This is a genomic window from Streptomyces sp. NPDC043853 (assembly GCF_056436025.1).
The window spans coordinates 913883-971553 of record NZ_JBWKDJ010000001.1; the positions used below are offsets into that span (position 1 = coordinate 913883).

The 57671-nt window shown below is 71.8% G+C and carries 48 protein-coding genes (2 of these 48 running past the window's edge); 26 read left to right on the forward strand and 22 right to left on the reverse strand.

Features of this window, described 5'->3' with window-relative positions; translation table 11 throughout:
• From AC067U_RS03855 to AC067U_RS03865, 3 genes are all read left to right on the forward strand, one after another.
• On the forward strand, positions 1 to 1167 hold the 3' portion of the coding sequence (locus tag AC067U_RS03855) for an alpha/beta fold hydrolase (protein ID WP_478827977.1). Its footprint begins 426 nt before the window's first position; only the last 1167 of its 1593 coding nucleotides appear in the window; its start codon lies beyond the left edge, outside the window; the stop codon is at positions 1165 to 1167.
• A 12-nt stretch (positions 1168 to 1179) separates the two neighbouring features.
• Complete coding sequence (locus AC067U_RS03860; protein WP_478827978.1) at positions 1180 to 2751, forward strand: alpha/beta fold hydrolase; 1572 nt, start codon at positions 1180 to 1182, stop codon at positions 2749 to 2751.
• A 166-nt stretch (positions 2752 to 2917) separates the two neighbouring features.
• Entirely contained in the window at positions 2918 to 3553 is a 636-nt protein-coding gene (locus AC067U_RS03865; protein ID WP_478827979.1) for an SMI1/KNR4 family protein, read from the forward strand.
• A gap of 76 nt (positions 3554 to 3629) precedes the next feature.
• On the opposite strand, the gene AC067U_RS03870 is transcribed toward AC067U_RS03865, so the two are convergent.
• Positions 3630 to 4367 (reverse strand): SDR family oxidoreductase, encoded by a 738-nt coding sequence (locus AC067U_RS03870; RefSeq protein ID WP_478827980.1) that lies wholly within the window; start codon positions 4365 to 4367, stop codon positions 3630 to 3632.
• Positions 4368 to 4462: 95 nt separating this feature from the next.
• Here AC067U_RS03870 and AC067U_RS03875 point away from each other — a divergent pair, with 95 nt between their 5' ends.
• Positions 4463 to 5335: a LysR family transcriptional regulator gene (locus AC067U_RS03875; RefSeq protein ID WP_478827981.1), complete on the forward strand. Its 873-nt coding sequence runs from the start codon at positions 4463 to 4465 to the stop codon at positions 5333 to 5335.
• Positions 5336 to 5428: 93 nt separating this feature from the next.
• Here AC067U_RS03875 and msrB read toward each other — a convergent pair whose 3' ends face one another.
• The 4 genes from msrB to AC067U_RS03895 form a co-directional block, all read right to left on the reverse strand.
• Positions 5429 to 5842 (reverse strand): peptide-methionine (R)-S-oxide reductase MsrB, encoded by a 414-nt coding sequence (gene msrB / locus AC067U_RS03880; RefSeq protein WP_478827982.1) that lies wholly within the window; start codon positions 5840 to 5842, stop codon positions 5429 to 5431.
• An 11-nt stretch (positions 5843 to 5853) separates the two neighbouring features.
• Positions 5854 to 7251 (reverse strand): UDP-N-acetylmuramate--L-alanine ligase, encoded by a 1398-nt coding sequence (gene murC / locus AC067U_RS03885; RefSeq protein WP_478827983.1) that lies wholly within the window; start codon positions 7249 to 7251, stop codon positions 5854 to 5856.
• A 206-nt stretch (positions 7252 to 7457) separates the two neighbouring features.
• Positions 7458 to 7925 carry an indole-3-glycerol phosphate synthase gene (locus AC067U_RS03890; protein ID WP_478827984.1) on the reverse strand — a complete coding sequence of 156 codons (468 nt, stop codon included), beginning with the start codon at positions 7923 to 7925 and terminating at the stop codon, positions 7458 to 7460.
• Positions 7926 to 8051: 126 nt separating this feature from the next.
• A complete protein-coding gene (locus tag AC067U_RS03895; RefSeq protein ID WP_478827985.1) occupies positions 8052 to 8834 on the reverse strand; it encodes a pyrimidine reductase family protein in 783 nt (260 codons plus the stop codon).
• 35 nt (positions 8835 to 8869) lie between these two features.
• Between AC067U_RS03895 and zapE the strand changes: the two genes are divergently transcribed.
• The 4 genes from zapE to AC067U_RS03915 all read left to right on the forward strand — a co-directional run bounded on the left by zapE (position 8870) and on the right by AC067U_RS03915 (position 13210).
• Positions 8870 to 9973 carry a cell division protein ZapE gene (gene zapE, locus AC067U_RS03900; RefSeq protein ID WP_478827986.1) on the forward strand — a complete coding sequence of 368 codons (1104 nt, stop codon included), beginning with the start codon at positions 8870 to 8872 and terminating at the stop codon, positions 9971 to 9973.
• 146 nt (positions 9974 to 10119) lie between these two features.
• Positions 10120 to 10545: an OsmC family protein gene (locus AC067U_RS03905; RefSeq protein ID WP_478827987.1), complete on the forward strand. Its 426-nt coding sequence runs from the start codon at positions 10120 to 10122 to the stop codon at positions 10543 to 10545.
• 147 nt (positions 10546 to 10692) lie between these two features.
• Positions 10693 to 12036, forward strand: a complete 1344-nt coding sequence (locus AC067U_RS03910) for an alkaline phosphatase PhoX (RefSeq protein ID WP_478827988.1) — start codon at positions 10693 to 10695, stop codon at positions 12034 to 12036.
• Positions 12037 to 12325: 289 nt separating this feature from the next.
• A complete protein-coding gene (locus AC067U_RS03915; RefSeq protein WP_478828282.1) occupies positions 12326 to 13210 on the forward strand; it encodes a polysaccharide deacetylase family protein in 885 nt (294 codons plus the stop codon).
• Between the two features lie 54 nt (positions 13211 to 13264).
• Here AC067U_RS03915 and AC067U_RS03920 read toward each other — a convergent pair whose 3' ends face one another.
• A complete protein-coding gene (locus tag AC067U_RS03920; RefSeq protein WP_478827989.1) occupies positions 13265 to 13939 on the reverse strand; it encodes an AIM24 family protein in 675 nt (224 codons plus the stop codon).
• Between the two features lie 268 nt (positions 13940 to 14207).
• On the opposite strand from AC067U_RS03920, the gene AC067U_RS03925 reads away from it, so the two are divergent.
• The 5 genes from AC067U_RS03925 (at position 14208) to AC067U_RS03945 (ending at position 20400) form a co-directional block, all read left to right on the forward strand.
• On the forward strand, positions 14208 to 14978 hold the full coding sequence (locus AC067U_RS03925; protein WP_478827990.1) for an aminoacyl-tRNA hydrolase: 771 nt from the start codon (positions 14208 to 14210) through the stop codon (positions 14976 to 14978).
• 375 nt (positions 14979 to 15353) lie between these two features.
• Positions 15354 to 16733 carry an MbnB/TglH/ChrH family RiPP precursor modification enzyme gene (locus AC067U_RS03930; RefSeq protein ID WP_478827991.1) on the forward strand — a complete coding sequence of 460 codons (1380 nt, stop codon included), beginning with the start codon at positions 15354 to 15356 and terminating at the stop codon, positions 16731 to 16733.
• Positions 16730 to 17710, forward strand: coding sequence for a TIGR04222 domain-containing membrane protein (locus AC067U_RS03935; RefSeq protein WP_478827992.1), 981 nt, complete (start codon positions 16730 to 16732; stop codon positions 17708 to 17710). Before AC067U_RS03930 ends, AC067U_RS03935 begins: the two co-directional genes overlap by 4 nt.
• Positions 17711 to 17795: 85 nt before the next feature.
• On the forward strand, positions 17796 to 18575 hold the full coding sequence (locus AC067U_RS03940) for a TIGR04222 domain-containing membrane protein (RefSeq protein ID WP_478827993.1): 780 nt from the start codon (positions 17796 to 17798) through the stop codon (positions 18573 to 18575).
• Between the two features lie 85 nt (positions 18576 to 18660).
• Positions 18661 to 20400: an alpha/beta hydrolase gene (locus AC067U_RS03945; protein ID WP_478827994.1), complete on the forward strand. Its 1740-nt coding sequence runs from the start codon at positions 18661 to 18663 to the stop codon at positions 20398 to 20400.
• Between the two features lie 112 nt (positions 20401 to 20512).
• Here AC067U_RS03945 and hemQ read toward each other — a convergent pair whose 3' ends face one another.
• Both hemQ and hemG read right to left on the reverse strand, forming a co-directional pair.
• A complete protein-coding gene (gene hemQ, locus AC067U_RS03950; protein ID WP_478827995.1) occupies positions 20513 to 21226 on the reverse strand; it encodes a hydrogen peroxide-dependent heme synthase in 714 nt (237 codons plus the stop codon).
• A gap of 4 nt (positions 21227 to 21230) precedes the next feature.
• Complete coding sequence (hemG, locus tag AC067U_RS03955; RefSeq protein ID WP_478827996.1) at positions 21231 to 22802, reverse strand: protoporphyrinogen oxidase; 1572 nt, start codon at positions 22800 to 22802, stop codon at positions 21231 to 21233.
• 170 nt (positions 22803 to 22972) lie between these two features.
• Here hemG and AC067U_RS03960 point away from each other — a divergent pair, with 170 nt between their 5' ends.
• The gene (locus tag AC067U_RS03960) at positions 22973 to 24151 is read left to right on the forward strand and encodes a DUF4349 domain-containing protein (RefSeq protein WP_478827997.1); all 1179 of its coding nucleotides are present in this window, start codon (positions 22973 to 22975) and stop codon (positions 24149 to 24151) included.
• A 73-nt stretch (positions 24152 to 24224) separates the two neighbouring features.
• On the forward strand, positions 24225 to 25607 hold the full coding sequence (locus AC067U_RS03965; protein ID WP_478827998.1) for an FAD-dependent oxidoreductase: 1383 nt from the start codon (positions 24225 to 24227) through the stop codon (positions 25605 to 25607).
• Between the two features lie 85 nt (positions 25608 to 25692).
• Here AC067U_RS03965 and hemE read toward each other — a convergent pair whose 3' ends face one another.
• Complete coding sequence (hemE, locus tag AC067U_RS03970) at positions 25693 to 26757, reverse strand: uroporphyrinogen decarboxylase (RefSeq protein WP_478827999.1); 1065 nt, start codon at positions 26755 to 26757, stop codon at positions 25693 to 25695.
• Between the two features lie 91 nt (positions 26758 to 26848).
• Here hemE and AC067U_RS03975 point away from each other — a divergent pair, with 91 nt between their 5' ends.
• From AC067U_RS03975 to AC067U_RS03985, 3 genes are all read left to right on the forward strand, one after another.
• On the forward strand, positions 26849 to 27499 hold the full coding sequence (locus AC067U_RS03975) for a DUF3000 domain-containing protein (protein WP_478828000.1): 651 nt from the start codon (positions 26849 to 26851) through the stop codon (positions 27497 to 27499).
• Positions 27500 to 28227: 728 nt separating this feature from the next.
• Positions 28228 to 28890 (forward strand): LuxR C-terminal-related transcriptional regulator, encoded by a 663-nt coding sequence (locus AC067U_RS03980; RefSeq protein WP_478828001.1) that lies wholly within the window; start codon positions 28228 to 28230, stop codon positions 28888 to 28890.
• Between the two features lie 138 nt (positions 28891 to 29028).
• A complete protein-coding gene (locus AC067U_RS03985; RefSeq protein ID WP_478828002.1) occupies positions 29029 to 30312 on the forward strand; it encodes an HRDC domain-containing protein in 1284 nt (427 codons plus the stop codon).
• A gap of 29 nt (positions 30313 to 30341) precedes the next feature.
• Here AC067U_RS03985 and AC067U_RS03990 read toward each other — a convergent pair whose 3' ends face one another.
• Positions 30342 to 31553 (reverse strand): alpha/beta fold hydrolase, encoded by a 1212-nt coding sequence (locus AC067U_RS03990; protein ID WP_478828003.1) that lies wholly within the window; start codon positions 31551 to 31553, stop codon positions 30342 to 30344.
• 326 nt (positions 31554 to 31879) lie between these two features.
• On the opposite strand from AC067U_RS03990, the gene AC067U_RS03995 reads away from it, so the two are divergent.
• Both AC067U_RS03995 and AC067U_RS04000 read left to right on the forward strand, forming a co-directional pair.
• Positions 31880 to 33106, forward strand: a complete 1227-nt coding sequence (locus AC067U_RS03995) for a thiolase family protein (protein ID WP_478828004.1) — start codon at positions 31880 to 31882, stop codon at positions 33104 to 33106.
• The gene (locus AC067U_RS04000) at positions 33103 to 35232 is read left to right on the forward strand and encodes a 3-hydroxyacyl-CoA dehydrogenase NAD-binding domain-containing protein (RefSeq protein ID WP_478828005.1); all 2130 of its coding nucleotides are present in this window, start codon (positions 33103 to 33105) and stop codon (positions 35230 to 35232) included. The genes AC067U_RS03995 and AC067U_RS04000 overlap by 4 nt, the downstream gene beginning before the upstream one ends.
• Positions 35233 to 35344: 112 nt before the next feature.
• On the opposite strand, the gene AC067U_RS04005 is transcribed toward AC067U_RS04000, so the two are convergent.
• Together AC067U_RS04005 and AC067U_RS04010 are read right to left on the reverse strand one after the other, a co-directional pair.
• A complete protein-coding gene (locus AC067U_RS04005) occupies positions 35345 to 37081 on the reverse strand; it encodes a polysialyltransferase family glycosyltransferase (protein ID WP_478828006.1) in 1737 nt (578 codons plus the stop codon).
• Entirely contained in the window at positions 37081 to 38055 is a 975-nt protein-coding gene (locus AC067U_RS04010) for a glycosyltransferase family 2 protein (RefSeq protein WP_478828283.1), read from the reverse strand. Before AC067U_RS04010 ends, AC067U_RS04005 begins: the two co-directional genes overlap by 1 nt.
• 376 nt (positions 38056 to 38431) lie before the next feature.
• On the opposite strand from AC067U_RS04010, the gene AC067U_RS04015 reads away from it, so the two are divergent.
• The 4 genes from AC067U_RS04015 to AC067U_RS04030 are packed head-to-tail and all read left to right on the forward strand — an operon-like array spanning position 38432 to position 43013.
• Entirely contained in the window at positions 38432 to 39706 is a 1275-nt protein-coding gene (locus tag AC067U_RS04015; protein ID WP_478828007.1) for a DUF6716 putative glycosyltransferase, read from the forward strand.
• A gap of 51 nt (positions 39707 to 39757) precedes the next feature.
• The gene (locus tag AC067U_RS04020) at positions 39758 to 40963 is read left to right on the forward strand and encodes a cytidylyltransferase domain-containing protein (protein ID WP_478828008.1); all 1206 of its coding nucleotides are present in this window, start codon (positions 39758 to 39760) and stop codon (positions 40961 to 40963) included.
• A 3-nt stretch (positions 40964 to 40966) separates the two neighbouring features.
• Complete coding sequence (locus AC067U_RS04025; protein ID WP_478828009.1) at positions 40967 to 41878, forward strand: N-acetylneuraminate synthase family protein; 912 nt, start codon at positions 40967 to 40969, stop codon at positions 41876 to 41878.
• Positions 41879 to 41888: 10 nt separating this feature from the next.
• Positions 41889 to 43013, forward strand: a complete 1125-nt coding sequence (locus tag AC067U_RS04030; RefSeq protein ID WP_478828010.1) for a hypothetical protein — start codon at positions 41889 to 41891, stop codon at positions 43011 to 43013.
• 127 nt (positions 43014 to 43140) lie between these two features.
• Here the strand turns inward: AC067U_RS04030 and AC067U_RS04035 are convergent, their stop codons facing one another.
• Positions 43141 to 44274: a PLL family lectin gene (locus tag AC067U_RS04035; protein WP_478828011.1), complete on the reverse strand. Its 1134-nt coding sequence runs from the start codon at positions 44272 to 44274 to the stop codon at positions 43141 to 43143.
• Between the two features lie 153 nt (positions 44275 to 44427).
• Here AC067U_RS04035 and AC067U_RS04040 point away from each other — a divergent pair, with 153 nt between their 5' ends.
• A complete protein-coding gene (locus AC067U_RS04040) occupies positions 44428 to 45531 on the forward strand; it encodes an LCP family protein (protein WP_478828012.1) in 1104 nt (367 codons plus the stop codon).
• Positions 45532 to 45661: 130 nt separating this feature from the next.
• Here the strand turns inward: AC067U_RS04040 and AC067U_RS04045 are convergent, their stop codons facing one another.
• The 6 genes from AC067U_RS04045 to AC067U_RS04070 form a co-directional block, all read right to left on the reverse strand.
• Entirely contained in the window at positions 45662 to 47176 is a 1515-nt protein-coding gene (locus tag AC067U_RS04045; RefSeq protein WP_478828013.1) for an amino acid permease, read from the reverse strand.
• 139 nt (positions 47177 to 47315) lie between these two features.
• On the reverse strand, positions 47316 to 49226 hold the full coding sequence (dxs, locus tag AC067U_RS04050; protein WP_478828014.1) for a 1-deoxy-D-xylulose-5-phosphate synthase: 1911 nt from the start codon (positions 49224 to 49226) through the stop codon (positions 47316 to 47318).
• Positions 49227 to 49443: 217 nt separating this feature from the next.
• Positions 49444 to 50679: a sugar ABC transporter permease gene (locus AC067U_RS04055; RefSeq protein WP_478828284.1), complete on the reverse strand. Its 1236-nt coding sequence runs from the start codon at positions 50677 to 50679 to the stop codon at positions 49444 to 49446.
• A gap of 59 nt (positions 50680 to 50738) precedes the next feature.
• On the reverse strand, positions 50739 to 51527 hold the full coding sequence (locus AC067U_RS04060) for an ATP-binding cassette domain-containing protein (protein ID WP_478828015.1): 789 nt from the start codon (positions 51525 to 51527) through the stop codon (positions 50739 to 50741).
• Between the two features lie 188 nt (positions 51528 to 51715).
• On the reverse strand, positions 51716 to 52831 hold the full coding sequence (locus tag AC067U_RS04065; protein WP_478828016.1) for a substrate-binding domain-containing protein: 1116 nt from the start codon (positions 52829 to 52831) through the stop codon (positions 51716 to 51718).
• A 118-nt stretch (positions 52832 to 52949) separates the two neighbouring features.
• On the reverse strand, positions 52950 to 54164 hold the full coding sequence (locus AC067U_RS04070) for an ROK family transcriptional regulator (RefSeq protein WP_478828285.1): 1215 nt from the start codon (positions 54162 to 54164) through the stop codon (positions 52950 to 52952).
• 316 nt (positions 54165 to 54480) lie between these two features.
• Between AC067U_RS04070 and AC067U_RS04075 the strand changes: the two genes are divergently transcribed.
• A complete protein-coding gene (locus AC067U_RS04075; protein ID WP_478828017.1) occupies positions 54481 to 55356 on the forward strand; it encodes a hypothetical protein in 876 nt (291 codons plus the stop codon).
• A 15-nt stretch (positions 55357 to 55371) separates the two neighbouring features.
• Here AC067U_RS04075 and AC067U_RS04080 read toward each other — a convergent pair whose 3' ends face one another.
• The 3 genes in view from AC067U_RS04080 to ngcE are tightly spaced (at most 37 nt apart) and all read right to left on the reverse strand, a layout consistent with a single transcriptional unit that may run on beyond the window.
• Entirely contained in the window at positions 55372 to 56295 is a 924-nt protein-coding gene (locus AC067U_RS04080; protein WP_478828018.1) for a carbohydrate ABC transporter permease, read from the reverse strand.
• A 37-nt stretch (positions 56296 to 56332) separates the two neighbouring features.
• On the reverse strand, positions 56333 to 57277 hold the full coding sequence (locus AC067U_RS04085; RefSeq protein ID WP_478828019.1) for a carbohydrate ABC transporter permease: 945 nt from the start codon (positions 57275 to 57277) through the stop codon (positions 56333 to 56335).
• A gap of 26 nt (positions 57278 to 57303) precedes the next feature.
• Positions 57304 to 57671 carry the 3' end of an N-acetylglucosamine/diacetylchitobiose ABC transporter substrate-binding protein gene (ngcE, locus tag AC067U_RS04090; protein ID WP_478828020.1) on the reverse strand. It continues 1057 nt past the right edge of the window, so only the last 368 of its 1425 coding nucleotides appear in the window; its start codon lies beyond the right edge, outside the window — the gene reads right to left on this strand; the stop codon is at positions 57304 to 57306.

Sequence of the window (57671 nt, forward strand, 5' to 3'; positions counted from 1 at the left end):
CGCGACCTGATCGTCATGGCGCAGCGCGGCAACCTCTACGACGAGCCCAACCTCGCCTGCCCCGAACTGGACCGCTTCTACGCCACGTCCGTGGGGCTCCCCTCCTACGCACCGGAGACCGAACGGCTCGTGCTCGACGCGGCGAAGCGGTGCCGGGACCGTCTGACGGCCGACGGGACCGACCTGAGCGCCTACAACAGCACCGAGAACGCCGCCGACTTCGCCGACCTGCGCACGGCACTGGGCATCAGGCAGTGGAACGTCTACGGCCACTCCTACGGCAGCAACCTGGCCCTGACCTACCTGCGCCTGCACCCGCAGGGGATCCGCGCGGTGGCGCTCGACTCGGTCGCCCCCGCACCGTTCGTCTCGCTGCCGTTCGGCTGGGAAAGCGCCCGGGAGGGGCTCGACCACCTCTACGAGGCCTGTGCGGCGGAACCCCCCTGCAAGAGCCGGTACCCGGACCTCGAGCGCACCCTGAACGAGCAGGTGCGCAAACTCGAGGCCCACCCCCTGACGCTCGACGTCCGGCCACCACAGGGCGGGGACCCGGTGAAGGTCGTCCTCGACGGCGGCGCTCTGATCAACCTGCTGGTCGCCAAGGCGATCCCGCTCAAAGACGTCCCGGCTGCGATCGACGAACTGGGACGCGGACGTCCGGAGCGCTTCGCCCGGGCCCACGCCGCCGGTTCGGTCCAGGTGACCGGCCAGACCGCCCACGGTTTGACGCAGTCGGTGGTGTGCGCCGAGTGGGTGCCCGACCACCCGCCGTCCGACGTGCTGGAGGCGGGCCGCACGGCGTTCCCCGGCTGGCCGGAACCGGTCCAGGCCCAGGCGCCCCAACTGGCCTTCGAGAACCGGGTGTGCCGCGTCTGGAACGTCCCCGACCGCACCGCCGCGCAGCGGGTGCCCACCGTCAGCTCAGTGCCCACGCTGTTCCTCAACGGGACGTTCGACATGAAGACGGGGGCGAGCTGGGCGCGGAAGACGGCCCGTACGCTGTCCCGTTCGACCACCGTGGCGGTCCCCGGCATCGGGCACTGGGTGGTACCACAGTCGCCCTGCGCCCAGAAGGTGCTGGCGTCCTTCCTCACCCGTCCGACCGCGCCCGACACCGGTTGCGTGGCGGGCCTGCGGTGGGAACCGTTCACGATCACCCCCAAGTGACCGGGAGGGCAGATGGCACGCCCACACGTACGGCGGTTGCGCGGGAGGTCGGCCGCGGCGGCGACCGGACTCCTCGTCACCGGCCTGCTCACCACACCCGCCCACGCCCAGGAGACGTCCCCGGGCGCCACCGGCACGGTCGCCCGCACCGTGGGCAACGCCCGCTACGTGCCGGGCCCCTGCCCGAGGACGGCGGAGCCGATCCCCGCGCTGAAAGGGGCCCGCTGCGGAACGCTCACCGTGCCCGAGAACCGCGCCGAGCCGAACGGCCGGAAGATCACTCTCGGTGTCGCGGTCGTCCCGGCGGCGTCCGCCGAGCCCGAGCCCGACCCGATCGTGTGGCTCGCCGGCGGCCCCGGCGACGACGCCGTCGGGGAGGCGAAGATGGCGGTCGACGGAGGCCTGAACCGGGACCGGGACGTCATCCTGATGTCCCAGCGGGGCACGTACTCGGCCGACCCGGCGCTGACCTGCCCCAACATCGACGAGTTCAACGCACGCGCGACCGGCCTCGTCTACGACGCGCCGTCCACCGAGCGCCTGCACGTCGAGGCGACGCGCGCCTGCCGCGAGAAACTGGCGGCGAGCGGGGCCGACCTGAGCGCCTACAACGACATCGAGAGCGCCGCCGATCTCGCGGACCTGCGCACCGCGCTGGGCCTCCAGGAGTGGAACGTGTTCGGCATCTCCTACGGCACCCAACTGGCGCTCGTCTACATGCGCCTGCACCCGGAGGGAATCCGCTCGGTCGGCATCGACGGCATCCTGCCGCCGTCCAAGGGAGGGTCGGCCGTGACCTGGTCCGCCGCCAAGCAGGGCTTCGACGGCGTGTTCAAGGCGTGCGCGGAACAGCCCGCCTGCAACCGCCGCTACCCGAACCTGTCCGCCACCTTCGAACGCCTCGTCCGCGACCTCGAGGCCAAGCCCGTCACCACCACCGTCACGCTCCCCGGCAGCCAGAAGAAGGTGAAGGTCGTCCTGGACGGCGGAGCCCTGGTGAACTGGATGACCGCCGCCACCCACGTGGCGCCCCAGGTACCCCGCGCCCTCGACGAACTGGCCCACGGCAAGCCCCAGCGGATCGCGGAGCAGTGGGCCGGGGGCAAGTACAGCCCCCAGGCCATCGGCCGGGTTTCCCACGCGATCGTCTACGGCGTCTTCTGCGGCGAATGGACGCCGTACGAGACCCAGGCCGAAGCCCTCAAGGGAGGCCAGGAAGCCTTCCCGTCCTTCCCCCGCTCGGTACAGGCCCAGGCTCCGCTGCTCACCTCCCTCCGCCCGGACTGCGAGGTCTGGAACATCCCCGCGGCGCCCCGCTCGATCAGGGACGTGACGAAGAGCGACATCCCCACCCTCGCCCTGTCGGGCAGCTTCGATGCCCAGACCGCAGCGGCCAACGGCCCGTACGTGGCCCGCACCCTGCCCCGGGCCACCGTGGTCACGGTCCCCTACGAACCCCACGTCGTGTTCGCGACGTCCAAGTGCGCCCAGGCGATCACCGGCTCGTTCTTCGCCTCACCCACGTCCCCGAACACCGACTGCCTCAAGGACCTCAAGCCCCCGAAGTTCGACATCGCACCCTGAGGCCTGCCGACCTTCCGACCTTCCGACCTTCCGACCTTCCGACCCGCCGATCTGTCGATCTGTCGATCTGTCGGCCTGCCGTCGGCGCCCCGGCTCCCCGGCTCCCCGGAGCGCTGTCAGTGCGCACGACTAACGTTGTCGACACTGACCTCAAGGGGGCTTCACCATGGGCATCCATCCTGACGTGGCCGTACTGCTCGACCTCGTGCCGGCGGACCTCTCGGGCGGCGAGAAGATCGACTGGATCGCCGCCGAAGCCGCGCTGGGCACCCAGCTGCCGAGCGACTACAAGGCTCTGCTGGACACGTACGGCGTGGGCGATATCGGAGATCTCGTCATCCTGCCCCCGCTGCCGAGTGATGTGCGCGGATGGGAAGGGTGTCACATCGGAGCCATGACCGACGGCCTGCGCGCGCTCTGGGAGGAGGACGCGGGCGTTCCGGACGTGGCGCTGGGTGCCGATGCCGTCCTGCCCTGGGGCTCCGGGATGAACGCCAACGAGATGGGTTGGCTGATGAACGATCGGGATCCGGACAACTGGCCCGTCATAGCCTGGCGTCGGCACCACGTGTGGGGCGAGTCGCCCTGGGCCCTGTTCGACTGCGGCATGGTCCAGTTCATCACCCGCATGATGCTGGGCCGGTTCGACGGCTGCCCGCTGGGCGACGAGTCGCTCTGGCAGCGGACGGACACGTTCGTCAGCTGGCGAGAACAACACCGTCGGCTCAGGGCGGGACTTGACCCGTCCACCGGCGAGCCCGATCCCTACGCCCACCTGTACCCGGGGGTATCGCCGAGGTGAGCCGGAAGGGGCGACACGTCATCGACTTCGACCTGGTCAAGTCCGTACCCAGTGGCCGGGCGTTGGCGCCCGCAGGTCACCAGGGGATGGCGCCGTCGTCTTCGAAGAATGAACCGGTCGGGCCGTCGTCGGGAAGCGTGGCGAGCCGGATCGCGATGGCTGCGCCCTGCTCGGGGGTGCGGGATCCGTGGAAGCCGGTGAAGTCGGTCGCGACCAGGCCCGGGCAGGCGGCGTTGATCAGGATGTTCGTACCGGCGAACTGCCGGGCGTACTGCACGGTGACGGCGTTGAGGAACGACTTCGACGGCGCGTAGGCCGCCATGACGGGGCCGATCTCGATGTTCGGGTCCGCCTGCCGGGTCAGGGAGGCGACGCCGCTGGAGATGTTGACGATGCGCGGCGACGTGGAGCGCCGTAGCAGCGGCAGCATCGCGTTGGTCACGCGGATGACGCCGAGGACGTTGGTCTCCACGACCGTGCGGACCACGTCGAGGTCGAGCGCGGTCGGGTCCTGCACCCACCCCGGGCCGGACTCTCCCGAGATCCCGGCGTTGTTGACCAGGACGTCCAGGCGCCCGGCCTGCCGTTCGATCAGTTCCGCGGCATCGGTGACACTGTGGTCGCTGGTCACCTCCAGCGGCACCCCGAACGCGTCCACCGCGGCGGCGCGCAGCTTCTCCACGGCGGTTTCGAGCCGGGCCTCGTCCCGGGCTCCCACGCCCACGCGGTATCCGAGGGCACCCAGACCGGTCGCGATCTCGTACCCGATTCCCTTGTTCGCGCCGGTCACCAGCGCAATCTTCGTTTCGCTCACGGCATTGATGCTCACTCACCCGACGGCGATGCGACCAACACCGATCAAGCATCCGGTGATACCCGTGGGGTATCACCGCGGAGTACGCTCCGGGCATGGACACCCTGCACACCCTGGAGACCCGCGAGCTGAGGTACTTCGTGGCCGTCGCCGAGGAACTGCACTTCGGCCGCGCCGCAGAGCGGCTCGGCATCGCCCAGCCACCGCTGTCCCGGGCGATCCAGCAGCTCGAACGGCGCCTCGGCGTCTCGCTGCTGGACCGCAGCCGCCGCGGCGTCTCGCTGACCGGCGCCGGAGAGGTCCTGCTGCACGAGGGTCGCGCCGCACTGCACGCGACCACCGCCGCCGCACGCCGCACCCGTCGCGCCGGTGGCGCCGATCATCCAGGTGGCGCCCGCGATCGCCTGGTGCTGGCGGTCAAGGCCGCGGCGTCCCAAGAACTGCTGCGGAAGCTTCTCGACGCCTACGCGGCCCAGCCCGACGCCGCCGAGATCGAAGTGCTGCCATGCGGTATCGGCGAACAGGAAACACTGCTGCGCGACGGCCGCGCCGACGTGGCACTCATGCAAACGCCGTTCAACTCCCTCGCCGGGTTCGACAGCGAGGAACTACTGACCGAGGGACGGATCGCCGTCCTGCCCGCCCGGCACCCTCTCGCCACGCACAAGACCTTGTCCCTGGCCGACGTCACCGACGTCCCTGATCTTCCGCTCGCCCGCTGGCCCCGCAACGGCGCCTACCCTCCCGGCCCCGGCCCCGAGATCCGCGACCAGACCCAACTGGCCCAGCTGATCGCCCTCGGACGCACCGCGGCCGTCTGCCCCGACTCCTCCCAGGCCTGGCTATGGGCCGAACACGCCGCCGTCCCCCTCACCGACGCACCCCCCGTCATCACCCACATAGCCTGGCCGCCACACAGCCGCTCCCGCGCCCTCGCCCAGCTGATCCGCACGGCCACCCAGCTGTGACCCCCGGGAGTGGACCTGCAAACCGCACCCGGTCCGCAGCCACCACGGCCCCGGACATCGGCGATGTCCGGGGCCCGGTCCCGCTCGGGGCGGTCAGCTCTGCTCGCCGTCCGGGGTCAGGCGGAGGGAGATGGAGTTGATGCAGTAGCGCTGGTCGGTGGGGGTGGAGTAGCCCTCGCCGTCGAAGACGTGGCCCAGGTGGGAGCCGCAGCGGGCGCAGCGGACCTCGGTGCGGACCATGCCGTGGGAGGTGTCGGCGAGCAGCTCGACGGCGTCGGAGTCCTTCGGGTCGTAGAAGGACGGCCAGCCGCAGTGGGAGTCGAACTTGGTCTCCGAGCGGAAGAGTTCGGCCCCGCAGGCGCGGCAGGCGTAGGTGCCGGTCGTCTTGGTGTCCGTGTACTCGCCGCGGAAGGCGGGCTCGGTCCCGGCCAGGCGGAGGACCTGGTACTCGGTCGGGGTGAGCTCGGCCTGCCACTGCTCGTCGGGCTTCTCGATCTCGTAGGACACGGCGCTCTCCCTCAGTCGGCCAGGCGGGCGAGGATCTCGGGGCCGAGATCGGTGACGTCGCCCGCACCCATGGTGAGAACAAGATCGCCGGGCTTGGCCATTCCCGCGAGCACGGCGGGCGCCGCGTTCTTGTCATGTTCGGCGGTGACGTCGGCGCCGGCTGCGCGGGCCGCCGCGATGATGATCTCGCTGGTGATCCCGGGGACCGGGTCCTCCCGGGCCGGGTAGATGTCCAGGACCACGGAGGCGTCGGCCAGGGCGAGGGCCTGGCCCATCTCCGTGCCCAGTTCCTGGGTCCGGGAGAAGAGGTGCGGCTGGAAGAGGACCAGGATGCGGGAGTCCCCGGCGGCGCCGCGGATCGCCTCCAGGTCGGCGGACATCTCGGTCGGGTGGTGCGCGTAGGAGTCGATCACCTGGACACCGCGGGCCTCGCCCTTGAGCTGGAGGCGGCGCTTGACGCCGGTGTACTTGCCGAGGGCGGCGGCCAGGTCCTCGGCCGGGACGCCGAGGGCCACACCGGCGGAGAGCGCGGCGACCGCGTTGAGGGCGTAGTGGCGGCCGGGGACGGACACCGTGAAGGTGATCTCGCGGCCGTCGAGGAGGACGGTGACCTCGCTGGTCAGACCGCGGGCGGTGATACCGGTGACGCGGACGTCGGCCGTGCCGGACTCACCGTAGGTGACCACCTTGAGGCCGGGCTGCGCGGCCCGGACGCGGCGGGTCAGCTCGACGGCGCCCTCCTGGTCGGCGGAGACGACCAGGGTGCCGTCGGCCGTGATACGGCCCGCGAAGGTGACGAAGGAGTCGAAGATCTCCTCCATCGACGCGTAGTTGGCGTGGTGGTCCAGCTCGGCGTTGAGGACGATCGCGACCCGCGGCGCGTACTTGTGGAAGCTGCGGTCGCTCTCGTCGGCCTCGGCGACGAAGATGTCGCCGGCGCCGTGGTGCGCGTTGGAGCCCGGGGCGTCCAGGTCGCCGCCGATGGCGTACGAGGGGTCCAGGCCGAGCGCGGAGAGGGACACCGCCAGCATGGAGGTGGTGGTGGTCTTGCCGTGCGTGCCGGCGACGGCGATCGGGCGGAGGCCGTCCATCAGCGAGGCCAGGGCGTCCGAACGGTGCACGACGGGCACTCCGAGCTCGGCGGCGCGGGCCAGCTCGGGGTTGTCGGCGCGGATGGCGCTGGAGACGACCACGCAGGTGGCGTCGTCGGCGAGGTGGCCGGCGGCGTGCCCGATGTGGACGGTGACGCCGTGGGCGCGCAGGGCGTCGGCGGTGGCGGAGTCCTTGGCGTCGCTTCCGGCGACCCGGGCGCCGCGCTGCGCGAGGATCTTCGCGATGCCGGACATCCCCGCCCCGCCGATACCGATGAAGTGGGGGCGGTCCATGGCGGTCGGCAGGCCGGGCGTCATACGAGGTGCTCCAGGTCGAGGTCGGGGCTCCGCACCCGGGGCCGGGTGCGAGGCCCAGCGTAGTTCCTCGGCGGTCGCCGAAGGACCCCGTGTCCGGCGCGCCGCCCCGTTCGTGGCACGCCTGTGACGTCCGCGCCCCGCCGAGGTGTGGGCGGCGCCCCGCAGGGCGGAACGCCTGCCCACACGGCGCCGGCGCGGGAGGCCCGCTACTCGTTGTGAGCGAACAGCTTCAGCACCGGCACCCCCACCTTGTGGCGGGCCCGGGACGCCCAGTCCCGGTGGAAGAACTCCTCCACGAAGTGGGGTGCGGTCAGCACGATGACCTCGTCGGCGCCCGACTCCTCGACCACCGCCTTCAGCACGTCCAGCGGATGGTCGTCGATCAGTCGCCCGACCGCCTGGCTGCCCCTCTTGCGGAGCTGCTCCAGGGAGTAGTCGAGGGCCTGCTGGGCCGGTCCCCGGGCGGCGGTGCCCTCCGGTTCGTCGCCCTCCCGGATGGCCTCGGGGAGCTCCCCCAGGGCCACGTCGTCGATGGCGCGCAGCAGCCGGTCCTGGTCCCCCCGGGGCTGCATGAGGACGAAGAAGGAGACCGGGTCGTCTCCGTGCAGGGTGGTGACGAAGTCCACGTCTACGGATGTCAGAGGCTTCTCGATCATCAATACGCTCGTGAACACGGACGCCCTCTCCTTCATGGGCCGTGGCGGCCCCTGCGGAAACCATCCTGCCCCGCTGTGGGACGGGGCTCGCGCTGGTAATAGTGCCCAGCGGGAGCAAAGCGGAACGACAAATTCCGCAACCTGTCAGATCCGACGGTAGCGGGTGTACAGGAACCCGGCCTCTTCCAGCAGCGATACCAGTTCCAGCCGCTCCGGCACGGCCACGCCGGGCCCGCCGGCGATCCGCTGGGCATCACCCGCGGTGAGCAGCGGCGACACGGTCAGGCACAGCTCGTCCAGCACCCCGGCCGCCACGAACTGCCCCAGCAGCCGCGGCCCGCCCTCGGTGAGCTGCCGCAGGAGTCCCCGCGCGGCCAGCTCCCGCACCACCCGGGCCGGGTCCACCCCGGCGCCGTCCCCGGCCACCACGACCTCGGCCCCCGCCTTCGTCGCCGCCGCAACCCGGTCGGCGGGCGCAGCGGCCCCGGTGAGCACCAGAGTGGGCACCAGCGGGGCGGTGAAGAGGGGCAGCGAGAAGTCCAGGTCCAGGGAGGCCGTGATCACCGCGATGGCGGGTGCGGGGCCCTGGCCGGCGGCCGCGCGGCGGGCCGCGAAGGCCTCCCTCGCGCGGGCCGGGCGGTACCCCTCCTGGCGAACCGTTTCAGCACCGACGACCACCACATCGGCCAGCGCCCGCAGGGTGCCGAAGATGCGCATGTCGGTCTCGCTGGAGATGGGCTGCGAGCGGCCGTCGTGCTGGGCCGCGCCGTCCAGGCTGCTGACCATGTTGCCGCGGAGCCAGTGCGGTGCCGTTCGGTCGTCACCGGTCAGCGGAGGGTACGCGTACGCCTCCGCGAGTTCGTCCAGCGACCACTCCCGGTCGGTCTCGGCCAGTGTCTGATCGGTCACAGGGAACAGGCGGCGCATGGGCTGCAGTCTGTCACGCCGTAGAGTGGAATGCTGTGTCAACCTCCCTCACCACGTCCGGCGGCGCTGCCGGACGGAGCCGCATAGCCGAGGCGGGCCCGCACTCCCTGTGCGCCCGCGAGCCCCGTGTTCCCGCCGAACGGCTCGTCGCCGAGATGGTGCCGCCGCCCCGCTTCGACGGGGTGCGCTTCGACACGTACATCCCGGACCCGAACCAGCCCAGCCAGTCGCAGGCCGTCACCACGCTGAGCGGCTTCGCCGCCGGGCTCGGCGGAGCGCACGCCTCCGGCGCCGGCAAGCGCCGCTGGTTCTCCCGGGCACCCAAGCCCCAGGCCGGCCCCCGCGGGGTCTACCTCGACGGCGGCTACGGCGTCGGCAAGACCCACCTGCTGGCCTCCCTCTGGCACGCCACCCCCGCCGAACCCTCCCTCAAGGCCTTCGGCACCTTCGTGGAGCTCACCAACCTGGTGGGCGCGCTCGGCTTCCAGCAGACCGTGCAGACCCTGAGCGGCCACCGGCTGCTGTGCATCGACGAGTTCGAACTCGACGACCCGGGCGACACGGTCCTGGTCTCCTCCCTGCTGGGCAAGCTGGTCGAGCAGGGCGTGGCGCTGGCCGCCACCTCCAACACGCTGCCCGGCAAGCTCGGCGAGGGCCGGTTCGCCGCGGTCGACTTCCTCCGCGAGATACAAGGGCTCTCCGCCCACTTCCACCCCCTCCGCATCGACGGGGAGGACTACCGCCACCGCGGTCTGCCCGAGGCCCCGGCCCCGTACTCCGACGAGCAGGTCACCAAGGCCGCGTACGCCACCCCGGACGCCGGCCTCGACGACTTCCCGCACCTGCTCGACCACCTCGCCCGTGTCCACCCCAGCCGCTACGGCGCGCTGACCGAGGGCATATCCGCGGTCTGCCTGACCGACGTCGGCCCGGTGCCCGACCAGTCGACCGCACTGCGCCTGGTGGTCCTCGCCGACCGTCTGTACGACCGCGAGATACCCGTCCTCGCCTCCGGGGTCCCCTTCGACCGGCTCTTCAGCGAAGAAATGCTGAACGGCGGCTATCGAAAGAAGTACTTCCGCGCCATCTCGCGGCTCACCGCGCTCGCCCGTGACGCGAAGAGGCTTGTGGAGCAGTAGGTTTGTGGGCGCCGGGCCACCGCTCGGCCGCGTGCCGTACGGGCCGCGCCCGCCGTGTGCGCGATCCGCACCCGTGCGGCGGACCCCGTACGTGCCGTGCGCCGCGCGCAGTCCGGCCGTATCCGCCTCTTGCGAAGGGATCCACGATGGCCACCACGCGTCACGCCCACACCGTCTGGGAGGGCAACCTGCTGGAGGGCAAGGGTGTCGTCACCCTCGACTCCTCGGGCATCGGCTCCTACGACGTCTCCTGGCCGGCGCGCGCCGAGGCGCCGAACGGGAAGACCAGCCCGGAGGAGCTGATCGCGGCCGCCCACTCCAGCTGCTTCTCGATGGCCCTGTCCCACGGGCTGGCCGGCAAGGGCACCCCGCCCACCCGGCTGGAGACCAAGGCCGACGTCACCTTCCAGCCCGGTGAGGGCATCACCGGCATCCACCTCACGGTGGAGGGCGAGGTGCCCGGCCTGGACAACGAAGCCTTCGTCGCCGCCGCCGAGGACGCCAAGAAGAACTGCCCGGTCAGCCAGGCCCTGACCGGCACGACGATCACGCTGAGCGCCAAGCTCGCCTGAGCGTCGGGCTCGCCCGAGCCCGGGCCACTGCGGACCGCAGCGGACCGCAGCGGACCGCAGCCGCGGACGCTCCGGCGCCTTCCCGGGCCGTCACCCGCCTGCGCGGCGGTACGGGTCCCCCGTGCCGCCGCGTGGTACGACAGGCCCATGTCAGCGACACGACGTCAGATCCTGGGCGGGGTGGTCTTCACCGGTGCGCTGGGCGCACTGTTCGGCGGGAACACCGCCGCCGCGCCCGCGCAGGAGGAGGCCGGGTACGGGCCGCTGCTGCCCGATCCGGACGGGCTGCTCGATCTGCCGGAGGGCTTCCGCTACCGGGTGCTGTCCCGGGCCGGCCACCCGATGGGCTCGGGTGAGGGGCCGGTTCCGGCCAACTGTGACGGCATGGGCGCCTTCGCCGCCGGCGCCGGGCGGATCCGGCTGGTGCGCAACCACGAGAACCGGGCGACCGCGGAACTGCGGGTACCGGCCGTGCCCGGCCTGACCTACGACCCGGGCGCGCGCGGCGGCTGCACGGTGCTCTCCCTGGACGAGCGGGGCGAGGTCGCCGGGGAACGGGTGGGCATCGCCGGCACCGCGGTCAACTGCGCGGGCGGCACCACCCCCTGGCACACCTGGCTGACCTGCGAGGAGACCGAGGACCGGGCCGGCAAGGACGGCTACGAGAAGGACCACGGCTTCGTCTTCGAGGTGGACCCGGCCGACCCGCACCGCACCGGCGCGGTGCCGCTGACCGCGCTGGGCCGGTTCGCGCACGAGGCGGTGGCGGTGGACCCGTACCGGGGCGTGGTCTACGAGACCGAGGACGCCTTCGTCCGCCCCTTCGGACTGTTCTACCGTTTCCTGCCCGACCTGCCGCTGGGCGGCCGGGGATCGCTGCGCGCCGGCGGCCGGCTGGAGGCCATGCGGGTGCCCGGGGTGCCGGACCTGTCGCTGGTGACCGAGCCGGGGGCCTCGTTCCCGGTGCGGTGGGTGCCGGTGCCCGACCCCTCGGCGAACGGGACCCCGATCCGGCTTCAGGACTTCGGCCCGGGCGGGATCACCCACGCGCAGAAGCTGGAGGGCTGCTACTGGGGCGGCACCGGGGTGTACTTCGTGTCCAGCTACGCACGCTCCCGCGAGGGGGCTGCGGGGAACCACTTCGGCCAGGTCTGGCACTACGACCCGCGGCACGCGCGGGTGCGGCTTGAGGTGCTGTTCGGCCCGACGACGGACGTGGCCCTGCCCGGGGACTCCCCCGACAACATCTGCCTGGCGCCCGGCGGCGGCCTGATGGTGTGCGAGGACGGCGGCGGGGCGCAGTACGTGTTCGGGGTGACGCGGCAGGGCGAGGTGTACCCGGTCGCGCGGAACGCGGACAACCTCGGGACGGCGGAGGCCCCGGAGTGGGGCGAGTTCGCCGGGGTGAGCTTCGCCCCGGACGGCCGGACGATGTTCGTCAACGCCTACACGCCGGGGACGACCTTCGCGGTGACCGGACCGTGGAGGTGACCGGTACCCCGATGGGCCCTGCGGTGGTCGCGGCCCGTGAGTGCGGTCCGCGTGCGGTACCGCGTCCGGGCGGCCGGTAAACCGCCGTTGGGGCATCCGGCGGACAGGGATGCGCAGTATCCGGTGGCCGGGGCCGGCTCAGGGAGCGCGACACCGATCCGCTTGGCACATAGTCATATAGTTTGCGTGCGTGACAGTTTCCGCACGTTCCGCACGTTCTGTACGTTGCGCAGGCTCCGGGCGCACCGGGCGCACCGGACGCTCCCTTCGTGGTGCGGCCGCCCTCGCGGTGCTCGGCGCCGTGCTCGCCGGCTGCTCGGGCGGCACCGACGGGTCGTCCTCTTCCGACATCCGGCGGGCGGCCGGCGATCGTACCGCGCCGTCGGCAGCGGCATCCGGCCCGAAGGCTCCGGCACCGGGATCCGCATCGGCATCGGCATCGGCCGCCCCCGGCCCGGGGCGGCCCAAGGCCGGGCCGCCGGTGCTGGCGCCCGGTCCGAACGGACTGACCCCCGTCTTCGAGCGGGCCCGGCAGCGGAGCGACAAGACCGTCGCGCTCACCTTCGACGCCGACATGACCGCCGACCAGGGGCCGCGCGCCGCCGACGGGGAACGCTTCGACAATCCCCAGCTGATCGACACCCTGCGCCGGCTCAAGGTCCCCTCGACCGTCTTCATGACGGGCCGGTGGGCCGAGGAGTACCCCGACCAGGCGAAGTCCATCGGAACCGACCCGATGTTCGAGATCGCCAACCACTCCTACAGCCACCACGCCTTCACCTCGCCCTGCTACGGGCTGCCGGCCCTCGACGCCGCCGCCGCCCGCGCGGACGTGGACCGGGCCTTCGAGGCGTTCCGCAAGGCCGGCGCGGTCAACACGGTGCCGTACTTCCGCTTCCCCGGCGGCTGCTACGACGACCGGGCGCTACGGGCCCTGTCCACCGCCAAGGTCACCGCGGTCCAGTGGGACGTGGTCAGCGGGGACGCCTTCGCCAAGGACCCGGTGGCGGTGGCCGAACAGGTGCTGGCCGGGGTGAAGCCCGGCTCGGTGGTGGTCATGCACTGCACCCGCAGCGCCGCCCCGGTCACCGAGGAGGCCATCTCGACCATCGTCCCGGAGCTGCGCAAGCGCGGCTACCGGTTCGTCAAGGTGTCCGAGCTGATCGGCACCTGAGGCAGCCGGGGCCGGGCGACCGCCCCGGCCCCGGCGCCCCGGCCCCGGTAGCCGTCAGCCGGAGGCCGGCGCCTCGATGAACTCGCTCGGGCGGACGATGACGAAGCCGTCGCCGCTCAGGCTCAGCTGTACGGCCTCGCCGGAGCCACCGCGGAGCATCGAGCCCACCGACTGGGAGCGGTGCAGCCCGGTCTCCAGGTGGGCGCTCCAGCCCACCACCGCGTCCGTGTCCACGTACACCGGGCTCTGCGCGGTGACCGGGATGACGATCGGGTGGCCGTCGCAGACCAGCGCGAGCTTGCCGTGGCCGGTGAAGACGCTGTTGAAGAGACCGCCGCCGGTCATGCCGGCGCCCTTCACGGTCTTGATCTCGTAGCCGAGGGTGGAGTCGAAGCACAGCACGTTGCGGCCGTTGACGGTGAAGGCGTCGCCCTGCTCCACGTCCACGATGAAGCAGTTGCCCGCCCGGTGCGCGAACCAGGCCTCGCCCTGGCCGCGCACCGACATCAGGGGCAGGCCCTCGCCGGTGACGGCCCGCTTGAGCATGCCGCCGATGCCCTGGCCCTTGCGCTCGAACTGCAGGTTGCCGCGGAACGCGACCATCGAGCCCTGGCGGGCCAGCATCTCGCCGTTGACGGCGTACTTGACGGACTTGGCGTTCTGGAGGGACATACCGGGGGCGGCGGACGGCTGGGCCAGGTGCTCGGAGGCAAACAGATCGCTCTTCATGCACCCGATCCTCGCGCTGTCCGGGAGCCCCCGGCATCATCCTGGAAGCCGCTCCGGATGCCCGGGGGTCATCCTGAAGTCGGACCGTTCCCGAAGACCGAGCGGGAGTGAGGGGTGCCCGGTGGGGCCCGGACGGTCCGATGCCCCCGCTCGTCGCTCCGGTGAGCGGGAGCGGTGCCCGCTCCGGTGAGCAGGAGCGGTGCCGTCCGTCGCCGGACCGGGTGCCGCGGCTCCAACGCCCCGGAGGGGTGCTGGCATGCTTGGGTCGATGAGCAGCCACCACACCGAAGACCGCCCCGCCGTCGGGGCGGACAGTCCGTTCCGGCAGGAGCGGATCGCCCGCGACGAGGCACCCCAGTTCGTCCTGCCCCTGGTGGTGCGCATCGAGAAGACCGGGCCGCCGGCCCGTACGGAAGCCCTGGAGACGGCGGCGCGGGCGGTGCTGGTGCTGCTGTCCGACGACCGCGCGCTCGGCGAGGGCGAATGGGCCGCCGCGGTACGCGACTGGCAGGACGCCCGGATCCGCAAGGTGGTGCGGCGGGCCCGCGGCGCGGAATGGCGCAAGGCGTCCGCGCTGCCCGGGATCACGGTGGAGGGAGCCGGCAGCTCGGCCACCGGCGCGGGCGCGGAGGTGCGGGTGTTCCCGCCGGTGCCGCTCGACGGCTGGCCCAAGGAGCTGGCCAAGCTCCAGGTGTCCGGCACGGACCTGGACGACCCGGAGCCGGCCGGCCCGGTCGAACCCGGGGTTCCGGTGCTCTGGCTCAACCCCGACGTCGCCATGTCGGCCGGCAAGGCCATGGCCCAGGCCGGGCACGCGGCGCAGCTGGCCTGGTGGGAGCTGACCGGCGCGGAACGGGCGGCCTGGCGGGATGCCGGTTTCGCCCTCGCCGTACGGACGGCGGCCGGGCCGGAGCAGTGGGTGGCGCTGGCGGCGAGCGGTCTGCCCGTCGTACGCGACGCGGGGTTCACGGAGATCGCCCCCGGCTCGGCGACGGTGATCGCCGACCATCCCGCCCTGCGGACACGACTGGGCGGCTAGGGTCTGTCCGGCGGATCAGGGTCGGAGTGGCCGCGGTGTCTGGTGCATGGGGTCTCCCCAGGCCCGCCAGGGCCGAGGGGACGCATCGCAAGGCGCCGGAGCGCCTCGATAGCGGAGCTATAGGAACGTTTCGGCAACGCGGCGAGGTGCCGCACCAGCCCTAAGGTCCCCACTCGGCCCATCCATCGTTGCGGCGGCGCGACGGCCGGCGGGCGTTTCGCCGGACACCGCCCGGACGGACAGCGGCACGCTCCGGGATCCCGGCCGGACACTCACGGAAGCTCAAATATTGCTCTGAACCCGAGCCTCCGGGATTGGCCGGGGCTCGCCGGGGCCATCACACCGGCAGGGAACGACTGAAGGGGGGCGAGGGGCATGAAGCCCATGGCACGCCTGGGGGTGGGCATCGGCTGGCGGCCGGAGATCGCGGACGCGGTGGAACGGCTGCCGGGCCTGGACTGGGTCGAGGTGGTGGCCGAGAACGTGTGTCCCGGACACCTGCCCGATTCGCTGGTGCGGCTGCGCGAGCGCGGGGTGACGGTGGTTCCGCACGGCGTTTCGCTGGGCATCGGCGGCGCGGAGCGCCCCGACCCGGACCGGCTCGCCGGCCTCGCCGAACGGGCGGTGGCGCTGGGCGCGCCGCTGGTGACCGAGCACATCGCCTTCGTACGGAGCTCCTCGCCCGCGCTGGAGGCCGGGCACCTGCTGCCGGTGCCGCGCACCCGGGACGCGCTGGACGTCCTGTGCGAGAACGTGCGGATCGCGCAGGACGCGCTGCCGGTGCCGCTGGCGCTGGAGAACATCGCCGCGCTGGTGAAGTGGCCCGGGGAGGAGCTGACCGAGGGCGCCTTCCTGGCGGAGCTGGTGGAGCGGACGGGCGTCCGGCTGCTGATCGACGTGGCGAACCTGCACACGAACCGGGTGAACCGCGGCGAGGACCCCCTCTCCGTGCTGGACGCGCTGCCGGCGGAGTCGCTGGCGTACGTGCACGTGGCCGGGGGCGTGGAACGGGACGGGGTCTGGCACGACACGCACGCGCACCCGGTCCCCCCGGAGATCCTCGGCGTGCTGGGGGCCCTGCGGGAGCGGATGGACCCGCCCGGGGTGCTGCTGGAGCGGGACGACGACTTCCCGCCGGAGGCGGAGCTGGCCGGCGAACTCACCGCGATCCGCGGGGCGCTGGCCGCCGCCGGAGACGCCTCGTCCGCGCCCGCGGGGATCCCGCCCCGCCCCGCCCCTTCCCGCGGTACCGATGTGCCGCCGCACCGCGAGGTCCCGGTCGCCGGAGCGGCCCGGCCGATACCCGGCGCCTCCGGCGCGGACGCGGCCCGGGGGCGGGTCGCGGTGGCACAAACCGCGTTGTTGTCGGCGCTCGTGGCGGGGACGCCGGTGCCGGAGGGGTTCGACCGGCAGCGGGTCGCGGTGCAGGCGCGGGCGCTGCTGGCCAAGCGGGCCTCGGTGGTGCGGAAGATCGCACCCGAGCTGGTCGGGATCCTCGGCGGCGGGGAGGCGTTCCGCACGGCCTACGTCGCGTACGCCCGGCAGCGGCCGCTCAGTGGCGGCTACCGCCGTGACGCCCTGGACTTCGCCGAGCACCTGCTCGTCCGCGGGCTGCCCGAGGACCCGGCCGCGCGCCGCCTGCTCACCCGGTGGTGGCAGGAGCGGACGGGCAGCCGCCCGCGCGGGCGGCTGGGCCAGTGGGCGCGCCGCTTCGGGTTCGGCGCGCCACGCGCACCACGGGGGGCCGTCGCGTGATCGTCGTCAGCCTCGCCATCTGGCTCGGCGTACTCGCCTCGACCGCCTGCACGGCGCTCGCCGTCCGGCGCGCCCGCGGCGCCGCCCCGTCCGCGCCGCCCGTCCTGGACTCCTCCGGCGCCGCGTTCCTCACCGGCGGCCCCCGCCGGGTGGTGGAGACGGCCCTGGTCTCGCTCTGCCACGACGGCCGGATGATGATCGGCGGCCCGGGCATCGTGCAGGTGCGCACCGGCGCCCACGGCAACGACCCGGTCGAGCGGGCCGTGCTGGAGGTGTTCGGCGGCGCGGCCGGCGGTGCCCTGGTCCCGCTGCGCATCGCCGTGCAGACCCATCCGGCGGTCCGGCAGACCGGCGAGGCGCTCGCCGCGCGCGGGCTGCTGGTCCCGCCGGGGGTGATGTCCCGTCCCGGCACGTGGGCGGCCGTGCAGGGCGTGGCCTGCCTCGTCTCGCTGCCGGTGATCGCCGTCCTGGCCGCCGTCGACACCGGCCCGGCCCTCGCCGCGCTGCCCGCGCCACTGCTCGGCATCGCTGCCGCGGTGGTGCTCGGCTTCGCCGCCGGACGGCGGACGACGGCGGCGGGCAGGGCCGCCCTGGAGGGCTTCCGCCGGGCTCACGGGGCCTCCGGCGACCCCCGGGTGCGGGTCGCGCTGTACGGCCCGGCCGGGGTGCCGGACCCGCTGCTGCGGCGGCAGCTGAACCTGCCCCTGGCAGCGGCCCCGGTACGCCACGGGCACGGGCGCGGGCACGGCAGCGGCTCCGCCGACAACGATGCCATGACCGCCTGGTGGTGCGCCGCGGGCTCGGACGGCGGCGCAGGAAGCGGGGACGGCGGTACGGGCTCCTGCGGCGGGTCGTCCGGCAGCTGCGGAGGCGGCACCGGCTTTGGCGGGAGCTCCAGTTGCGGCAGTGGTTCCAGCTGTTCTTCCGGGTCGAGTTGCGGCAGTTCGTCCAGTTCCAGCTGCGGCAGCAGTTCCTGACGGCGCATCACGGCCGCATCACAAGCTGTTCACACCTCAGCAGCAGCCCCTGACCAGGCAGTTCTCCGCCTTGTAGAAACCTCCCATGTTCTGGGTCCTGTTCCTGCTGGTGTCCTGGGCCGTGGTGCTCGTCGCGTGCACCCGCCTCGTCCGAGCAGCCACCGAAGCCGCCGAGCCGTCCGCCGGCCCGGTCACCGTCCACCACCACGAGGAGCTGACCCTCCACGAGACCGCGTACCTGGCCGGCGGCCCGGAACGGGTCGCCGAGCTGACGCTCGTCGCCATGGAGCGCGACCGCCGTCTGCTGCTCGCCCACACGGGCTGGGCGACGGTGGTCGACCCGGTCGGCCGGGACGCCCTGGAGCGGTCCGTACTCGCCGCGTTCGGCCCGGACGGCCAGTCCCCGGTCGTGGAGGTACGCGCGGCCGCGGCCGGGTCCGAGGCCGTCGGACGGATCGCCGAACGCCTCGGCGAGGCCGGGCTGGCGCTCCCCGAGGAGGTCCGCACCGGGGTCGGCGACGGCGTCCGGGCGGTTCGGGGCGCCACCCTGCTGGTGCTGGTGATGTGCGGGGCCGCCCTGTCCGCGCCCGGCGGCGGCACGTCCACCGGGCAGATCCTGTGCTGGTTCGCCCTGCCGCTCCTGCCGGCCCTCGCCTGTCTGGCCATGGCCGCGTTCGACGGCCGGCAGAACTCCGCCTGGGCCTCCCCCGCCGGGCAGCAGCTGCTCACCGGGCTCGACATGGAGGTCCTCGGCTATCTGACCGCCGTGGCCGTGCACGGGGTGTGCGCGGTCCCCGACCCCGGCCTGCGGGCCGCCCTGTCCTGCTACGACCGGGCGCTCATTCCGCGGCAACGGGGTCATTGACGGCGACACCCGCACGGTTGCCTTTACATCCCAGCCGCCCGGCCATGTGATCGGATCGTCCGATGACATGAAAGGGGCCGCCTCCATGCGGACTCCGCCCGCCCGTTACGGAGCCGCCGCGGCCGTGCTCTCGCTCGCCCTGTGCATCCCTGCCCCGGCCCGCGCCGCCGTCGCCACCCCGCACCCGGCCCGCACCGCCCGCACCGCCTCCGCCGCTCCCACCCCCTCCACCACCCCCGCCGCCCGTGCCGGACAGGACCCGGCCGCCGCGGCCGGCGCCGAGCTCGCCGCCCGCCGGGCGGCCGCCCGGCGGCTCGACTTCACCGCCTGCCCGACGGCCGAGCAGCTGCCCGCCGCCGTCCGCTGCGCCCGGCTCCGGGTGCCGCTCGACTACACCCGCCCGGACGGCCCGCAGATCTTCCTCACCGTCAGCAGGCTGCCGGCCACCGGCGCCGACCCCGACGCGAAGACGACCGACAGCGGCGACCCCGACGCGACGGCCGTCCCCCGCCAGGGCGCCCTCGTCTTCAACCCCGGCGGCCCCGGCGCCTCCGGCACGTTCTTCCCCGCGGTCGCCGGCCTCCCCGAGTGGCGGCGCGTCTCGGCCGCCTACGACCTCGTCGGCTACGCCCCGCGCGGCGTCGGGGGCTCCGCCCCGCTGTCCTGCCGCTCCCCCGCCGAACACGCGCGCGCCCCGCACCAGGTCCCGGCCGCGCCCTCGGCGGCGTACAAGCAGGAACGGATCGCACGGGCCCGGGCCTACGCACGGGGCTGCGCGGAACGGGCGGGGGCGGCCCTGGCGCACTACACCACCCTGAACAACGTCCGCGACCTGCACGTGCTGCGGGCAGCGCTGGGCGAACGGCGGCTGAACTTCCTCGGCGCCTCGTACGGCACCTACTTCGGCGCGGTGTACGCCACCCTCTACCCGGGCCACGTCCGCCGCCTGGTCTTCGACTCGGCGGTCAACCCCGACCCGCGGCGCGTCTGGTACCGGAACAACCTGGACCAGTCGGCGGCCTTCGAACGGCGCTGGTACGACTTCCGGGCCTGGGCCGCCAGGCACCACGCCACCTACGGGCTGGGCGCCACCCCGGCCGCGGTACGGGCCAGTTACGAGCGGGTGCGGGAGGCCGTGGCCCGCCGGCCGGCCGGCGGGCTGGTGGGCACCGGGGAACTGCAGGCCGCCTTCCTGAAGGCGGCGTACTACGACGAGGTGTGGCCGCAGCGGGCGGCCGCGCTGGCCGCCTTCCTGGCGGGCGACCCCGGGCCGCTGGCCGCGCTGGCCGCGCCCGACCCGGCCACGGCCGCGGCGGACGAGAACGCCACGGCGGTCTACACGGCCGTGCTCTGCAACGACGCTTCCTGGCCGGACGACTTCGGGGTCTGGGACCGCGACCACACGGAACTGGCGCGCCGGGCGCCCTTCGAGACCTGGCAGAACGCCTGGCTCAACCTGCCCTGCGCGTACTGGCCGGTGACGGACCGGCAGCGGCCGGTGGACGTGGGCGCGGACCCGGCCGGGCTGCCCCCGGTCCTGATCGTGGCCGCCGAGCGGGACGCGGCCACCCCCTACGAGGGGGCGCTGGAGCTGCAGCGGCGGCTGGGACCGTCCGCGGCGCTGGTCACGGAGGAGGGAGCCGGCGCCCACGGAGTGGCGGGCGGCCGCAACGCCTGTGTGGACCGGCATGTGGAGCGGTACCTGCTGACCGGTCGGACGGCCGGTCCGCGGACCGGCTGTGCGCCGCATCCGGAGCCCGCACCGGTGTCGCTGGACGGCCGGGCGGCCGCGACCAGGCGGTCGCTGCCGCCACCGGCGGTCTGAACTTCCGGGCGGGGGCTCCGGCTGCGTCGTTTCGGGGGCAGGGCGCCACCCGATCCACCGGAGCGGGCACGTGACGGCGCGCCCCTCCGGTCCTTCCCCCCGTGGGGAGGTATCAGGCGAGCCCGGCCACCAGGTCGGCGACGGACTTGCGGCGCCCGGTGAAGAAGGGGACCTCTTCACGGACGTGCATACGGGCCTCGGAGGCGCGCAGGTGACGCATCAGGTCGACGATGCGGTACAGCTCGTCGGCCTCGAAGGCGAGCAGCCACTCGTAGTCGCCCAGGGAGAAGGAGGCGACGGTGTTGGCGCGGACGTCGGGGTAGCCGCGGGCCATCTTGCCGTGGTCGGCGAGCATCCGGCGCCGGTCCTCGTCGGGCAGCAGGTACCAGTCGTACGAGCGCACGAACGGGTAGACGCTGACGTAGTCGCGGGCGACCTCGTCGGCCAGGAAGGCCGGAATGTGGGACTTGTTGAACTCGGCGGGGCGGTGCAGCGCCATGTTCGACCAGACCGGCTCCAGCGCGCGGCCGAGCTTGGTGCGGCGGAACAGGTTGTAGGCGGTCTGCAGCTCGTCCGAGGTCTCGGCGTGCCACCAGATCATGACGTCCGCGTCGGCGCGCAGGCCGGACACGTCGTAGGTACCGCGGACGGTGATGTCCTTCGCGGCGAGCTGGTCGAAGAGCTCCTGCACCTCGTCGGCGTAGCCGGCGCGGTCCTCCGGGAGCACGTCCTTCAGCTTGAAGACGGACCACAGGGTGTAGCGAATGACCTCGTTGAGGTCCTTGGCCTTCTTCCCCGCGTTGGGGATCTTCTCTGGTGCAGTCATGTGCCTATTGTCCCTGCCCGGATCGGTGCTCCGTGCCGGGGGTGCCCAGTCCGCCGGCGGCGGGCTCCGGCCCGCCGTCCGGGCCGTCGGCCGCGGGGTCCGTGACGGCGGCCAGGGCGGCGACCGCGGCCCGCGCGCTCGCGATGCAGGCGGGGATGCCGACGCCGTCGTAGAGGGCGCCGCAGACCGCGAGCCCGGGCACCGCGGCGACGGCGGCCCGGATCCGGGCGACCCGGTCCAGGTGGCCGACCGGGTACTGGGGCAGCCCGCCGTCCCAGCGGGTGACGGTGGCGGCCACCGGCCGGGCGGTCAGGCCGACGGCGTCGCCGAGGTCGGCGAGGGCGGCGTCGACGAGCTCGGGGTCCTCGCGGTCCAGGTCCTTCTCGTCGCCGTGGCGGCCCACCGAGGCGCGCAGCGGGAAGAGTTCGGGGTCGGCGGCGTTCCAGGCCCACTTGTTGCCGGAGAAGGTGGACGCCTTGACGGTACGGCCGTCCACGGGCGGCACCAGGAAGCCGCTGGACCCTCCTGCGGCGATGGGCGCGGGCAGCTCGGAGCGCCGCACGGCCAGGGTGACCAGGGCCATGGAGGCGTACTCGACCGTGTCGAGCTCGGCGGCGGCCGCGGGGGCGTGCGGGGCGAGCAGCCGGGCGGCCGGCCCGGCCGGGACCGCGAGGACCACGGCGTCGGCCTCGGTGCTCTGCCCGTCGGCGGTGGTGACCCGCCAGCCGTGCGGTGTCCGGGTCAGCGCGCGCACGGGGGTGGCGGTTTGGAGGCGGGCGCCGGCGGCCCGGCAGGCCTCGGCGACGGCGAGCGGGAGGCGGCCGATGCCGCCCTCGATGCCGGCGAAGACCGGGCCGGCCGCGGCAGCGCCGACGGCGTGGGTCCGCTCGGCGGCGGCCTGCTGGACGGCGCGGACGCTCTCGGTGAGGGAGCGGTCGGCGCGCAGCGCCTCGTAGAGGGCGGGGACGGCGGCGCGCATGGAGATCCGGTACGCGTCCCCGGCGTAGACGCCGCCGAGCAGCGGCTCGACCAGCCGGTCGACGACCTCGCGGCCGAGGCGGGCGGCGACGTACTCGCCGACGGCGACATCGGCGGGCGGTTGCCCGTCCGGGCCGGCCGTGACGTCCGGGCCGGTGCGCTCGGCCCGGGCGCGGGCCAGGCCCTCGGCGGAGAGCACGCCCGAGGCGGCGAGCGGGCCGAGGTCACCGGGGACGCCCATGAGGTGGCCGCCCGGCATCGGGCGGAGCACGCCTCGGGTCCACAGCCTGGCCGTGGCGGTGGCGGGCGGCTGCAGGGCGTCGCCGAGGCCGACGGCCCGGGCGAGGTCCAGGGCCTCGGGGCGGCGGGCGAGGAGCGACTCCGCACCGAGGTCGACGGGGGCTCCGGCGAGTTCGGCGGTGCGCAGTTTGCCGCCGAGGCGCGGGGAGGCCTCGAAGAGGGTCACCCGGGCACCGGCGGCGAGCAGCCGGTGGGCGGCGGCGAGGCCGGCGATCCCGCCGCCGACCACGACGACATGGGCGGGGGCCGCCGGGTGTTCCGTACGCGCCCGGTCCGTACGCGTGTCCGCTTCGTGCATGGACACATCGTCGCAGACCGATCAACGGGGGCGAGGGGAAGGGCGGCGCGGCGGCCGAGGCCGGACCGTGACCGGTTCGGAACCGGTCCGGGACCGGGGGGACGAAACCCGGCGGGGCCCCCGGCACGTCGAACCGGCGAGATTCCGTCCGAGCCCGGGGGGCAACCAGCATGTCAGCGACGATCCGTCCGTCCGACCCGTCCGGCCCGTCCGGCCCGTCCGGCAGAGTCCGTAGGCACCCCCACCGCTCCGCGGCGGCGCTGGTGGCCCTCACCGCCGTCGGAGCCCTGGCCCTCACCGGCTGCGGGGCCGAGGACAAGAGCGCGGACGCCAAGGCCGACCGGGGCTTCGCCGCGCCACAGGAGGCCGCCGCGGCTCCCGCGGCCGGGTCGGACGCGAAGGCGGGAAGCGGGGCCGCGGCACCGCAGAACGCCCCGGGCACCCCGGGCGCCCCGGGCAGCGCCGCGCAGGTGCGGCAACACATCATCCGCACCGCCGCACTGGGCATCGAGGCGAAGGACCCGCAGAAGACCCTCGCGGCGGCCCGATCCGCGGCGCAGGGCGCGGGCGGCTACGTCGGCAACGAGAGCACCCGGCGGTCCGGGGACGGGGACGGGGACCCGGAGCGGGAAGGGGACGGCGGTGGAACGATGACCTCGACGGTCACCCTGCGGGTGCCCGTGGACCGCTTCGACTCGGTCCTCGCCGCGCTGGAGGGCAGCGGGAAGCTGCTGCACCGCAGGGTGGAGGCGCAGGACGTGACCGAGCGGGTGGTCGACGTCGAGAGCCGGGTCAAATCCCAGCAGGCGAGCGTGGCCCGGGTGCGGGAGATGATGGAGAAGGCCACCGCGATCGGCGATCTCGTGACCCTGGAAGGCGAACTGAACAAGCGCCAGACCGAGTTGGAGGCGCTGCTCGCCCAGCAGAACTCGCTGAAGGACCAGACCTCGCTGGGCACCATCACGCTGGAGGTGACCGCGGCGGACGGCAAGGACGGCGGAGACGGCGAGGACGAGGACGGGCCGGCGTTCACGGACGCGCTCCGGGGCGGCTGGGAGGTCTTCCTCGCCGTGCTGAAGTGGATCACCCTCGCCGTGGGCGCCCTGCTGCCGTTCGCCCTGGCGGGCGGGGTGCTGCTGGCCCTCTGGCGGGTGTACCGCCGATTCCGCCCGGCGCGCCGGGCCGCGAAGCCCGCGTCCGCGCCAACCGCGCCGACCGCGCCGGCCTCCGCCCGGGGGCCCGTACCGCACCCGAGGCCGGCCGCGGAGGGGTCCCCCGCCGCGCCCGCCGCTCCAGCCGCCACCCAGCCCGCCACCCAGTCCGCCACTCCGCCCGCCGACACGGAATGACGTGATCCGAACGCCCTTTCCCGCATAGCGTGTTCCGCGAAGTCGAGGAGTCACGGCGGAGGGCGGTAGGGGCATGGCGGCGGAACGACTGGTCGTGGTCGGCGGGGACGCGGCGGGCATGTCCGCCGCGTCCCAGGCCCGCCGCCTCAAGGGCCCGGACGAGCTGGAGATCGTGGCCTTCGAGCGGTCCCGCTTCACCTCGTACTCCGCGTGCGGGATCCCGTACTGGATCGGCGGGCTGGTGGCCGACCGGGACGACCTGGTCGCCCGTACGCCCGAGGAGCACCGGGCCCGCGGGATCGACCTGCGGATGCGGACCGAGGTGCTGGAGCTGGACCTGGCGGGGCAGCGGGTGCGCGCCCGCGACCTCGACTCCGGCACCGAGTCCTGGACCGGCTGGGACCGGCTCGTCCTGGCCACCGGAGCCCGCCCGGTCCGGCCCCGGCTGCCCGGCATCGGCGCGGCGGGGGTGTACGGCGTCCAGACCCTGGAGGACGGGCAGCGGATCGTGGAGGCGCTGGAGCGGACTCCGGGCCGCCGGGCCGTGGTGGTGGGCGCCGGGTACATCGGGGTGGAGATGGCGGAGGCGCTGGTGAACCGGGACTACGAGGTCACCGTGCTGCACCGGGGCGAGCAGCCCATGTCCACGCTCGACCCGGACATGGGGGCCCTCGTGCACAAGGCGATGAACGGGATGGGAATCCGTACCGTCGCCGGGGCCGAGGCCAGCGGGATCCGGACGGACGCCGAGGGGCGGGCGACGGCGGTGGTCACCGCCGACGGCGACGCGTACGAGGCGGACGTGGTGGTCCTCGGCATCGGCGTGGAACCGCGCACCGGCCTGGCCAGGGAGGCGGGCCTGCCGCTCGGCGACTCCGGCGGCATCCTGACCGACCTGTCCATGCGGGTCCGCGGCCACCGGAACGTCTGGGCGGGCGGGGACTGCGTGGAGGTGCTGGACCTGGTGTCGGGCCGGACCCGGCACATCCCGCTGGGCACCCACGCCAACAAGCACGGCCAGGTGATCGGGTCCGGGGTGGGCGGCGGCTATGCGACCTTCCCGGGCGTGGTCGGTACGGCGGTCAGCAAGGTCTGCTCGCTGGAGATCGCCCGGACCGGGCTGCGCGAGAAGGACGCCGCGGAGGCCGGCCTCCGCTTCGTCACCGCCACCGTCCGCTCGACGAACACGGCCGGGTACTACCCGGGCGCGGAGGAGATGACGGTGAAGATGCTGGCGGAACGGCGCACCGGCCGCCTGCTGGGCACCCAGATCGTGGGCCGGACCGGCGCCGCCAAGCGCGTGGACATCGCGGCCGTGGCCCTGACCGCGGGCATGACGGTGGAGCAGGTCGTCTCGCTCGACCTGGGCTACGCCCCGCCCTTCTCCCCGGTCTGGGACCCGGTCCTGGTGGCCGCCCGCAAGGCGGTCGCCGCGGTGCGCGGGGCCGGGATGTGAAACGGTCCGCCGCGCGGGGCTTCCCCCGCGCGGCGGACATGAGGACGGTGCGGTCCGTACGGACCGTGCGGACCGCGGGCGGCGGTCAGCGGGCCGTCTGCGTGTGGACGTAGTCCACCAGGCGGGTGAGCGCCTCCGGGTCGGTGGTCGGCAGGACGCCGTGGCCCAGGTTGAACACGTGGCCTTCGAGGCCCGACGCCGCGGCCAGCACCTCGTCGGTCTTGGCCCGGAGCGCCTCGGGCGTGGAGAAGAGGACGGCCGGGTCCAGGTTGCCCTGGAGGGCCTTGCCGGGGCCGACCCGGCGCGCCGCCTCGTCCAGCGGGATCCGCCAGTCGACGCCGACCACGTCGGCGCCGGCCTCGCCCATCAGGCCGAGCAGCTCACCGGTGCCCACGCCGAAGTGGATGCGCGGGATGCCGTAGGAGGCGACCGAGTCGAAGACCTTCGTCGAGGCCGGCATCACCGAGCGGCGGTAGTCGGCCGGGGCCAGCGCGCCGACCCAGGAGTCGAAGAGCTGGACGGCGGAGACGCCGGCCTCGATCTGGACCTTGAGGAAGGCCGAGGTGATCTCCGCCAGCCGGTCCAGCAGGTCCGCCCACAGCTCCGGGTCGCCGTACATCAGCGCCTTGGTGTGCTCGTGGTTGCGCGACGGACCGCCCTCCACGAGGTAGCTCGCGAGGGTGAAGGGAGCGCCGGCGAAGCCGATCAACGGCGTGCTGCCGAGTTCACCCGTGAGCATGCCGATCGCCTCGGTGATGTACGGGACGTCGTCCGGGGTCAGGTCGCGCAGCTGTGCGAGGTCCTCCCGGCGACGGATCGGCTGGGCCACGACCGGGCCGATGCCCGGCTTGATGTCCAAGTCGATCCCGATCGCCTTCAGCGGCACCACGATGTCGCTGAAGAAGATCGCCGCGTCGACCTTGTGCCGCCGCACCGGCTGCAGGGTGATCTCGGTGACCAGGTCGGGCCGCATGCAGGACTCCAGCATCGCGGTCCCCTCGCGCACCTTCCGGTACTCGGGGAGGGAGCGCCCGGCCTGCCGCATGAACCACACCGGGGTGTGCGGTACCGGCTCACGCCGGCACGCCTTGAGGAAGGCGGAATCGTACGTCTGTCGCGGCTGGCCCGTGGGGCGGTCGTTGGCACTCACGACCCAAATCTTCGCACGTATGACGAACTGGCCCCTCCGGGTCGGGTGTCCCTGCGCTGAACGGGGCCTCGTTCCGCCTAGTCTTCCCCGCATGGCTGCGGCTCAGGGACGATTTTCAGATGGCGCTGACGGTATGGACAGCGCGAAGGAGACCTCCGTCCCACTCCCGTTCAGACGGGCGGTCGGCGGCTTGCAGAAGGCACGGCTGCGGCCGGGGATCGAGATCGAGGCGACCAGGCCGCCGCAGCGACTCGCCCCTTACGCGTACGCACTGGAGGCCGCGGTCGTCGAGGGGGAGGAGGACCTGGCCGACGGGCGGCTGATCCTGCTCCACGATCCGGCCGGGCACGAGGCCTGGCACGGCACGTTCCGGCTGGTCACGCTCGTACGGGCGGAACTGGAGCCGGAGATGGCGGCCGACCCGCTGCTCCCCGAGGTGTGCTGGTCCTGGCTGACCGGCGCGCTGGAGGCCCGCGGCCTGGGCTACGGGGAGGCGAGCGGCACGGTGACCATGGCGAGCTCGCACTCCTTCGGCGGGCTGTCCGCGAAGCGGCCGGCGACGCAGATCGAGATCCGGGCTTCGTGGACGCCGCGGGAGGGCGTGGGCGGGGTGCCGGACACGGCCTCGCACCTTTCGGCGTGGTGCGAGCTGCTGTGTCAGGTCGCCGGCCTGGAACCCCTTCCGCCGGCCGACCCCGGCGTGGTCTCCCTCCCCCAGCGCCGCGGCCCCCACCATCCGTAATCGCCGCCGCCGTACGAGCAGTCGCGGCGGAGCCCGCGCCACGCTGCCGCGTGGGGTGCCGACCGTGTGGGCGGGCGCGCCGACTCCCGCCGCGTGGGGGTGCCGGCCGTTGCCACGGCCGTGGGGGCAGGGCGGCCGGATTCCGCCGGCCGTGTGGGCAGGCGTGCCGCAGGGCGGCACGGGTGGGCACACGGCACCCCGGTCCCGCGAGGGCTCGCGCAGCCACCCCCGGCCCCGGTCCGGCAGCGGTCCGGACCCCGTCCGGGCGGAGCTGCGCTCCTGGCAGTGCCGGGCCCGGCTGCGGCGAAGACGGAACGCCTGCCCACACCTCAGCGGAGCTGCCCGCCCACACCTCGGCGGGGGCCGCCCCACCGGTGCGGGAGGGCGCAGCCCAGCGGAACGCCTGCCCACGCCTCGGCGGAGGCCGCTCACACCTCGGCGGAGGCGGGCGCGCATGCCCACGCGCCGGACGCCCTGCGGAACGCACGACCACGCCTCAGGACGACCGCTCGGGCCGGCGCGGAGCGGATCGCGGCACCGGCGGCATGGGTTCTGATCACCGCCTGATCGATCGCCCGTCCGAATTGCCCGAATTGTTACTCACCAAATCGTGATCATTTCCTAAAGCCGGCCGGGTGACGTGCCGAAGGAGTCAGTGACCATCCGCACGGAGCGCACCGGCTTCTTCCCCGAGCCGGCGCCGTCCCGCCACTCCCCCAGGAGGCCTGGTGTCCGTTCTTCTCGAGCAGCCCGCAAGCCTGGTCGCCTACCGCCCGAACAAGCCGACGGCCATGGTCGTCGTGGCCGACCCGCGCGTCCGTTCCACCGTGACCCGCCATCTGTGGGCCCTCGGAGTCCGTGACGTGATCGAGGCGTCGTCCATCGCGGAGGCCCGTCCCCGCATCGGCAGCCCGCGCGACATCTGCGTGGCCGACGTCCACCTGCCCGACGGTTCCGGTCTCACCCTGCTCTCCGAGACCCGCGCCGCGGGCTGGCCCAACGGCCTGGCCCTGTCCGCCGCCGATGACATCGGCGCGGTCCGCAACGCCCTCGCGGGCGGTGTGAAGGGCTACGTCGTGACCGGAACGCGGACCAACATCGGGCTCCCCACCCGGCCCGGTGCCGCGCCCATCGGTTCGGCCGCGGCCCGCATGCACCGCCGCCCCCCGGGTGCCCCGAGCCACCCGGGCGGCTACCGCGAGCTGTCCGGCCGCGAGGTCGAGGTCCTGCGCCTCGTCGCCGAGGGCCAGTCCAACAAGGCCATCGGCGTCTCGATGGGCCTGTCCGCCCTGACCGTCAAGTCCCACCTCGCCCGGATCGCCCGCAAGCTGGGCACCGGTGACCGCGCCGGCATGGTCGCGGTCGCCCTCCGGACCGGGATCATCCACTGAGCCCGACCCGCGGCCCCCGGATAGCCGCCCCCGGACGAACGCCCGGGGAACTCGGGGAAGCCGGTGTCCCTACGGCCCGCGCCCGTCGACGGAACGTTCCGGCGACGGGCGCGCCGCATACACGGATACCCTTGACCGGTGACCGACGCCCATGAGACCGCAGCAGACCTGCGCACCACCACCGGGGGCGGCCCCCCGGACGACGTCGTTGTTCCGTCCGATGGGCTGCCGATCCCGCTGCTCGAACCACGTGACGGGATTCCGCCGGTGGTCGCCGACGAGGAGGCCCTCGCCCGGGTGGTCGCGGCCTTCGCCGCCGGCACCGGGCCCGTGGCCGTGGACGCCGAGCGCGCCTCCGGATACCGGTACGGCCAGCGCGCCTACCTGGTCCAGCTCCGCCGTGAAGGGGCCGGCTCCGCGCTGATCGACCCCGTCGGCTGTCCGGACCTGTCCGCGCTCGGCGAGGCCCTGTCCGGCACCGAATGGATCCTGCACGCCGCCACCCAGGACCTGCCGTGCCTGCGCGAAATAGGCATGCGGCCGACCTCGCTGTTCGACACCGAACTGGCGGGCCGCCTGGCCGGCTTCCCCCGGGTGGGCCTGGGGGCGATGGTCGAGAGCGTGCTCGGCTACGCGCTGGAGAAGGGGCACTCGGCCGTCGACTGGTCGACCCGCCCGCTGCCCGAGCCGTGGCTGCGGTACGCCGCGCTGGACGTGGAGCTCCTGGTCGACCTGCGGGACGCGCTGGAGAAGGAGCTGGACCGGCAGGGCAAGCTGGAGTGGGCCCGGCAGGAGTTCGACGCGATCGCCTCGGCCCCGCCCGCCCCGCCCCGCAAGGACCCGTGGCGGCGTACGTCCGGCATGCACAAGGTACGGCGCCGCCGCCAGATGGCCGTCGTACGGGAGATGTGGGAGACCCGGGACCGGATCGCGCAGCGGCGTGACGTGTCCCCGGGCAAGGTGCTCGGCGACGCCGCGATCATCGAGGCGGCCCTGGCGGTCCCGGCGAACGCGCACGCGCTGTCCGCCCTGCCCGGCTACGGCCAGCGGATGAACCGGCGCGCGCTGGAGCAGTGGATGGCCGCGGTCGACCGGGCCCGGGCGCTGCCCGAGGCCGAGCTGCCGCAGCCGGGGGCGACCCCCTCGGGCCCGCCCCCGCCGCGCTCCTGGGCGGACAAGGACCCGGCCGCCGCGGCCCGCCTGTCGGCGGCCAGGACCGCGGTCTCGGCCCTGGCCGAGCAGCTGAACCTGCCCCAGGAGAACCTGATCGCCCCCGACACGGTCCGCCGGCTGTGCTGGGAGCCGCCGATGCAGGTCTCGGCCGGGACGGTGGCGCAGGCCCTGGCCGACCACGGCGCCCGGCCGTGGCAGGTCGAGCAGGTCACCGACGCGCTGGTGACCGCCCTCGCCGCCACGGCCTGAGTCCGCGGCTCACCCGTCCGACGGGGTCCTCAGTCCTCCAGCGAGGTGAGGACCCCGTCCTCGTCCCGGTAGTAGCTGCCGCGCTTTACGCCCTCGACCTTGCCGTCCTTGAGCCAGTGCTCGGACATGGTGTGGAGCGTCTTGTGCACGTGCTCCCAGGGCGCCTGGTGCCCTGCGGCAGCGATGCGGAACATGAGCTTGTCGGGACCGGGGACGCACTTGTAGAGCTCGGGCACCGAGAAGTACAGCAGGCCCAGGTCCGGCGAGGTGTTGACGACCGAGTCGTGCTCCCCGTAGACGATGCACACGGGCACCTCTTTGCCGAGCCTCCCGTGCAGCGGCACGGTGGTGCGGTTCCAGCCCCACCAGTACGAGTTCCGGATGCGGTTCAGCCCTTCCGGAGCGCCGTCCACCTTGGGGCCCCAGCCGGCACCGATCGGGTCGGCCTTCATGATCGCCTCCCATGCCACCTCGACCATGCCGTCTTCGCGCTGCTTCGGGGACTTGAGTTCCCTGGTCCACGCAGCGTCCAGCCCGGTCTTGGTGCCGACGCTCATCGGGAAGCCGAAGGACGCGGCGGGCTGGGACACGGGCAGGTCCACTGCCGGGTCGAAGTCGGTCCCCGGCTTGCTCTGCCTGCCGTTCGGCGGGAAGAGCGGCGCCATGAGGAAGAGGCTGGCCACCTTGGTGTGATTCTTGATCGCGTAGGGCCCGAGCAGCTGGGCGCCGGCGGAATATCCGATGAGGTCGACCTTCTGGACTCCGGTCTGCTGCTTGATGAACTCGACGATCGTGTCGACCTCGTCCAGGTCACTCTTGGTGTTGTTCAGCTGCGAGTGGTATTCCACCGGGCCCAGGTACGGCTCCGCGTTCGGGTAGGGGACGAGCAGGCCCCGCTGGGCCGGGGTGGGCTGGACGTTTCTGTGGTCGCCCATCTTCGGCCGCGTGGACAGGCCGGAGCCCTGGAGCTCCATGACGAAGACGTCGTAGCCGGCCTTGGCGAGCTGCTCGGCCCAGCTGTACTTCTTGTGCTGCAGGTCGAAGGCGGCCAGGCCCGCGACACTCCTGCCGTGCAGCATGAGGACGGGTCTGCGCGTGCCGCCGGCGGGCGTGTCCTTGCGCCGCCAGCGGACGAAGAGCTTGACCGGGTCCCCCGCGTTCGCCGGGATGGTCGATGTGTGATCCACGTAGTGATCGGTGGAGATGATCTGTGCCGCCTCCGTGAGGACCGTCGACGCCATCGGGCTCGCTCCGTTCGTTCGGTGATGCCCGGGCGGTCGCCGGGCGTGCCCAGGGTTCGCACGGACGCCCCGCCGACGCCATCGACGTGACCGTGGCGACCTGGCGGCCGACCCGATCGGGTAGCCGCGGCGCTCCGATCGGACGGGCGCGCGGAGGGGGCGCGCGGACGCCCGGGCGGCCGGCCCGGAGTGTGACCTTCGCCGCTTGGGGGGCGGGGGGTGTGCACATCAGTTACCCGCAAGTAGCATGGCGGGTGAGCAAGCGCTCAGGAGACTGAGGCGCTCGCCGCGCAGCAGTGCCATCCCGCACCTGGAGGAGAGCCAACGTGCCTCGTACCGTCAGGGACGTCGTCTTCGTCGACGGCGTCCGCACCCCGTTCGGCAAGGCGGGCCCGAAGGGCATCTACCACGAGACCCGCGCCGACGACCTCGTCGTGAAGGCGATCCGGGAGCTGCTGCGCCGCAACCCGGACCTCGACCCCAAGAAGATCGACGAGGTCGCGATCGCCGCCACCACGCAGATCGGTGACCAGGGTCTGACGCTGGGCCGCACGGCCGGCATCCTCGCGGGTCTGCCGCAGTCCGTTCCGGGCTACTCCATAGACCGCATGTGCGCCGGCGCCCTGACCGCCGTCACCGCGGTGGCCGGTTCCGTCGCCTTCGGCGCGTACGACGTCGCCGTCGCCGGCGGTGTCGAGCACATGGGCCGCCACCCGATGGGCGAGGGCGTGGACCCGAACCCGCGCTTCGTCTCCGAGAAGCTGGTCGACGAGTCCGCCCTGTTCATGGGCATGACCGCGGAGAACCTGCACGACCGCTACCCGACCATCACCAAGCAGCGCGCCGACGAGTACGCCGTGCGCTCGCAGGAGAAGGCCGCCAAGGCGTACGCGGACAACAAGATCCAGCCCGACCTGGTGCCGATCTCGGTCCGCCGCACCAACGCCGAGGCCGGCGAGACCGGCTGGGGCCTGGTCACCGCCGACGAGCCGATGCGTCCGGGCACCACCCTGGAGAACCTGACCGGTCTGAAGACGCCGTTCCGCGTCCACGGCCGCGTCACCGCCGGCAACGCCGCGGGCCTCAACGACGGTGCCACCGCCGCGCTGATCGCCTCCGAGGACTTCGCCCGCGAGAACGGCCTGCCGGTCAAGATGCGCCTGGTCTCGTACGCCTTCGCCGGCGTCGAGCCGGAGGTGATGGGCTACGGCCCGATCCCGGCCACCGAGAAGGCCCTCGCCCAGGCGGGTCTGTCCATCGAGGACATCGGCCTCTTCGAGATCAACGAGGCGTTCGCCGTCCAGGTCCTCGCGTTCCTGGAGCACTACGGCATCGCCGACGACGACGCCCGCGTCAACCAGTACGGCGGCGCCATCGCGTTCGGCCACCCGCTGGCCTCCTCCGGCGTCCGTCTGATGACCCAGCTGGCCCGCCAGTTCGAGGAGCAGCCGCACGTCCGCTACGGCCTGGTCACCATGTGCGTCGGCTTCGGCATGGGCGCCACGGTCATCTGGGAGAACCCGCACTTCGACACCGAGGGAGACTCCAAGTGAGCACCACCGCAGAGCTCCTGAAGGGCGCGGCCGAGCTGTTCCCGGACGAGGTCGTCACCAGCGCGCACGTCCGCCACCTCGACCTGCCGTTCGGCGCCGGGCGCTTCGCGCTCATCACGCTGGACAACGGCTTCGACCACACCAAGCCGACCACCTTCGGCCCGCAGTCCCTCGCCAACCTGAACGCGGCGATCGACCAGGTCGAGCAGGAGGCCATCGCCGGCTCCATCGTCGGCGTGGGCATCACCGGCAAGCCGTTCATCTTCGCGGTCGGCGCCGACCTCAAGGGCGTCGAGCTGCTGAAGAAGCACGACGAGGCCCTGGCCATCGGCAAGGGCGGCCACGACGTCTTCAAGCGGCTGTCCGCGCTGGGCGTCCCCACCTTCGCCTACTACAACGGCGCGGCGATGGGCGGCGGTGTCGAGGTCGGTCTGCACTGCACCTACCGCACCGTCTCCAAGGCCATTCCGGCCTTCTCGCTGCCCGAGGTCTTCCTCGGCCTGGTCCCCGGCTGGGGCGGCTGCGCCATCCTGCCGAACCTGATCGGCGCCGAGCGCGCGGTCTCTGTGATCATCGAGAACTCGCTGAACCAGAACCGCCAGCTGAAGGGCAAGCAGGTCTTCGAGCTCGGCATCGCCGACGCGATCTTCGAGGGCGCGGACTTCCTCGAGCAGTCCCTGCTGTGGACCGCTCGGGTCCTGACCGGCGAGACCGAGGTCGTCCGCGCGGAGATCGACCGCGGCGAGGCCTGGGACGCGGCCGTCGCCAAGGGCCGCTTCATCGCGGACTCCAAGGTGCACGGCGCCGCTCCGGCCGCCTACCGCGCGCTGGACATCATCGCCGCCGCCAAGGACGGGGACCTGCAGGCCGGTTTCGACGCCGAGGACGCGGCCCTGGCCGACCTCATCATGGGCGGCGAGCTGCGCTCGGGCATCTACGCCTTCAACCTGGTGCAGAAGCGCGGCAAGCGCCCGGCCGGCGCCCCGGACAAGTCCCTGGCCCGTCCGGTCACCAAGGTCGGCGTGGTCGGCGCGGGCCTGATGGCCTCTCAGCTGGCGCTGCTCTTCCTGCGCCGCCTGGAGGTGCCGGTGGTCCTCACCGACATCGACCAGGAGCGCGTGGACAAGGGCGTGGGCTACGTCCACGCCGAGATCCAGAAGCTGCTCGGCAAGGGCCGCATCAACCAGGACAAGGCCAACCGCCTGACCGCCCTGGTGACCGGTGTGCTCGACAAGGCCGAGGGCTTCGCGGACGCGGACTTCATCATCGAGGCCGTGTTCGAGGAGATGTCCGTCAAGCAGAAGGTGTTCGCCGAGGTCGAGGCGGTCGCCCCGGCGCACGCGATCCTCGCCACCAACACCTCCTCGCTGTCGGTGTCGGAGATGGCCTCCAAGCTCCAGCACCCCGAGCGCGTGGTCGGCTTCCACTTCTTCAACCCGGTCGCGATCCTCCCGCTGCTGGAGATCGTCCGCGGTGAGCAGACCGACGACGCCTCGCTGGCCACGGCCTTCGGTGTCGCCAAGAAGCTGAAGAAGACCGCGGTCCTCACCAAGGACGCCCCGGCGTTCGTCGTGAACCGCATCCTGACCCGCTTCATGGGCGAGATCCAGAACGTCATCGACGAGGGCACCCCGGTGGTCACCGCCGAGAAGGCGATCGAGCCGCTCGGCCTGCCGATGTCCCCGCTGGTGCTGCTGGAGCTGGTCGGCCCGGCCATCGGTCTGCACGTCTCCGAGACCCTGAACCGCGCCTTCCCGGAGCGCTTCACGGTCTCCCCCAACCTGAAGGCGGTCGTCGAGGCCGGCAAGCGCGGCTTCTACGTCTACGATTCCGGCAAGCCGGAGCTGGACCCCGAGGTCGCCGCCCTCCTGGTGCAGGGCGACAGCGTCCTGACGGAGGAGCAGGTCCGGGTCCGCGTCCTGGACGCCGTCGCGCAGGAGATCGGCCTGATGCTGGAGGAGGGTGTCGTGGCCGAGGCCCAGGACATCGACCTCTGCCTCATCACCGGTGCGGGCTGGCCCTTCCACCTGGGCGGCATCACCCCGTACCTGGACCGTGAGGGCGTCTCGGAGCGGGTGAACGGCAAGAAGTTCCTCGCCCCCGGCGTCGCGAGCGTCCCGGCGTAACGCGCCCCGCGCACACGGCGAAGCCCCCTTCCGCAGCAGGTGCGGAAGGGGGCTTCGTACGTGGTGGCCCGGCGGTGCGGGGGCTCGGCGGCGCGCGGCCCCGGCGCCCGGGTCAGCGGCGGAGGAACCGCTTGCCGCCCTTGACCAGCCGCTCGGCGGCCGGCGAGTTCGGGTTGATGCGCAGCGCCTCCTTGCCGGCCAGCTGCCGCAGATCGGCACCGCGCTTGCCCATGCGGGCGGCGGTCTCGCCGATGCGCAGCCAGGTCAGGGCGCGGTCGCTGCCCGTCGCCTGGCGGACGGCCTTGCGCAGGTACTCCTCGGCGAGGTCCTGCTCGTTGCTGCGGATGCGCAGCTGGGCCATGCCGATGAGGACGTCGAAGTGCTCGCGCTCGGCCAGCAGCTTGGTGCCGACCTCCAGCGCGCCCGCGTCGTCGCCGTCCTCCAGGAGGGAGCTGAACGCCTCCAGCGAGACCTCGTTGACCGGGACGTCGAACTGCATTCCCTGGGAGGGGACGGACCGCATCCGCCGGCCGGCCTTGGTCTTCTTCGTCGGCGGCCCGGGGAGCTCCAGCTTGTCCCGGGTCTTGTCGTTGAAGTGCATGCCGAGTTCGGGGCGGTCGTTCCAGACCGGTACGCAGGCGGCGATGTACTGCTCGGCGATCGGCCGGAGGAACGCGTACCGCTTGGGCTGCATGCAGAAGCCCACGGTGGAGACGTACGAGGAGAGCTCGCCCGTGACGTAGGCCGCGTCCCCGATGCGGTCCTGCATGGCCCCCGCCGGCGATTCGAGGTCGGGCAGCAGGGCGTGGGTGATGGTGACGGGGATGCGGTTGCTGTTCTCGTACGGCCGCATCCGGCGGATGACCTCGAGCGAGCCGATCTGGCCGACCCCGATCCCGAACAGCGACCGCGCGGTGAACAGGCCGGTCGAGAAACAGCCGATGACGAACCGCGGCTTCAGGTACTCGAAGATCGTCTCGGCGAGTACCGGGATGTCCAGCACCAGGAAGTCGACCCCGGCCTGGTGGGCGGCGAGGGCGAGGGTGTCGGCGAGGTTGGACGGAGCGCTCGGGTGCGGCTTGAAGATGACGGACCGGAAGCCCATGCCGACCGCGGCCTCGAACATGCGCAGGTGGAGCTGCTCCTCCTCTTCCTCGGTGAGGATGTTGAGGGCGGAGAGGTACTGGCCGAGGAGGACGGCGGTGTCCTGGCCGCGCTGCAGCATGTGCGGCGGGATGGCCGAGTCCAGCAGGGGGCGGCACTCCCGGGTGAGTTCCGACATCAGGCCGACGACGGCCCGGGTGTCCACCGGCTGCGAGGGGATGCGGTGCTCCGTCAGGAGCATGGGGACCAGGCGCGGGATGAGGTCCAGGTAGAGGACCCGGGAGATCCGCGCGTGGATGTCCCTGTGCAGGTCGTTGCGGGTGGGGCCGTAGGTCATCACGCCGTCGGCGTAGACGGTGATGACGGCGTCCGAGAAGATCTGGACCAGCGTCTGGGCCGGCTTGACCTGGATGGACTCCACGATGAGTTCGAGCGGTCCGGCCGGGATCCCGATCTTCTGGGCCATGATGGACCGCCAGAGGACCAGGTCCTCGCCCCGCGGCCCCCACATCGAGGGGTGGTACGGGGCGATGAGCTCGTTCCAGTACACGACCCGGCTGAACCGGGACACCACGGACCGGGCTCCCTGCATGTGGTGGAGCGGGGTGGAGACCTCCGGGATGTCCACGTTGTTGCAGACGAGCAGGATCCGCTCGCGCCCCGGCGGTCCGAACTGCCCGGCGTCGATGGCGGCGGCCACCGTCATCGCGCCGTAGAGGGTGGAAGCGGCGAAAATCTGGGTCATTACGCGGCCACACCCACAGCCGTCTCCATCAGGTTCCTCAGCATCTTCACGCGGCGGGCGTCCATTCCTGCGAGCGTCCCTTCGAGGATGTCCCGCGGGACCTCCATGAGGGCACGGGCGCTGCGCTCCATGAGCAGCGAGCGCGTGTAGTCGTCGTACGTGTCCGCCCGGTCCAGGTGGATGCAGGTCATCGCACAGAGGGTACGCATCGCCTTGAAGGCGAGTTCGTATCCGCGCGGATGGTTGGCTATCTCCTGGAACACCTTCTGATAGCAGACGATGAAATCGAGCTGGCGTTCGTCGGGAATCTTGGTGAGCGAACCGGCGACGTCACGCCGGTAGAAGATCCCGTGCAGATCGACCACACCGAAGGACCGGGCGCGAAGGTGAAGTCGCCACATCCAATGACGGTCCTCGGCGGTGCGCAGGGTCTCGTCGAAGAAGAGGCCGTCGAACGCCAACAGGCGCTCCCGGTCGTAGATTCCCGCCCACACCAGCGGATAGTCCACGATGGAAGAAGCGTCGACCGGCAGGATGTAGTCGGCGGGGTCGAGCTGCATCGCCCGCGGGGACACGGGGCACTTGGCTATCTCGCGCTTCCTGCCGAACACCTTGACGTGTCCGGTGCGCAGGAAGTCGACCCCCGACTGGCTCATCCAGCCGACGAGTTGGGCGAGATACCCGGGGCCGTACCAGTCGTCTCCGTCGAGGAAGGTGACGTAGCGTCCGCGCGCGACCGAAAGTCCCCTGTTCCGGGTGGCCGAGATACCCATGTTGTGGGGGTTCGGAACGAAGATCGCACCAGGAATGGACGGCGCCATCTGCTGAATGATTTCCCGGGTTCCATCCGTGGAGCAGTCGTCCACGATGATGAACTCGAAATCCTCTCTTGCATTCAGCGCCAGAGACTTAAGTGTCGTCCGACAGTAGTCGCGGACATTGCACATAGGAACAATCACCGACAACGTAACCATCAGTAACACTCACCTACTTCCATTCACAGACGCTACCCCCGTGCCATCGCGCGGTGCCGTCACGCCGCGCACACGTCAAGCCTACGTACACGTAAGCCCCCGAACATCATGACAGAACCGCCCGGAACCCCCCGCGAATGCCCGCGGTGTGACGTACAACTCCTCACCAAGATCCAAGCGATTCCGGGGCTGGTAAAGGCCTGGCAACGATGTAGAGTGATCGGACTGCGGGGCAATCCCGTCCAGACCACGACGCAGAAGGGCGTCAGCCGGGGGGCAGTCTGGGAGGCAGTTGGGGGCGGATCGACCGGTTTCGCACCACAATGCGCCATTCGAAGCCCTTCGTCCGCTTTTTCACAACGAGCCAGGAGTCCCAGTGCGCATCCACGTGCTCGCCGACTCCGACACTCGCTGGAAATGGGGAGCCGGCCTCGCCATCGGCATGGACCCGGGCGGCCAGGTGCACGCCCACATGCTCCGCGGGCGCTCCACGCCCACCGCGCGTCAGCTCGCCGAGGTGGGGATCACACCCGCCTCCATCTCCGAGTCCACCCTCCCCGAGTTCGCCGCGGACCCCGTCCTGGACGACGCGGACGTGATCATCCTCGGCACCGTGGGCGGAGCAACGCATGCCGCTTTGCATGCGCTTGCCTATCGTTTCCATGGACAGTGGCGCCGCCCCATTCTGATGACGGGGTATGTCGGCGTCGTCTACGAGAAGGTGACGGACGGACTCCTGCTGCGCGGCGGCGCCGATATCGTGCTCGCCAACAGCCCGTTCGACGGGCGCCGGTTCCGCGAGATCTACGAGCCCCTCGGAATTTCCGGTTCGACCGTCGTCGAGACGGCCCTGCCGTTCCTCGACCACCGGCCTTACGACATGAACCGGACCAACGCCCGGCACCCTTACACCATTTGCTTCGCGGTGCAGCCCTCGGTGCCCGGAGATCGAAAAGGCCGTACCTATATGCTGCGCCGCGCCATTGAACACGCGCGGCTGCGTCCGGGGCGCGACGTCCTCATCAAACTGCGCAGCAAGCCCGGTGAGGCGACCACCCACGTGGAAACGCACCATTACCAGGTGCTGGCCGAACAGATGGAAGAACCACTGCCGCCGAACCTGCATTTCGTCTACGGCAACATGTCGGACACGCTGGACCGCACCGACCTTCTGGTGACGGTGAGTTCGACGGCCGCCCTGGAATCGATGCACCGCGGAATGCCGACGGCCATCCTGAGTGATCTGGGCGTCCGCGAGATCCACGGGAACCATTACTTCGTCGGCTCCGGCTGCGTCACCGACTGGACCGCGATCGACGAGGGAGCGGCCCCGATGGCGCACGAATCCTGGACGCACGACCAGGGAATCCGGGCGCACGATCCGTTCGGTGCGATCCGGGCCCGCATCGCGCAGCTGAAGAGCGGGCCGCTGCCGCCCGTGACGCCGTACTACACGGCGGACAGCGCGCCGGACTACGTCGGTTCGCTGCTGAGCCGGCGCGGACTGAACCTCGACGGTTCCCCCGGACACCTGCCCGGCCCCCGTTCCAGCAGCGCGATGAAGCGCACCTCACGCCGGGTCATGAAGGGCGCCTACCAGTTCGGCGTCCAGCGGGTGGCCCCGAAGATCCAGCAGTGGGGCGGCGTGTAACCCTTGCCCGAGCCCCATCGCTCCGTCCTTCACCCTTCCTTGGAGAGCTTTGTGAACACGGCCGTCCGGCAGGCCTCGTCCGCCGTCACCGCTGTCATCCCCGCCCGCGGCGGGTCCAAGGGCATACCCGGCAAGAACGTGGCCCCCATCGGCGGTGTCCCGCTCATCACCCGCGCCGTACGCGCCTGCCTGGCCGCCGAGCACGTCACCCGCACGGTGGTGTCCACCGACGACCCGGCGATCGCCGCCGCGGCCCGCGCCGCCGGCGCCGAGGTCGTCGACCGCCCGGCCGAGCTCGCCGCCGACCAGTCCTCCAGTGAATCGGCCCTGCTGCACGCCCTGGACACCCTGGAGGAGCGCCACGGCGAGCCCGTCGAGGTCCTCGTCTTCGTCCAGTGCACCAGCCCGTTCATCACCACCGAGGAAGTGGACGAGACGGTCCTGGCCATCACCCGCGACGGCGCCGACTCCGCCTTCACCGCGGTCCCGTTCCACGGGTTCGTCTGGCGGACCTCGCCCGACGGCGCGCCCGCCGGGCACAGTGCCGACGGCGTCAACCACGACAAGGCCTTCCGCCAGCGCCGCCAGGACCGGCATCCCGAGTACCTGGAGACCGGCACCGTGTACGCGATGCGCGTAGACGGCTTCCGCGAGCACGGCCACCGCTTCTTCGGCCGCACCCAGCTCGTCCCCACCGCCCCCGAGCGGGCCATCGAGCTGGACGAGCCCGGCGACCTGGACCGCGCCCGCGCGCTGGCCCCGCTGCTGGACGCCACGGACCTGCCCGGCCGCACCGAAGTCGACGCCGTGGTACTGGACTTCGACGGCACCCAGACCGACGACCGCGTCTGGATCGACGAGACCGGCCGCGAGATGGTCGCCGCGCACCGCGGCGACGGCATGGGCATCGCCCGGCTCCGCAAGGCCGGCATCCCCGTCTTCATCCTGTCCAGCGAGCGGAACCCGGTCGTCGCCGCCCGGGCGCGCAAGCTCGGCGTCGAGGTCGTCCACGGAGTGGAGACCAAGGACGTCGAACTCGCCAAGTGGTACGGCGATGCCGGGATCGACCCCCAGCGCATCGTCTACGTCGGCAACGACGTCAACGACCTCCCCTGCTTCGAGCTCGTCGGCTGGCCCGTCGCGGTGGGCGATGCCCACCGCGCGGTCCGGGAACGCGCTCGTTCTGTCACGTCTGCCCACGGAGGGCACGGCGCCGTGCGAGAAATCGCCGAATGGATCCTTGGAAAGGAACTCTGAACAGTGGTGCACAGCAACCGCATCCGCCAGGTCGGCAACAAGCAGGTGGGCCCGGGGCTGCCCACCTACGTGATCGGTGAGATCGGCATCAACCACAACGGCGACCTGGCCAACGCCATCGCCCTCATAGACGCGGCCGCCGAGGCGGGCTGCGACGCGGTCAAGTTCCAGAAGCGCACCCCGGAGATCTGCACCCCGCGCGACCAGTGGGACATCGAGCGCGACACCCCCTGGGGCCGCATGACCTACATCGACTACCGCCACCGCGTGGAGTTCGGCGAGGACGAGTACCGCGCCATCGACGAGCACTGCAAGAAGCGCGGCATCGACTGGTTCGCCTCCCCGTGGGACACCGAGGCCGTCACCTTCCTGGAGAAGTTCGACGTCCCCTGCCACAAGGTCGCCTCCGCGTCCCTGACCGACGACGAGCTGCTGATCGCCCTGCGCGCGACCAACAAGCCCGTCATCCTGTCCACCGGCATGTCCACCCCGGAGCAGATCCGCCACGCGGTCGAGGTCCTGGGCAGCGAGAACACCATCCTGCTGCACGCCACCTCCACCTACCCGGCGGTGACCGGCGAGCTGAACCTGCGCGTCATCCACGCCCTGGAGGCCGCGTACCCGAACGTGCCGATCGGCTACTCCGGCCACGAGATCGGCCTGCAGACCACCGTCGCCGCCGTCGCCATGGGCGCCTGCGTCGTCGAGCGTCACATCACCCTCGACCGCGCCATGTGGGGCTCCGACCAGGCCGCCTCCGTGGAGCCGGGCGGCCTGCAGCGCCTCGTCCGTGACATCCGTGTCATCGAGGAGGCCAAGGGTGACGGCATCAAGAAGGTCTACGAGTCCGAGCTCGGCCCGATGAAGAAGCTGCGCCGCGTGCAGGGCACCGTCGCCGCGGCCGCGGGGGAATGACGACCCGTCGATGACAGAGACCCTCGCCCTGGTGGAGAGCCCTGCTCAGCTGCTGAACGTTCTGGAGTGGGCACATGTCCACCCGGGCGAGGCGTCCTCTCTCAGCATCGCCATCCTGCAGCCGACGGACCGTCACTCGCGTGAACAGGTCCGCCGGCTGTGCAAGTTCGCCTCCCAGGCCAAGCTGGTCTGGCGGCGCTACGAGGTGCGGTCCGGCTCGGTGAGCCGGGCCCGCACCCTGCTGCGGCTGGGCCGGTCGGTGTCCAACGCCGGCCGGCTCGTCATCGGCGATCTGTTCTCCCGTACCGTGCAGGCGCTGCTGCCGTTCTCCAAGGCCCACGAGGTGGTCGTCGTCGACGACGGCACCGCCACCACCGAACTGGTCACCCTGCTGACGCAGGGCCGGCAGCTGAGCCGCTGGCACCAGGGCGACACCTCCAAGAAGGCCGACGGCAAGGGCAGTTCGGTCGGCCGCTGGCTGACCCGGGACACCCTGGAACGGTTCACGCTGTTCACCTGCATGCCGGTGGCCCCGCCGCCGGGCGCCGTGGTGGTGCCCAACGAGTACCGGTGGATCCGGGACACCTTCGGCCCGGTGCAGGTCCGCGGCGGCGCCGATCTGGCCGGCACCTCGCTGGTCGAGACCGGCATCATCGACCAGGAGCACTACCTGGAGGCGATCACCTGGATCGCCCGGTCCCGCGGCGCCTGGCGCTACCTCGCGCACCGCCGCGAAAGCCCGGAGAAACTCCGGGAGATCGCCGACGCGACCGGCATGGAGATCGTCCACCCCGAGCTGCCCATGGAGGTCATGGCCCGGGTGGAGCCCATCGGGCACACCGTGCTCACCTTCGCCTCCACCATCGCGTACACGCTCCCCCTCGTGCTGCTGGGCTCTCCGGTCCGGGTGGAGCTCTGCGAGATCGACGACGACTGGATCACCGAGGGGACGGCGTCCCGTTCGGTGGAGTTCCTGCGGAACATCTCCTCGCTGGCGGTGGCCCGGCACGGCCTGGCGAAGGTCCCGCCGCAGTCACGCGGCCTGCGCCCTCCGCTGCCGCACACACGCCCGCGGCAGGGCCTGCCCGGGATTCCCGGCCAGCACAGCCCGTACGGCTCCCACGAGCCCTACTGAGCCGCCGCGGACCGGCAGGGGGCGATTCCTCCCGCATCCCCGGCCCGTCCCGCCCGGCAGGGCCGTCCAGGACGGTTCAGGGCATGGTCCAGCTCCGGGTTCAGGTCCGTGCAGGGCGGGCAGGAGCTCAGAACCGCATCCAACGGCCCAGGGACAGGCCCATGTTGTCCTTCTGGCGGGTCACCAGCAGCTCTCCGGCGGTGCTGATGGCCGCGATGACGATCCGGCCGTGGGCGTCGACGGTGAGGCCCGGAGTGCCCACCGAGGGCTCGCCGGTCTCGGTCCACCACAGGCCGGCCGCCTCGTTCTCGGTCGGGTACGCGGCCAGCGCGGTCCGGCCGTTGACGCCGCGGTAGGCGAGGATCGTGCAGTCGTAGCCGTCGACGAAGGCCCGGGTGCCGGCGACCGCGCCCTGCGCGGGCCCGCCGCCGAGCCCCATGACGCCGACGCCGGCGCGGTAGGCGCAGACGCCGTTGCCGCCGGTCAGGTGCCAGTACCAGGTGACCCGGTCCTCGGCCGTCTCGACCGCGGAGGCGGAGCCCGGCTCGGCCAGGAAGGGCAGGTCCTCGGCTTTGGCCGCCGGGCCGTTGCCCGGCTCGGACTGGGCCCACAGGCTCACCCGCTTTTCCGCGGGGGCGAGCAGCTGGACCCGGCCGCCGAAGGTCGCGAACGCGGTGGAGCCGTCAAGGGTGCCGCTTCCCTTGATGTCGGCCCATTTGGTCCACTTGCCCTTCTTGTCCTGGTGGCGGGAGTGGACGCCCTTGCCGAAGTTCCGCACGAACACGTGGAGTCCGCCGTGGGCGTCGACGGCCGCGGTCGGGGCTCCCGCGGTGCGGGCCATGTCCTCGTTCTGGTAGAGGCTGCCCAGCGAGGCCCAGGGGCCCAGCGGACGGCCCGTCTGGTACTGCACGGCGTGGACGAAGGTGATCCGCTCCAGGCCGTTCACCACCTCCCGGCGCCGGCCTATGAAGTGGACGTAGCCGTCCTGGCCTTGGGCCAGGCACAGGTGGGTGAGGTCGGCCACCGGGAAGAACTCGGGGCCGGTCCACTCGGGACCGCCGGGGGTGTGCTCGGTCCAGCGCAGCATCCCGCCGTGGGTGACCGCGTACGCACTCAGCCGGCCGTCCTTGCCGGTCACGACCCAGGATCCGCCGACCGGGCCCAGGGCCGCAGGACCGTGGTCGTAGGCGTCGTACGCCTCGTCCGGTGCGGAAGCGCGGGTCGACTGCTTGGAGGACCTGCGCGCGGATCGCGTAGCCATGAACCGAAAGCAGCCTTCCCGGAACCATCATTCGAACGAACTGAGCATACCCCGGCGCCCAACCCGCTCAAGAGTGCGCTTATGTTATAGGCCGCGTGACTTCTCTCATCAGTTCGGAAGTCTCATCAGTGCGGAAGGGCCGGTCCCACGGGAATGACTGCTGACACTCAAGACAGGACGACGACTCCGCCGCCGGGCGGCCGCGCCGCCCGGCGCCGGAGTGCCCCCCGCACACGGACCCGGGGGCAGAAGATCCGCCGGGCCCTGCTGTGGACCCTGGCCGTCGTGCTGGTCGCCCTCGGCGGCGGCGGATGGTGGATGTACAGCCACCTCAACGGCAACATCGAGAGCGTCGACCTCGACAAGGCGATCGGCGACAACCGCCCGCAGAAGGTGGTGGAGGGCGCGCAGAACGTCCTCGTCATCGGCTCGGACTCGCGCGCCGGGGAGAACTCCGACCTCGACGGCGGCAGCACGGTGGCGGGCGCCCGCTCGGACACCACGCTGCTCATCCACATACCCGCGGGCCGGTCCAAGGCCACCGCGGTGAGCATCCCCCGCGACACCCTGATCACCCGGCCCGACTGCAAGACCGAGGACGGGAAGACCATTCCCGGTCAGAAGCGCGCGATGATCAACGGTGTCCTGGGCGTCGGCGGCCCGGCCTGTGTCGTCAAGACCGTCGAGCAACTGTCCGGAGTCCGGGTGGACCACTTCGTGCAGGTCGACTTCGCGGGGTTCAAGGGGCTCGTGGACGCCCTCGGCGGGGTCACCGTCAATCTCGACAAGCCCATCAACGGCTCCAAGGGCGGCATCAAGCTGGACGCGGGCGAGCACAAGCTCAACGGCACCGACTCGCTCAAGTTCGTCCGCACCCGCAAGGGTTACGCCGACGGCAGCGACCTCGGCCGCATCGGTCTGCAGCAGAAGTTCATGACCGCGATGCTCGCCGAGATCAAGAAGCAGGACGCCCTGGGCAACCCGGCCCGGCTCTACAAGCTGGCGGACGCCGGTACCAAGTCGCTGACCACCGACTCCGATCTGGCCTCGCTCACCAAGCTCTCCGACTTCGCCAAGAGCATGAAGGGCGTCGACCCGGAGACGATGGAGACCATCATGCTGCCGGTGGCCTACGACAAGATCGACCCGGCCCGTGTCGTCGCCTTCGAGCCGAACGCCACCCAGCTCTGGGAGGCCGTGCGCAACGACCAGGCCATCCCGGCGGCGGCGAAGAAGTCCCCCGCCAAGGCGGGCTGACGGCCCGACGGGCGAACGCGCCGGGCGGCCGGACCCTCGTGGGGTCCGGCCGCCCGGCGCTTTGCGTTGCGGGTCGGCACGTGCGGCGGACGCCGTCCGTTCGCCGTTCGTTCGCCGTTCGCGTTCGCCGTCAGCTCGGCGGCAGGCCCGCCTCGGTGCGCTCCAGCCCCTTGCCCAGCCGGCTGTGGCTGCGGCCGTACGCGAAGTAGACGACGAAGCCGACCGCCATCCAGATGGCGAACCGGAGCCAGGTGTCGGCCGGCAGGTTGAGCATCAGCCACAGGGACGCCAGCATCGACACGATCGGGAGCACCGGCACCCACGGGGTGCGGAAGGAGCGGTGCAGGTCGGGCCGGGTCTTGCGGAGGATGATCACGCCGAGGGCGACCACGACGAAGGCGAACAGGGTGCCGATGTTCACCAGTTCCGCCAGCTTCTCCAGGCTGGTGAAGCCGGCCAGGAAGGCGATGACCACGCCGAGCAGGATGGTCGCCCGGTAGGGGGTGCGGAACTTCGGGTGGGTGACGGAGAAGACGCGCGGCAGCAGGCCGTCACGGCTCATCGCGAAGAACACGCGGGTCTGGCCGAGCAGCAGGATCATCGAGACCGTGATCAGGCCCACGGCGGCGCCCAGGCTGATGGCACCGGCGAAGAACGGCTGGTTCACGGACTTGAAGGCCTCGGCGAGCGGGGCGGTGGGCGACATCTGCGTGTAGTGCTGCATGCCGGTGACCACCAGGGTCACGGCCACGTAGAGCACGGTGCAGATGAGCAGCGAGCCGAGGATGCCGCGCGGCATGTCCCGCTGCGGGTTCTTGGTCTCCTCGGCGGCCGTGGCCACGACGTCGAAGCCGATGAAGGCGAAGAACACGAGCGCCGCGGCGGTGAAGATGCCCATCACGCCGAAGTTGGTGGGCTCGTACCCGAACAGCAGCTGGACCAGCGGCGCGTGCCAGCCGCTGACGGATTCCTCCTGCGGCTGGGCGGGCGGGACGAACGGCGAGTAGTTGTCGGCCTTGATGAAGAACAGGCCGGCGACGATGACCAGCAGTACCACGGTGACCTTGATGGCGACCACGATCGCGGTGATCCGCGCCGAGAGCTTGGTGCCGACGACCAGGATCGCGGTCAGCGCCAGGACCAGCAGGAAGGCCAGCAGGTCGAAATCGCCGCCCGCGTCGGGTCCGGACAGGGCGGTCGGCAGGTCCCAGCCGAGGTTGGTGTGCATGAGGTGGCGTACGTACCCGGACCAGCCGACCGCCACCACCGCCGTGCCGAGGGCGAATTCCAGGACCAGGTCCCACCCGATGATCCAGGCGGGCAGCTCGCCGATCGAGGCGTAGCTGAAGGTGTACGCCGAACCGGCCACCGGCACGGTCGAGGCGAACTCGGCGTAGCACAGGGCCGCCAGGGCGCAGACGATGCCCGCGGTCACGAAGGACAGGGCGGTGGCGGGTCCGGCGTTGTTCCGGGCCGCGATGCCCGTCAGCACGAAGATGCCGGTGCCGATGATGACGCCGACACCGAAGACCGTGAGGTCCCAGGCGGAAAGGGATTTCCGCAACTGGTGTTCGGGCTCTTCCGTGTCACGGATGGACTGTTCCACCGATTTGGTACGGAAGGGACTGTTCAGATTCGTACTCACGCGCACACCTCCGAACGGGGCCCCCATGGAGTGGGGGGCACCCGGCACGCGAACGGGCCGGGCGAATCACCCATTCAAGGATGATCCTCCCGGCCCGGGGCCTGCAACAGGACGGCCCTTCCGGCCACCCGTACGGGTCCTAGTCCACGGTGGCGGCCGGCTCGCTCTCGTAGCGGCCGTCCAGCTTGGCCACCAGGCCCGTGACCTGCCGCGCGATGTCCGGGGCGGTCAGGCCGATCTCCGCCAGGATCTCGGCGCGGGAGGCGTGGTCGAGGAAGCGCGGCGGGATGCCGAAGTCGCGCAGCGGGACGTCTACGTCCGCGTCGCGCAGGGCCTGGGCGATCGCGGAGCCCACACCGCCGACGCGGCTGTTGTCCTCGACGGTGACGACGACCCGGTGCTGCTCGGCGAGCGGGGCCATGGCCTCGTCGACCGGCTTGACCCAGCGCGGGTCGACCACGGTGGTCGAGATGCCCTGCTTCTCCAGCAGGGAGGCGATCTCCAGGCACATCGGGGCCAGCGCGCCGACGGAGACCAGCAGGACGTCGGGCGCGTCCGTGCCGGGCTCGCGCAGCACGTCCATGCCGCCGATCCGGCCCACGGCGGGGACGGCGGGGCCGACCGCGCCCTTGGAGAACCGGACCACGGTGGGGGCGTCCTTGACCTCGACGGCCTCGCGCAGCTGGGCGCGGACCTGGTCGGCGTCGCGCGGCGCGGACAGCCGCAGACCGGGGACCACCTGCAGGATCGACATGTCCCACATGCCGTTGTGCGAGGCGCCGTCGGTGCCGGTGACGCCGGCCCGGTCCAGGACGAAGGTCACGCCGCACTTGTGCAGGGCCACGTCCATGAGGACCTGGTCGAAGGCGCGGTTGAGGAAGGTGGCGTAGACGGCGAAGACCGGGTGCACGCCACCGGTGGCGAGGCCGGCCGCGGAGACCGCGCCGTGCTGCTCGGCGATGCCGACGTCGTACACGCGCTCCGGGAAGGCCTTGGCGAACTTGTCCAGGCCGACCGGCTGGAGCATGGCGGCCGTGATCGCGACGACGTCCTCGCGCTCCTTGCCGAGCTTGACCATCTCCTCGCCGAAGACCGAGGTCCAGTCGGCGCCGGAGGAGGCGATCGGCAGGCCGGTGTCCGGGTGGATCTTGCCGACGGCGTGGAAGCGGTCCGCCTCGTCCTGGAGGGCGGGCTGGTAGCCGCGGCCCTTCTCGGTGAGGCAGTGGACGATGACCGGGCCGCCGAACCGCTTGGCGCGGGTGAGGGCGGACTCCAGGGCGGTGATGTCGTGGCCGTCGATGGGGCCGACGTACTTCAGGCCGAGGTCCTCGAACATGCCCTGGGGGGCGATGAAGTCCTTCAGGCCCTTCTTGGCGCCGTGCAGGGTCTCGTAGAGCGGCTTCCCGACGACCGGGGTGCGCTCCAGGAGGTCCTTGCCCCGGGCGAGGAAGCGCTCGTACCCGTCGGTGGTGCGCAGGGTGGCCAGGTGGTTGGCCAGGCCGCCGATGGTCGGGGCGTAGGAGCGCTCGTTGTCGTTGACGACGATGACCAGCGGGCGGTCCTTGGCGTCGGCGATGTTGTTGAGCGCCTCCCAGGCCATGCCGCCGGTGAGCGCGCCGTCACCGATCACGGCCGCGACGTGGTGGTCGGTGCGGCCGAGCACCTCGTTGGCCTTGGCGAGGCCGTCGGCCCAGCCCAGCACGGTGGAGGCGTGCGAGTTCTCGATGACGTCGTGCTCGGACTCGGCCTGCGAGGGGTAGCCGGAGAGGCCGCCCTTCATCTTCAGCTTGGAGAAGTCCTGCCGGCCGGTGAGCAGCTTGTGCACGTACGACTGGTGGCCCGTGTCCCAGAGGATCTTGTCCTTGGGGGACTCGAAGACCCGGTGCAGGGCGATCGTCAGTTCGACCACCCCGAGGTTGGGGCCCAGGTGCCCGCCGGTCTTGGAGACCGCGTCGACCAGGAACGACCTGATGTCCGCGGCCAGCTGGTCCAGCTGCTCCGGGTTGAGCCGGTCCAGATCGCGCGGTCCCGTGATGCGGGTCAGCAGCACCCGTGCCTCCTTGCAGTTGCTTGCTGGTCTGACGAGTCTAGTGAACCGGCCCGGGCCGTCCGGCATCGGGCGGCCCGGGGCGGGTCACAGCTTTGTCATACATGTGTGGACCTCCGCGGACTCACACACCCCGTACGGGTGGACGGTCGCACGGGTGTGCCCGGCGCCACCGTGTGGTGGCGCCGGGCACAGGACCGTACCGGGTGCGGGTGCGCCGCTAGGCGCGGCCCGCGGTCTTCTGCGTCTTGCGCGTGACCGAGTCGATGACCACGGTGGCCAGCAGGACCGCACCGGTGATCATGTACTGGATCGGGGTGGCGATGCCCTGCAGGGCGAGACCGTACTGGATCGCGGTGATGACCATGACGCCGAGCAGGGCGTTCCAGGTCCGGCCGCGGCCGCCGAAGAGGCTGGTGCCGCCGATCACGGCCGCCGCGATCACGTTCATCAGCAGGTCGCCGGCGCCGGCGCTCTGGTTCGCCGCAGCGATCTTGGAGGCCCAGAACAGGCCGCCGACCGCCGCGAAGAAGCCCGCGATGGAGAACACCGCGATGCGGATCCCGGCCACGCTGATGCCTGCCCGGCGGGAGGCCTCGACGCTGCCGCCGAGCGCGAACACCTTCCGGCCGAAGCCGGTGCGGCGCAGCAGGAAGTCGGTGCCGACCAGGACCACCAGGAACAGCAGCAGTGCCAGCGGCAGGCCCTTGTACTGGTTGAAGACGGCGGCGGCGCCGAAGGAGACCACCGCCAGCAGGCCGGTGCGCAGCAGGATCTCGGTCAGCGGCCGGTAGGGCACCTGGGCGGCGGCCCGGCGCTTGGCGTCCAGGAAGGAGCCCGCGAAGTACGCCGCCACGGCGACCGCGGCCAGCCCGTAGGCGGCGGCGACGTCGGAGAAGTAGTACGTGGTGAGCTGCCCGACCAGGCCCTCGGAGTCGAGGTTGATGGTGCCGTTGTCACCCAGCAGCTGGAGCATGAAACCGGACCAGAACAGCAGACCCGAAAGGGTGACGGCGAAGGCCGGTGCGCCGATCCTGGCGAAGAAGAAGCCGTGGATCGCGCCGATGGCCGCGCCGGAGGCGAGGGCCACGAGGACGGCGAGCCACTCGTTCATCCCGTGGGTGACGGAGAGGACGGCGACGATGGCGCCGGAGACTCCGCTGACCGAGCCGACGGACAGGTCGATCTCGCCGAGCAGCAGCACGAAGATGATGCCGACGGCCATCATGCCGGTGGCGACCATCGTGACCGCGATGTTGTTGATGTTCTCGGCGGAGAGGAAGTTCGCGTTCAGGCTCTGGAAGATGACGCAGATGACCGCCAGGCCGATGACCACCGGGAGGGAGCCCAGGTCGCCGCCCCGCATCTTGCGCTTGAACTCGTGGAGGTAGCCGGCCAGGCCCTCCTCGCGGACCAGCAGCCGGGGGTCGACGACGGGGACGGCCGCGACGGGGATCTCGTCCGCGACGGTCGCGGGGCCGGGGACCTCGGCGTCCGCGGGTGCATGTTCGGTGCTCACTTGCGAGCCTCCCCGGTGCGCGCCGCCCGGCGGGTCACGGCGTTGTCCGTGGCGCCCGTGATGGCGGAGATGATCTCTTCCTGCGAGGTGTCGGCGACCTTGAAGACGCCGTTGTTGCGGCCCAGCCGGAGGACCGCGACCCGGTCCGCGACGGCCTTGACGTCGGCCATGTTGTGGCTGATGAGGATGACCGCGTGGCCGCGCTCGCGCAGCCGCTCGACGAGGTCGAGGACCTGGGCGGTCTGCTCGACGCCGAGGGCGGCGGTGGGCTCGTCGAGGATGACGAGCTGGGGCTCGCCGAGCATGGAGCGGGCGATCGCCACCGTCTGGCGCTGGCCGCCGGAGAGCGAGGCGATCGGGATCCGCACGCTCGGGATCCGGATGGAGAGGGTGGTGAGCAGCTCGCGGGCGCGGCGCTCCATCTCCACCTCGTCCAGGACGCCGCGGCGCTTGAGCTCGCGGCCCAGGAAGAGGTTGCCGACGACATCGATGTTGTCGCAGAGGGCGAGGTCCTGGTAGACCGTCGCGATGCCCAGGTTCTGGGCGTCATGGGGCTTGCTGATCGACACCGGCTTGCCCTCCCATTCGATGACCCCGTCATCGATGGGGTGGACGCCGGCGATCGTCTTGACGAGCGTCGACTTTCCGGCGCCGTTGTCGCCGACCAGAGCGACGACCTCGCCGGAATGGATCTCGAGTTCTACGTCGGTGAGGGCCTGAACGGCACCGAATCGCTTCGAGACCCCGCGCAACGCCAGCACGGGCGCAGCGGACACGTGAATCATCTCCTTCGCCGCCTGACCGGCGGGGATGCCTTGCATTAACGATTCTGCACCGGCGCCCCGCGGATGGCGGGGGTATGAGGGGCGGGGCGCCGGCCAGAGGGGGCGGGCCCTCGTGGGGCCCGCGGCACGGTGGTGCGGTGACGTGCGGTGACGCGACCGGCCGCGACTGCTTCGCGGCCGCTGCGCGACTACTTGATGCCGGCGGACTCGCAGGCCGCGGCGTACTTGTCGGTGCAGATCTCGGCGACGGTGTAGACGCCGTCCTTGACCACGGTGTCCTTGATGTTGTCCTTGGTCAGCGAGACGACCGGGACGAGGACGGAGGGGACGCCCTTGGTGGTGGGGCTGTCGACCTTGGAGGAGGCGACGGAGTCGAGCTTCTCGCCCTTGGCGAGGGCCACGGCCATCTTCGCCGCGGCCTCGGCCTCCGGCGCGTACGGCTTGTAGACGCTCATGTACTGCTCGCCCGCGACGATCCGCTGCACGCCCGCGAGTTCGGCGTCCTGGCCGGTGACCGGGGGGAGCGGGGTGACGCCGGCCGCCTTGAGGGCGGTGATGATGCCGCCGGCCATGCCGTCGTTGGCCGAGTAGACGCCGACGATCTTGTCCTTGCCGAGCGCCGAAATGGCCGCCGCCATGTTGGTGTTGGCGTTCTCCGGCTTCCACTCGACGGTGTCGTACTCCTTGCCGACGTTCACCTTGCCGTCGAGCTCGGCGTGCGCGCCCTTCTTGAACAGGGCGGCGTTCGGGTCGGTGACGGAGCCGTTCATCATCACGATATCGCCGGCCTTGGCCTTGTCGCCCAGGGCCGTCAGCAGGGCCTTGCCCTGGACCTTGCCGACCTCTTCGTTATCGAAGGAGGTGTAGCCCTCGATCGGGCCCTCGGCGAGGCGGTCGTAGGCCACGACCGGGATCCCCGCGTCCTTGGCCTTCTTCACCGCGCCGGCGATGGCCTTGGAGTCCACCGCGTCCAGGATCAGCACGTCCACCTTGTTGGTGATCATGGTGTCGACCTGGGAGTTCTGCGTGGTCGCGGACTGCTTGGCGTTGGCGTAGACGACCTCGCCCTTGCCGCCGGTGAGCGCGGCGACCTGCTTCTCGATGAGCGGCTTGTCGAACTTCTCGTAGCGCGCGGTCTGGTTCTCGGGCAGGAGCAGACCGACCTTGATCGCGTCGCCGGCCGGGGCGGTGCCGGTGCCCGTGGACTTCTCGCCGGCTTCCTTCGCGCTGCCGCAGGCGGCGAGCGAGACGGCCATGGCGGTGGCGGCGACGGCAACAGCGGCTCTGCGCATCCGCGTGTTCATTTCCTGAAACCTCCCTGACGAGGCCGCAACGCCGCGGCCGAGGTGGACGTGAGTCAACCCCGGCCGCAACTTGTCGTCAAGGAGTGAATCCTTAACGAGATGACAACGGTGCCATCCGTTATCTAACTGAAGACATGACGGCGGGAGTCGCTCCCACCCCGCCCCTGCCCAGCAAAAGCGTCGAATCACCCATCTCGCTCAGTACGAGCGCCAGCGCGCCCAGCACCTCGGCACGGCCGCCCAGCGATCCGGTCAGCACCGACAACTGGCGGGCCGCGCTGGGGATCGCGTACCTCCCCACGGACTCACGTATGGGGGCCAGCACCAGTTCACCGGCGTCCGCCAGGGAGCCGCCGAGCACCACCCGGCTGGGGTTGAGCAGGTTGCACAGGCTGGCCACCCCGCTGCCCACGTGCCGGCCCACGTCCGTGATCACCCGGCGGCAGCCGGGATCGCCCTCCCGGGCCAGTTCCACCACGCGCTCCATGGTGAGTTCGGGCCCGTGGCTGCCCTGCAGCAGCGGCAGTACGTAGCGGGCGGCGGCGAAGGTCTCCAGGCAACCCCGGTTGCCGCAGCGGCAGACCGGCCCGGACTCGTCCAGGGTGATGTGCCCGATCTCCCCCGCGGTGCCGCCCGGACCCCGGTAGATCTGGCCGTTTATCACCAGCCCGGCGCCGACTCCGCTGGCCACCTTGATGTACGCCAGGTCCTTGACCCCCCGGCCGCTCCCCCACACCAGCTCGCCCAGCGCGCCCAGGTTCGCGTCGTTGTCGACGTACACCGGCACCCCGAGCCGCCGCGCGAGTTCGTCGCGCGGGTTGATCCCGGCCCAGCCCGGCAGGATCGCCGTGGAACCGAGGGTCCCGGACTCCACGTCGATCGGGCCGGGCACGCCCAGGCCCACGCCGATGACCTTCTCGCGGACCGTCCCCACGCTCTCGATCAGCCGCCCCACCAGGTGTTCCGCCCGGTCGAACCCGGCCGTCCAGGAGGCGTCCACGTCCAGCGGCTCGACCTCCTCGGCCAGCACCTGGTGGGCCAGGTTCCCGACCGCGACCCTCAGGTGCGTGTGCCCGAAGTCCACGCCGATCACGATCCCCGCGTCCCCGCTGAGCGAGACGCTGCGCGCGCGGCGGCCCCCCGCCGAGGTCGGCGTGACCTCCACGGTCCCGCCGTCCTTCAGCTCCCGGACGATGTTGGAGACCGTGGCCGCCGACAGTCCGGTGGTACGGGCGATCTCCGCCTGGGTCAGCGAACCGGCGAGCCGCACCGCCCGTACGACGCGTTCGAGATTCGCGCGGTGCAAGGACGACTGCGAACCCGGAGTCTCCACCACTGATCCACTCCTGCCATCTCTCCAACTTGTGAACCCCAAGTCGACCCCTGGGGCTTTCCGGACGTCAAGAGCCGCTGACGACCGGCCATGACCAAAAGTACGAGAGAAGCACGGTCCGACTTCACGCCGCGGTCACCGAAGCGATGGCCTTGTCAGTATTTCCCACTTTCCTCCCGCATGCCTCTGATGCGCCCGGGTACGCCATGCCAGACCACAAGCCAATTGAACGCGTTCAGTCCAGCTGGCAGCATGGGGACCGCGCCGCTGTCCGCCGGACGGCGGGTGCGTTTGCCATGCCCGAGGGGGGTTGTCCGTGGACGAGAAGCGTTCGTACGGCCGGGTACTGGTGGTCTCGGTGCTGGTGGGGTACCTGGAGGTCGCGCTCGCCCTGGTGGTGGTGCTCCTGTCCCTGTGGATGCGGTATCCGCCCGGCGTCGCCGCCGACTACGCCGCAGAAGGGGCGGTGGTGATCGCCCTCATCCCCCTCATCGGGGTGATCGCGTTCCTGCTGACGCTGTTCTTCGTCCTGCCGGCGGTCGCGCTGGCCGCGCTGTCGGCCCGCCGGATCGGCGGACCCGAGGCGTTGTGGGCACCGCTGATGGTGGCCGCCCTGCTGGGGCCGCCCGTCACGGCCTTCTGGACGTACAACGACGTGGCGACGCGGCCCATGCTGGTCTTCTGGGCGTGGGCCACGGCCTCGCTCTCGGCGGGCGCCCTGATCGCCCGTACCGGCCGGAGCGGACTCTTCCGGCGGGTGGCGCTGTGGGGTGCGGCGGTCGTGGCGGGGACCGGCGTCCTCGGCGCGGGCGGACTCGCCACCGGCCTGCTGCCCCCGTACGAGCCGCCGTCGATCACCGCGGCGGCCGTGCCCGGCGTCTGGGTCGACCACCGGGGCGGGACACTGACCTTCACGGGAGACGGTGGGGTCACGGCCTCGGACGTCGGCATGCACCGCCCCGACGACCACCCCAGCGGCCCGTCGCGGCGGTGCACGGGCACCGGCACCTGGTCGTACGCGCCCGGGCGGGACGCCGGGATCCACGAGGTCACCGTGCGCATCCCCGGGTGTTTCTGGCCGGCTCCGTGGCGCGTGGCCGGCACGGACCGGGTGCCCCGGCTCCACCAGGACGTCGGGGGCCCGGAGTCCGGGAAGAGTTACGACCTGCGGCGGGCCGTCAGCGCCTCCTGACGGCCCCGGAGTGCCCTACTTCAGCGTCGCCGAGGTCAGGCCGGACTGGATCTGCCGCTGGAAGGAGAGGTAGACCACCAGCATCGGGATCATCGCGATCGTCACGCCGGCGAACAGCACCGGCAGGTCGGTCGCGTATCCCTGCTGCTGCTGGAGCTGGATGAGGCCCTGGGTGAGCAGGTAGCGCTCGGGGTCCGATCCGGTCTGCGGCTGCATCAGCACGGTGGGCAGGATGTACTGGTTCCACTGCCCGAGGGTGTTGAAGATGCCGACGCTGATCAGGCCGGGCTTGGCCATCGGCAGCATCACCTGGAAGAAGATCCGGGTGTCCGAGGCCCCGTCGATCACCGCCGCCTCGTGCACCGCCGTGGGCAGGGTGCGGAAGAAGGAGTGCATGAAGAAGACGGTGAAGGGCAGCGAGTAGGCCACGTAGACCAGGATCAGGCCCTGGTAGGTGTTCAGCATGTCGAAGCGCTTGACCATGAAGAACAGCGGGACCAGCGCCAGGAACACCGGGAACATCGCCCCGCTGACGAAGAAGTAGTACAGGAACCGGTTCCCCGGGAAGGGGTAGCGGGCCAGTACGTACGCCGCCATCGAGCCGAGCAGCATGGTCAGCGGGACGGAGAACGCCATCACGATCAGGGTGTTGGCGAAGTAGTCCCCGATGCCCTTGTCCCAGGCGCGTCCGAAGGCGTCGAGGTTCCAGTTCGAGGGCCAGGCGAGGGCGGACCCGCCGATCTGCGCGTCGGTCTTGAAGGACCCGAGCGCCAGCCAGACCAGCGGCAGCACGATCAGGACCGCCCAGACGGCGAGGAATCCGTGCGAGAAGACGTTGAGGACCGCGCCCTCCGAGCCTCGCCGCCGCTCCCCCGGACCGGTGGAGCCGCCGGAGCGCTCGGCGGCCGCCTCGCCCGGGGCCTTGATCACTGTGGTCATGGTGTCTCCCGCTCCCGTTCCCGGTTGGTTCCGGGCTCTAGAACTCGATGCGCTCGCGGCGGGTCGCGCGCAGCGTGATGATCGAAAGGATCATGGTCAGGAGGAGCATGACCACGCCCATGGCGCAGGCGTAGCCGCTCTTGCCGAAGTACAGGAAGTTGCGCATCAGCACGGTCGCCATGACCTCGCTGTGGTGGTCGGGGCCGCCGCCGTACGGACCGGAGGTCATCGTCGAGACGAGGACGAACATGTCCATGGCTGCGATGCCGAGGTAGACGGCGGAGGTCTGGACGGAGTCCCACAGCAGGGGCAGGGTCACCTTGAAGAAGGTCTGCCCGCGGCCGGCGCCGTCGAGCAGCGCGGCCTCGTAGACGTCCCTGGGGATGGACTGCATGGCGGCGGAGAAGAGGACGAGGTAGAAGCCGACCCCGTGCCAGATGACCACCAGGAGCAGGCACCAGAGGACGAGATCGGGTTCGTTGAGCCATTCGACGGGGTGCTGGGCGTCCACCAGGCCGGCGCGGACCAGGACGCCGTTGAGCAGGCCGCCCTGGTCGCTGCGGTACACGGCGCCGAACAGTACGGCGAGGATGGCGAGGGACAGGACCTGCGGGAAGAAGTAGACGATCTTGTAGAAGGCCGATCCCCGGACGCCCTGGACCCCGCCGGCGCCGCCCCGGCCGCCCGCGTTCACCATGAAGGCGAAGAACAGGGCGATCAGGATGGTGACCACCGGGACGAACACCAGGAGCAGCAGGTTGTTCCAGAGGGCGCCGCGGAAGACCTCGTCCTTCATCAGCGCGGAGTAGTTGTCCAGTCCGACGAAGTCGAACACGGGCGACTGCCCCGACCAGTTGGTGAAGGAATACCCGAACGTCTGCACGTACGGCCAGATGACGAAGGTCAGGTACAGCGCGAGCGGGGCGAAGAGGAAGCCGGCGATGAATCCGGCCCGCCCCCTGCTCTGGGCTACGTGGCTCATGGTGTCCGTCCCTGGAGTGGCCGGGGTCAGCTGCGGCGGTTGTTCTTCGCGTTCGGGTCCTGGGCCGCCTTGTTCACCGCGGCCTGGCACCGCTTGATCCATTCCTTCGGCTGGATGCGCTTGGCCATCAGCTCATTGGACGCGTCCTGGATCGCCGTGTCCATTTCGCTGTACCACTCGGTGTACAGGTAGTTGAAGGTGCCCTCGCCGGCCGCCTTCAGGCCCTCCACCGCCGACTGGGTGCCGGGCCGCAGCTTGACGGCCGGGTCCACGCCGTCCTTGACCACGGTGAGCGAGTTCGCCTGCTGGGCGAACAGGGTCGACCATTCGCGTGACAGCATCGAACGGATGAACTCCAGGCCGCCGGGCCTGTTGGCGGCCTTCTCCGGGACGA

Coding starts and splice junctions, on each gene's coding strand:
- AC067U_RS03860 (WP_478827978.1), top strand. CDS start 1,180: ATGGCACGCCCACACGTACGGCGGTTGCGCGGGAGGTCGGCCGCGGCG.
- AC067U_RS03865 (WP_478827979.1), top strand. CDS start 2,918: ATGGGCATCCATCCTGACGTGGCCGTACTGCTCGACCTCGTGCCGGCG.
- AC067U_RS03875 (WP_478827981.1), top strand. CDS start 4,463: ATGGACACCCTGCACACCCTGGAGACCCGCGAGCTGAGGTACTTCGTG.
- murC (WP_478827983.1), bottom strand. CDS start 7,251: ATGACGCCCGGCCTGCCGACCGCCATGGACCGCCCCCACTTCATCGGT.
- AC067U_RS03895 (WP_478827985.1), bottom strand. CDS start 8,834: ATGCGCCGCCTGTTCCCTGTGACCGATCAGACACTGGCCGAGACCGAC.
- AC067U_RS03905 (WP_478827987.1), top strand. CDS start 10,120: ATGGCCACCACGCGTCACGCCCACACCGTCTGGGAGGGCAACCTGCTG.
- AC067U_RS03910 (WP_478827988.1), top strand. CDS start 10,693: ATGTCAGCGACACGACGTCAGATCCTGGGCGGGGTGGTCTTCACCGGT.
- AC067U_RS03920 (WP_478827989.1), bottom strand. CDS start 13,939: ATGAAGAGCGATCTGTTTGCCTCCGAGCACCTGGCCCAGCCGTCCGCC.
- AC067U_RS03925 (WP_478827990.1), top strand. CDS start 14,208: ATGAGCAGCCACCACACCGAAGACCGCCCCGCCGTCGGGGCGGACAGT.
- AC067U_RS03930 (WP_478827991.1), top strand. CDS start 15,354: ATGAAGCCCATGGCACGCCTGGGGGTGGGCATCGGCTGGCGGCCGGAG.
- AC067U_RS03940 (WP_478827993.1), top strand. CDS start 17,796: ATGTTCTGGGTCCTGTTCCTGCTGGTGTCCTGGGCCGTGGTGCTCGTC.
- AC067U_RS03945 (WP_478827994.1), top strand. CDS start 18,661: ATGCGGACTCCGCCCGCCCGTTACGGAGCCGCCGCGGCCGTGCTCTCG.
- hemQ (WP_478827995.1), bottom strand. CDS start 21,226: ATGACTGCACCAGAGAAGATCCCCAACGCGGGGAAGAAGGCCAAGGAC.
- hemG (WP_478827996.1), bottom strand. CDS start 22,802: ATGCACGAAGCGGACACGCGTACGGACCGGGCGCGTACGGAACACCCG.
- AC067U_RS03960 (WP_478827997.1), top strand. CDS start 22,973: ATGTCAGCGACGATCCGTCCGTCCGACCCGTCCGGCCCGTCCGGCCCG.
- AC067U_RS03965 (WP_478827998.1), top strand. CDS start 24,225: ATGGCGGCGGAACGACTGGTCGTGGTCGGCGGGGACGCGGCGGGCATG.
- AC067U_RS03975 (WP_478828000.1), top strand. CDS start 26,849: ATGGCTGCGGCTCAGGGACGATTTTCAGATGGCGCTGACGGTATGGAC.
- AC067U_RS03990 (WP_478828003.1), bottom strand. CDS start 31,553: ATGGCGTCGACGGTCCTCACGGAGGCGGCACAGATCATCTCCACCGAT.
- AC067U_RS04005 (WP_478828006.1), bottom strand. CDS start 37,081: ATGACCCAGATTTTCGCCGCTTCCACCCTCTACGGCGCGATGACGGTG.
- AC067U_RS04010 (WP_478828283.1), bottom strand. CDS start 38,055: ATGGTTACGTTGTCGGTGATTGTTCCTATGTGCAATGTCCGCGACTAC.
- AC067U_RS04030 (WP_478828010.1), top strand. CDS start 41,889: ATGACAGAGACCCTCGCCCTGGTGGAGAGCCCTGCTCAGCTGCTGAAC.
- AC067U_RS04035 (WP_478828011.1), bottom strand. CDS start 44,274: ATGGCTACGCGATCCGCGCGCAGGTCCTCCAAGCAGTCGACCCGCGCT.
- AC067U_RS04040 (WP_478828012.1), top strand. CDS start 44,428: ATGACTGCTGACACTCAAGACAGGACGACGACTCCGCCGCCGGGCGGC.
- AC067U_RS04060 (WP_478828015.1), bottom strand. CDS start 51,527: ATGATTCACGTGTCCGCTGCGCCCGTGCTGGCGTTGCGCGGGGTCTCG.
- AC067U_RS04065 (WP_478828016.1), bottom strand. CDS start 52,831: ATGAACACGCGGATGCGCAGAGCCGCTGTTGCCGTCGCCGCCACCGCC.
- AC067U_RS04080 (WP_478828018.1), bottom strand. CDS start 56,295: ATGACCACAGTGATCAAGGCCCCGGGCGAGGCGGCCGCCGAGCGCTCC.
- AC067U_RS04085 (WP_478828019.1), bottom strand. CDS start 57,277: ATGAGCCACGTAGCCCAGAGCAGGGGGCGGGCCGGATTCATCGCCGGC.